Below are 57,671 nucleotides of genomic sequence, written 5' to 3' on the forward strand. Positions count from 1 at the left end.
CTTTAAAGTCACGATCGAAAATAGTCAGGTTTGCAACCATCCCTTTTCGAACTCGGCCAAGGCGATCCTCAACACCAATTGCTGTTGCTGGGTATAACGTGGCCATTCGTAGAGCTTCGTCTAAAGCGATCCCCGCGTGCTCAACTGAATTCTGAACTGCTTCAATCATTGTCAAAGCTGAGCCGCCTAGCGTGCCATTTTCATCAACACACTTACCATCTCGGTAATATACTTTCTTACCGACAAAAATAAAGTGATCAATGTTAGCACCTGCTGGAGCTGTGGCATCCGTCACCAAAACAAGCTTTTCACCTTTGATTTTATGAGCAATTCGGATGTTTGCGTAGTCGACGTGAAAACCATCAGCAATAATGCCAGCGTATACGTCAGGAGTATCGTAAATTGCACCAACAACTCCTGGTTCACGACCAACCATTGGTGTCATTGCATTAAAGAGGTGTGTGGCAAAAGTAATGCCTGCTTCAAAGCTTTTACGTGCTTCGGCGTAGGTTGCATTTGTGTGGCCAATTGAAACCACGATGCCAGCAGCCTTTAATCGCGCAATATGCTCTGGGTCGTTATGCTCAGGTGCTAGCGTTACTTTCGCTACGATATCGGCGTTTGCGCAGATAAGGTCGATCATGCTTTCGTCTGATGGGCGAATAAAATCGACGTTATGGATACCTTTTTTCGCGACGTTAAGGTAAGGACCTTCGAGGTGTAAACCAAGCGATTGATTTTGATACTTGTTGTGGTACTCACGAGCTGCGGCAATTGCAGTTCGCATATCTTCATCAGATGACGTAATGAGTGTTGGCAGGAAGCTAGTACAGCCAGATTTGAGGTTTGCCTGGTGCATGATTTGCATGGTTTCAGGGGTAATTGCATCGTTTAGCATTACACCGCCACAACCGTTCAACTGCAGATCGATAAAGCCTGGACTTAGATTAGCGCCTGCAAGGTCTTTTACTTCGATGCTTTGAGGTAGCTCAGAAACCGGCACAATAGATTGAATAAGATCGTTTTCGATGATGACCGCATGATCGGTAAGAACATCACTACCGGTATAAATTTTACAGTTACTTAGCGCGTACATAGTCAGCTAGTCCTTATAGATGAGAATTCAATTTCTATATCGTTATCTAAGTAGAGACTGCTTCAGTCATATGGGTACTTAGTTTGTATCACTGAATTAGATAACGAGTCACATACAGCAAGTCGCGTTTTATCGATGTTATTGTCATAGTAACTAACTGAAAAGTAATAATTGTATGGTTTTTTATGATTCTTTTTCAGAGCAAAGTTACAGTGATTTACCCGCCTAGATACCAAAATAACACTGATTCTGCCTTGCATAAAGTGCGAGAATATTATCTTTAAAACGCCATTTTTTCGTATAATAAAATAAGTTTTATGATCTCGCTAGCAAAAACCTTCCGAAAGGGCAAATTGTGGTGATTATGATCACAAACGGTGAGCTTTTAATTTGCGGAGCAAAATTAATATCATAAACTTAGGATGACTAAATTGGACGGCTGAAATAAGTCATTCAACATAACATCTAATCCTATAGGGGGAACTTAAGGTGAACATTCTCGGATACTTCCAGAAGGTGGGTAAGGCGCTTATGGTGCCGGTTGCCACACTTCCTGCAGCAGCAATACTCATGGGTATTGGCTACTGGATCGACCCAAATGGCTGGGGCGCAAACAGTGCACTTGCTGCATTTCTTATTAAAGCTGGTGCAGCGATCATTGACAATATGTCAGTATTGTTCGCTGTTGGTGTTGCTTACGGAATGTCTAAAGACAAAGATGGCGCCGCTGCACTTTCAGGTTTCGTGGGCTTCTTAGTTGTCACAACGCTTTTGGCCCCTGGTGCAGTATCACAAATTCAAGGCATTGACCCAAGTGAAGTACCTGCTGCATTTGGTAAAATCAATAACCAGTTCGTCGGTATCTTGGTTGGTATTGTTTCTGCTGAGTTGTACAACCGTTTTTCTCACGTAGAGCTGCACAAAGCACTGGCGTTTTTCTCTGGCAAGCGTCTTGTACCGATCCTAACGTCTTTTGCTGGTATCGTTATTGCGTTCATCCTGATGTACGTTTGGCCATCAGTTTACGGCGGTCTGGTAAGTTTTGGTGAAAGCATTCAAGGTATGGGTGAAGCAGGTGCAGGTGTTTACGCATTCTTCAACCGTCTTCTAATTCCTGTTGGTCTGCACCATGCACTAAACTCAGTGTTCTGGTTTGATGTTGCTGGTATTAATGACATTCCAAACTTCCTTGGCGGTGCGAAATCATTAGCTGAAGGCACGGCAACGGTAGGTGTTACGGGGATGTACCAAGCGGGCTTCTTCCCAATCATGATGTTTGGTTTACCAGGCGCTGCTCTAGCGATGTACCATACTGCGAAATCAAAGAATAAAGAGAAAGTGGCATCTATCATGATTGCGGCTGCGTTTGCTTCATTCTTTACAGGTGTAACAGAACCACTTGAATTTGCATTCATGTTCCTTGCTCCAGGACTGTACGTTCTTCACGCAGCGCTGACTGGTCTATCAGTTTATATCGCGGCATCAATGCAGTGGATTGCAGGTTTCGGTTTCTCTGCTGGTTTAGTCGACTTAGTATTGTCGACTCGTAACCCGCTAGCGGTAAACTGGTACATGCTCATTGTACAAGGTCTTGGTTTCTTTGCGGTTTACTACTTCGTGTTCCGTACCGTGATTGTTAAGTTTGGCCTTAAAACACCGGGACGTGAAGATGATGAAGAAGCTTCATCTAACGTGGCTGGATCAAGCAATTCTTCAGAGCTTGCTCGTCAGTACTTGAAAGCACTTGGCGGTCATGACAACCTAAGTTCTATCGATGCCTGTATTACTCGTTTGCGCCTTTCTGTGAAAGATATGAGCGTTATCAATGAGAAAACTCTGAAAGATCTTGGAGCTATGGGAGTTGTGAAGCTAGGTACAAACAACCTACAAGTTATCCTTGGTCCACTAGCAGAGATTGTTGCTGGTGAGATGAAGAATGTATCTAAAGATGAAGACTTAAGTGGTGTTCAGTTACCAGCTTAACTGTTTAATAGTGGTGCGATTGTTTGTTATTGGTATTGCAAACAATTGATACTACAACATCGCAAAAGGCCTCCGCAGGAGGCCTTTTTTCGTTTAGGCCCTTTGAATCTGCTTTGCTTTCACGCCAACTCAATAAATATTGTCGTTTTAGAGCGAGTTCTTGTTGTCTAATTGCTTAGAATTGTGGATCATTAGGAACAATGTACTCTGTGAAACCATACTTGGATACAGGGTTCCGTTTTCTCTGACAATACTAATATTTTTGAGGTGCTATAGATGAGTGAAGCTGATGCTCGTCCATCAAACTTTATTCGCCAGATCATTGATAAAGATCTAGCGGATGGTAAACACACTAGCGTGCATACTCGATTCCCGCCGGAGCCAAATGGCTACCTGCATATCGGTCATGCTAAGTCTATCTGTTTGAACTTCGGTATTGCTCAGGACTACCAGGGTCAATGTAATCTGCGTTTCGACGATACAAACCCTGAAAAAGAAGACATCGAATACGTTGAGTCTATCAAGAAAGATGTAAACTGGTTGGGCTTTGAGTGGAGTGGTGAAGTATGTTACTCATCAAACTACTTCGATAAGCTTTACGAATATGCAATTGAATTGATTAACAAAGGCTTAGCGTACGTAGATGAGCTAAGTCCAGAGCAAATTCGTGAATACCGCGGCACACTAAAGGCGCCAGGTAAACCAAGTCCATACCGTGACCGCTCTGTTGAAGAGAACTTGGCGTTGTTTGAAAAAATGCGCGCTGGTGAATTTGAAGAAGGTAAAGCGTGTCTTCGTGCTAAAATCGACATGGGTTCTTCATTCATGGTCATGCGCGATCCAGTTTTATACCGTGTGCGTTTTGCTACGCACCACCAAACTGGTGATAAGTGGTGCATTTACCCAATGTACGACTTTACGCACTGTATTTCTGATGCATTAGAAGGCATTACGCACTCTATTTGTACGCTTGAATTCATGGATAACCGTCGTCTGTACGATTGGGTTCTAGACAACATCACGATCGAAAGCCGTCCACATCAATACGAGTTCAGTCGTTTAAACCTTGAATACACAGTGATGTCTAAGCGTAAGCTTAACCAGCTAGTTACTGAAAAACTGGTTAATGGTTGGGATGATCCACGTATGCCGACTGTCTCAGGTCTGCGTCGTCGTGGCTTCACACCTGCATCTATTCGTGAGTTTTGTAAGCGTATTGGTGTAACGAAGCAAGAAAATATGATCGAGTTTAGTTCATTAGAATCTTGTATTCGTGATGACCTAAACGAGAACGCTCCGCGTGCAATGGCTGTACTGGATCCTGTTAAAGTTGTTATCGAAAACTTTGAAGCAGGCGCAGTAGAAAACTTGACAGTTGCCAACCACCCAAATAAACCTGAAATGGGCGTGCGTGAAGTGCCATTCACGCGTGAATTGTGGATTGAGCGTGAAGACTTCCGTGAAGAAGCGAACAAAAAGTACAAGCGTTTAGTGCTAGGTAAAGAAGTTCGTTTACGTGGTGCTTACGTGATCAAAGCTGAGCGCGTTGAAAAAGATGCCGAAGGCAACATCACAACGATCTTCTGTTCTTACGATGCAGATACGCTAGGTAAAAACCCAGCAGATGGTCGTAAAGTGAAAGGCGTTATTCATTGGGTGTCAGCTGATAAAGCTCTTCCAGCGGAAATTCGTCTGTACGATCGTTTATTTACGGTGCCAAACCCAGGCGCAGCGGAAGATTTTGCTTCTACTATCAACCCTGAATCATTAGTTGTGATCAATGGCTTCGTCGAGCCTAGCCTAGCTTCTGCAGAAGCAGAAAAAGGTTACCAGTTTGAACGTATGGGTTACTTCTGTGCAGACTCGAAAGACTCTTCAGCAGATAATCTAGTATTCAATCGCACGGTTGGTCTACGTGATACCTGGGCAAAAATTGAGAATCAATAATCTCAATTAATGCTGAGAACGATGAAAAAATGCCAGCAAACGCTGGCATTTTTTATACCTAATCCCACAGAGTGCTATATAGATGTGCAAAACTGTGGAGAAAAAAGATGGGTGTTTAGTAGCTTTTGTTCTGTAACCAAAGTACTGACGTCTAAGGTACTGACTTCTAGAAACAAAAAACGCCAGCATGTGCTGACGTTTACTTTTTAAATTAACAAACCCTTATTTTTTCGGTTTGTGTGCATCTGGATTGTCTTTACAACCACCATCGCTACACTTGCCGTACAAGTATAAGCTGTGGTTTGTTAGTGTGACATTGTACTTAGCTGCAATCTCTTTTTGACGTTCTTCAATAAGATCGTCAGAAAATTCAATTACCTCACCACAGTCTAGGCACACTAGGTGGTCGTGGTGATGTTGAGTCGATAATTCGAAGACTGACTTTCCACCTTCAAAGTGGTGACGAGTTACAATACCAGCATCGTCGAACTGGTTTAGAACTCGGTAAACAGTTGCTAGGCCAATTTCTTCACCTAGATCAATCAACTTTTTGTACAAATCTTCAGCACTGATGTGCTGGCAGTCTGGCTGCTGAAGTACTTCTAGAATTTTTAGCCTCGGAAGGGTTACTTTTAAACCCGCATCCTTCAGCGCCTGATTATTATCTGACATATACTTTCCCGTTGGATCATCTGCAGCGATTTAACAGAATTCAATCTTCCTACCATTATAGGATAAGCGTTCGGAACATTAAACCACGAACTTCAAAGGGTTAATAGAATCTTTTTGTAAATTAGAAACAGGTCCATTATATTACAGCTCTGACCAGTTACAATTGTGTAACATTAAGCTTGGAGAGGGCAGGGATAGCGATGAATAGGCGACTAGCGAAGATATACAAACCAGGAATTGTAAAGTTCGCACTCAATATTTGGCCTCCTTTTTGGGGGGCGGGTATTAAAATCTTACATATTTCTCAAGACTTCCGTACTGTAAAGGTACGTTTAAAGCTTCGCTGGTGGAATAAAAATGCCAATCGCACCCAATATGGCGGCAGTATTTTCTCTTTAACTGATCCTATTTACTCGTTGATGCTGATGGGGATTCTACGAGAGGAATATTATGTGTGGGATAAAGAGGCAAGCATTAACTTTATTAAGCCGGGGCAAAGTGATTTGTTTGCAGAATTTGAGGTCACTGAAGGGATGCTGGAAAACATTTATCAAATGACACGGAATGGAGAAAAGTGTTTTCCTGAGTTTATTACTCATGTAAAAGATAAACAGGGGAATGTGGTTTCAGAGGTTCAACGCAAGCTTTATGTAAGAAAGAAACCTCAGTATCGCGAAGAGGAAGTACTTACCGATGCTGTGTGACAATACATACAAAAAGACCTCCAAGTGGAGGTCTTTGCATCATTCAATTTGATTAGCCTTCTAGCTCAGCTAAACACATCTCTTCATAGATCTGTTTAACCCAGCTTTCAACACGCTCGTCAGTCAATTCTGGTTGGCGGTCTTCATCAATACATAGACCTACGAATTGGCTTTCGTCACCTTCAACAAGTGCTTTAGACGCTTCAAATTCGTAGCCTTCTGTCGAGGTATGGCCAAGAATTGTGCCGCCTTTAGATTCAACGATATCACGGACTGTGCCCATCGCGTCACAGAAGTATTCTGCGTAGTCTTCTTGGTCGCCACAGCCAAAGATAGCCACTAGCTTAGTAGAGAAGTCGATTTGCTCAAGCTCAGGGAAGAAGTCATCCCAATCACATTGTGCTTCGCCGTAGTACCAAGTTGGGATACCTAGAAGAAGAAGATCGAAGTTATCAATGTCTTCTTTGCTGCTTTTCGCGATGTCTTGAACGTGAACTAGATGTTTACCTAGTTGCTTTTGAATCATCTTTGCAACGGCTTCAGTATTACCTGTGTCGCTACCGAAGAAGATACCTACACTTGCCATAGAGTCTATACCTTTACATTGTTTGTTATTGGCGATGTTACTAAGGGTTTAACCTAACCCTGAGCCTTCCCAAGTTAGCTGAATTACACCTTTTGCAATAAAGCCAGCACAGCCTAGGAAAAGGACTAACCACACAATACGACGACCAAAAACAGGTACATTGCCTTGCTTTAGCACATCTTTTATCGCCATCCCGATGAAAAAAAAGATAGCAGCAAAAAGAAGATCGAGCCCAATAGACTCGAGCATATCCATATAGTCGTAAAGCATTTTAGCCCTTCATGCCGAAAAATCTTGGGCGCACTATACCACTGTTAAACGGTAAAGTTAATGCACTACAAGAAGGGTTATTTCAATAATCTAGTGTTGCTTTTCGAATTTGTTAACTCGAAATGTATTTTCGAATGACTCTCATTACTTCTGTCGGTTTCTCGGCGTGTAACCAGTGACCAGTGCCAGCGATAATGTGTGCTTTAGCATGGTTAAATTGTCGCTTCACTGCCGGCTGATGTTCTGGCATTAAGTAGTCAGAGTCGCCGCCTTTGATAAATAAAGTTGGGATATCTGTTGGTGTGATTTCTTGCCAGCCAATAATTTGGTCATAATTCTCAAAAAGGCTCGGTACGTTAAACCGCCAATCCATCTTATCGCCATTTTTGTACAGTGATTTAGAGAGAAATTGTCTTACACCATCGAGTTCAATATGTTGAGCTAGGATATCCATGGCTTGCTGTCGATTTGCTGGTTTTTCATTAATAACAGCATGTAAGCCGTTAAAAACATTATCGTGACGGTTCGTAGTGTAGGCTACAGGCGCCATGTCGAGAACGACTAACTGCTTGACTACATTTGGCGCAATGTCCACAAGAGCCATCGCGACTTTTCCGCCCATGGAGTGACCAATAACAATAGATGGCTCAACGTTTAAGTGCTGAAGGAGCTGAGCCACATCTTTTGCCATATCGGTATAGTTATGGACTTCGGAGTGGAAAGAGAGGCCGTGATTTCTCAGATCAATACTGATCACCGTGTGATCTTTAATAAGATCGCGGGCGAGTAGACCCAGATTACTTAAACTACCAAACAATCCGTGAATCAAAACAACTGTTTGGCCTTGGCCTTCCTGCTTATAGTTGAGTAATGCTGACATTTTATCTTATTCGTGATGGGTTTAACGTGGAGTATCCGCGTGGATCTCGTTATAATCCCCCAGAGTTTAAACATTGAGAATGTGAAAAGCGAATGAAAACAATTGAGGTTGATGAGGATCTATACCGTTATATAGCTAGTCAAACTAAGCATATCGGTGAAAGCGCCTCGGATATTTTGCGACGCCTTTTAAACCTTGATGGTCAGTTGCAGGAAGCTAAAGCCGCGCCTGTAGTAGAGAAGCCACAAGGGATTGTAGTAAGTAAAGATGCGGGTAAAACGGAATCTGTTGATGTAGTGAAAGAAATGCGTTCGCTGCTTATTTCTGATGAGTTTGCCGGTCTAAAAAAAGCGATTGATCGCTTTATGTTGGTATTATCGACCTTACATAAATTGAATCCAGAAGGTTTCGCCCAGGCTACGAATGTAAAAGGACGCAAACGCGTGTACTTTGCAGATAATGAAGAAACCTTGCTAGCAAACGGTAATACGACCAAGCCAAAAGCCATTCCTGGCACACCGTTTTGGGTTATCACGAATAACAATACAAGTCGTAAAAGACAGATGGTTGAACAAGTGATGGCACACATGGGGTTCCAACCTGACTTAATAGAAAAAGTAACAGGTTCAATCTAAGAAACCTGATAGAAGCCTCATAATGCGTCGCAGTGAGCGGATATTATGAGGCTTTTTTAATTTTATTTGTATTGAAAGAAAGGATGTCAAACATGGCTATGCACCCTCGTGCTGGGCAAAAAGCGCAGCAGGAAGATCTTCACAATATCCCAGCACTCGTTGCTAACTACTTCTTACTTCAACCAGACGCGGCAAACGCAGAACACAAAGTTCAATTTGGTACTTCTGGCCACCGCGGTACTGCAGACAAGCACACTTTTAACGAAAACCACATTTTAGCGATCGCTCAAGCGGTAGCAGAAGTTCGTGCTGAGCAAGGCACAATTGGCCCGTTGTTTGTGGGTAAAGACACGCATGCGCTATCTGAGCCTGCTTTCTCAAGTGTGATTGAAGTACTGATTGCAAACGGTGTGAAAGTGATTGTCCAACAAGACAACGGTTACACGCCAACACCGGGTATTTCACACGCGATTCTGACTTACAACATCAAACACGATGAAAAAGCAGACGGTATCGTTATTACCCCATCACATAACCCACCACAAGACGGCGGTATCAAATACAATCCGACACATGGTGGTCCTGCAGAAGCTGAGTTGACTCAAGCTATCGAAGATCGTGCGAACGAATTGATTGCTGAAGGTTTACAAGGTGTTAAACGCCTACCACTAGCAGAAGCAAAAGCATCGGATCTGTTTGTAGAGATGGACTTGGTGAAGCCATACATTGATGACCTGGTGAACGTTATCGATATGGAAGCAATCCAAAAAGCGAACCTGAAGATTGGTGTAGATCCATTGGGTGGCAGCGGTATCGATTACTGGCGTCAAATTGGTCAAGCATACAACCTAGACCTAACGCTAGTAAGTGAATCTATCGATCCTTCTTTCCAATTCATGTCGCTAGATAAAGACGGCGTTGTGCGTATGGACTGTTCTTCTCCTTACGCAATGGCGGGTCTATTGGCACTGAAAGACGAATACGATTTAGCATTTGGTAACGATCCTGACTACGACCGTCACGGTATCGTTACGCCAAAAGGTTTGATGAACCCGAACCACTTCTTAGCCGTTTGTATTGACTACTTGTACCGTCATCGTGACGAGTGGGGTAAAGATGTCGCTGTTGGTAAAACACTAGTTTCAAGTGCGCTGATTGACCGTGTTGTTGCGGATCTAGGTCGTGAGCTATGTGAAGTGCCTGTTGGTTTCAAATGGTTTGTAGACGGTCTGTACACTGGTAAGTTTGGTTTCGGCGGCGAAGAAAGTGCTGGTGCGTCTTTCCTTCGTAAAGATGGCACGCCTTGGTCAACAGACAAAGATGGCATCTTGCTATGCCTTCTAGCAGCAGAGATCACTGCGGTAACGGGTAAGAACCCACAAGATTACTATGAAGAGCTAGCGGCGAAGCACGGTGAGTCGAAGTACAACCGTATTCAAGCTGTAGCAAATGGCCCACAAAAAGACGTATTGAAGAAGTTGTCACCAGAAATGGTTGCGGCTGAAACTCTAGCAGGTGATGCGATCACTGCTCGTCTAACGCATGCACCAGGCAATGGTGCTGCGATTGGTGGCCTTAAAGTAACGACAGCTAACGGTTGGTTCGCTGCTCGTCCATCAGGTACAGAAGATATCTACAAGATTTACTGTGAAAGCTTCAAAGGTGAAGAACATCTGAAACAAATCGAAGCTGAAGCACAAGAGATCGTTAATCAAGTGTTTGCAGCCGCTGGTTTGTAAAACATCCAATGGTCAATGTATCTAGCAAAGGGTTGATGTGAAAACATCAACCCTTTCATGTTTAAGTGCCCCGAACCGCTTTATCTCCGGGCCATGAATCTGGTACCACAAACCAGAATTGACCGTCTTCCGTTTGTGCGTGTATGAATCGATCTAAAGGCTTTTCAATAGGTTGAGAGAAATCATCTGTACCGGTCGCCCAGCATGGTTTATGTAAATGATAAAGGGGTTTACCAATTAAATCCCATTGACGTTGATAGCACCAGTAACCACTAATCTGACTTGGATTTAATTCATAACCCAAGCACTCCTTAGGAGTTGGCTCTGGAGTAAACGGATTAATATAGAGTCGTCCTTGCATCATTAGGCGCTCTTCTGGAGAGTCGTTTAAAGGAATTATTTTTTGAAATTCCGGGCGATCGCTCATTTTCAGCTGATGCGTGAGCATTCTATCCAATTTTGCATGTAACTGGTCGTGAGCATTCGGGCCATACCAAATGCCGTTGTAAAGAAGATAAAACTTAATCGCCACTTCCCAATGTTCTATCTGATTTGATTCTGTATTCCTCAATACCAAATCGACAGCACCAATGGTCTTACCTTCCGCGTCGTTTAACTGAATTTCTTCGGCAATAATCTGATATCGTCCTGAATTAGAAAGAGCCGCAGTGCATAGGTGCTGATATAAAAAACCCAGTCTCGGATTACCATTGTATTGTTCTGAGCTATTCAAAGGTTTGACCGAGGCATCTTCTAAGGTTGCAAACGGAGGGCGTAACTTGAAAAGCGGAGGTGAAGTGGCGATCCATTGGTAAAAGCGTTGCAGTTGGTTCATCCGTATCCCTAAATCTATGGTGAGGCGACAAGCTTTGTTATTGTAACTAAATTTGCTTTTGAGGGTAGGGTGGCTAGCATCGATATTAGGGTTCGAGATACACTTTAAAGACCTAAATGATATCAAGGTGCCAGATGTCAAAAACGTTGCTGTATCAACTAGGTTGCACTCTTTCGTCTGATTCCATCGAGAGGTTATTTAGGTTTACATGCGCTAGAAATTGGAAGTAATAATGAATAACTTAAAGCTAGAACAGATTCTTAATGACAAACTGTCACCGCAGTTAATTAAAGATTACGCACCAAATGGGTTACAGGTAGAAGGGAAATCAGCGGTAAAGCGTGTTATCACTGGCGTAACCGCCTCTCAAGCCTTAATCGATAAAGCGATTGAGCTTAATGCAGACGCATTGCTTGTTCATCATGGCTATTTTTGGAAAGGTGAGCCTGAGCCAATTCGTGGCATGAAAGGTAAACGAATTCGTAGCCTGATCAAAAATGATATCAACTTATATGGTTATCACCTTCCTCTAGATATTCATCCAGAGCTAGGCAACAACGCTGAATTAGCTCGCTTACTTGAAATCGAAGTAGAAGGTGGGCTTGAAGGGCACCCTCAGTCAGTTGCTATGTTTGGGCGCTTGAAAAAGCCGATGTCTGGTGTTGAATTTGCGAGTAAGATCAACCAAGTTCTTGAAAGAGAGCCTCTGCATATCGCTCCAGAGAATACTGATAAGATGATTGAGACAGTCGGCTGGTGTACTGGTGGAGGGCAGGATTTCATTGAACTTGCTGTACAGCACGGGCTGGATGCATTTATCTCTGGAGAAATTTCAGAGCGCACCACTTATACTGCTCGTGAAATGGACATTCATTACTTTGCTGCAGGTCATCATGCTACTGAGCGTTATGGTGTTCAGGCCTTAGGCAAATGGCTAGCGGATGAATATGGCCTACATGTGGAGTTTATCGATATTGATAATCCGGTTTAGCGTTCTCCATTAATAACGTTAAACGCAAAAAAGAAAAAAGGGTTGAGACGAAAATCTCAACCCTTTTGTTTGTCTATCTTCGTACTAAAAGATCATTCACGTTCGTGAAGTGGAGAAAACTCACGTTGTGTTTCGCCAGTGTATAGCTGACGAGGACGACCGATGCGGTTCAGTGGATCGCTGTGCATTTCGTTCCAGTGAGCAATCCAGCCGATGGTACGAGAAATCGCGAAGATAACCGTAAACATAGAAACTGGAATACCAATCGCTTTAAGAATGATACCTGAGTAGAAGTCTACGTTCGGGTACAGCTTCTTAGACACGAAGTACTCATCAGAAAGTGCAATGCGCTCAAGTTCCATTGCAACGTCTAGCAGAGGGTCTTGAATGTTTAGCTCTTTGAGAACTTCATGACACGTTTCGCGCATTACTGTCGCACGTGGGTCGTAGTTCTTGTAAACGCGGTGACCAAAGCCCATTAAGCGGAATGGGTCATCTTTGTCTTTCGCGCGGTCTACATATTCAGGGATGTTATCGACGCTGCCAATCTCTTCTAGCATTCTCAAGCAGGCTTCGTTTGCGCCACCGTGAGCAGGCCCCCAAAGGGATGCAATACCAGCGGCAATACATGCAAATGGGTTCGCACCAGAAGAGCCAGCTAGGCGAACAGTTGATGTCGACGCATTCTGTTCGTGATCCGCGTGTAGAGTGAAAATCTTATCCATCGCACGGGCAACCACAGGATTTACTTCATACTCTTCGCAAGGGTTTGCGAACATCATATGCAAGAAGTTCTCTGCGTAGCTAAGGTCGTTACGAGGGTAAATAAATGGCTGACCGATAGAGTATTTGTAACACATCGCCGCCAGTGTTGGCATTTTTGACAGCAGACGGTACGCTGCAATTTCGCGGTGTTCGTCGTTGTTAATGTCAAGAGAGTCGTGATAGAAGGCTGCAAGTGCTCCAACTACACCACACATTACCGCCATTGGATGAGCATCGCGTCGGAAGCCATGGAAAAAGCTTGCGATTTGCTCGTGTACCATTGTGTGACGAGTAACGGTCGTTTTGAATTGCTCGTATTGTTCTCGGGTAGGGGCTTCACCATAAAGAAGGATGTAACATACTTCTAAGTAATCTGCGTTATTGGCTAATTGATCAATCGGGAAACCGCGGTGCAAAAGAATACCTTTGCCGCCATCGATGTACGTGATTGATGATTCACAAGATGCAGTGGCAAGAAAACCTGGGTCAAAAGTAAAGTAACCATTGGCTCCCAGCTTACGAACGTCAATTACAGGTGTACCTAGCGTACCGTCCATAATTGGCAGTTCGATTGGCGCTTGACCTTCAACATGAAGGGTCGCTTTCTTATCCGCCATAACAATCTCCTTTGTTTATTATTTAATCCGTCCAGGATGTTTATGTGCCATTTTTGTACTGTTGTTAAAGCTTAAAGTCAATTTTTCTCCATCTTTGTGTGCACTTGTTATGATTTTTCTCATGAAAATCGTTAAAAATCTGTTCTATGTAGCATAATTTGTTACACCAATTGTATTAGAATGTTGCTCGCCGTATATTGGCAAAGAAAATTTTAGTTAAATCCTTATAAATTCGGGGCTAGAAACAAAGAGTGAGGTTTGTTGCTGGATTCCGTTTGTTAACAACTTGTTTACAATTATCTGAGTGGTTACTCGCGATATTTGTTAAATAGATGTTAACTTTTGTACGTTTGGAAGCTGAAATTGGTTATAACAATAAATGCTCAATGGAGCTGAGTGAGCAAGCCCGTGAAAGAAAGAAAGTCAAGACCTGTTAATTTAGATTTACAGACCATCCACTTTCCTATCACAGCAATCGCATCCATCCTACACCGTGTGTCTGGGGTAATTACGTTTGTTGCGGTGGGTATATTACTGTGGTTACTATCCATTTCTCTGTCATCCCCAATGGGTTTTATGGAAGCCGCTGACATCGTCGATAGCTTCTTCGTAAAATTCATCCTGTGGGGAATTCTTACTGCACTTGCCTACCACATCGCAGGTGGTATCCGTCACTTATTGATGGATCTAGGTCACTTTGAAGAACTAGATTCAGGCACGATGAGCGCTAAAGTCGCGTTTGGTGCAACAGCAGTATTATCATTATTGGCGGGGATCTTGGTATGGTAAAACACGTATCTTCATTTGGTCGTAATGGTGTACACGATTTCCTACTAATTCGTGCAACTGCAATCATTATGACGCTATACACGATTTATCTGATTAGCTTCTGTGCATTTTCAGATATCTCTTACGCATCTTGGACCCAATTCTTTGGTGGTACCTTCACTAAAGTATTCACCATGTTGGCACTTGTCTCGATCCTGATTCACGCTTGGGTTGGTTTGTGGCAAGTATTAACTGATTACATTAAGTGCGCGAAACTACGTGGCGCACTACAACTTGGTGTTATTGCCGTGCTATTCGGCTATGTCTTCTCTGGTCTATTTATTCTGTGGGGTGCGTAAGTGTCTATTCCAGTTCGTGAGTTTGATGCCGTAGTAATCGGCGCTGGTGGTGCAGGTATGCGCGCTGCACTACAAATTTCAGAGCAAGGCCTATCATGTGCTTTGTTGTCAAAAGTATTTCCAACACGTTCTCATACTGTGTCTGCGCAGGGCGGCATTACCGTTGCTCTGGGTAACTCGCACAAAGACGATTGGCAATGGCACATGTACGATACCGTTAAAGGTTCCGACTACATCGGTGACCAGAACGCGATTGAATACATGTGTAAAAATGGTCCTGAGTCAGTTATCGAGCTTGAAAAAATGGGTCTTCCATTCTCTCGTTTTGATAACGGTACCATATACCAACGTCCATTCGGTGGCCAATCTAAAGAGTTTGGTGGTGAGCAGGCTGCTCGTACAGCCGCTGCTGCAGACCGTACTGGTCACGCACTTCTTCACACGCTTTACCAGCAAAACGTAAAACACAAAACAACCATCTTCTCGGAGTGGTACGCTTTGGATCTTGTGAAAAACCAAGACGGCGCAATCATGGGTTGTACTGCGATTTGTATGGAAACGGGTGAAATCTGTTACTTCAAATCGAAAGCAACCATTCTAGCTACAGGTGGTGCAGGTCGTATTTACGCATCGACCACTAACGCGCACATCAACACGGGTGATGGCGTTGGTATGGCACTTCGCGCAGGCGTTCCAATGCAAGACATGGAAATGTGGCAGTTCCACCCAACAGGTATTGCTGGCGCGGGTGTTCTAGTGACGGAAGGTTGTCGTGGTGAAGGTGGTTACCTTCTAAATAAAGATGGTGAACGCTTCATGGAGCGCTACGCACCAAACGCGAAAGACCTTGCTGGTCGTGACGTGGTTGCTCGTTCAATGATGATTGAAATTCGTGAAGGCCGCGGCTGTGATGGTCCTTGGGGTCCACATATCAAGTTGAAACTTGATCACCTTGGTAAAGAAGTACTTGAATCACGTCTACCAGGTATCTGTGAACTGTCTCGTACATTTGCACACGTTGACCCAGTGAAAGAGCCAATTCCAGTAATTCCAACTTGTCACTACATGATGGGTGGTGTACCTACTCAAGTCTCTGGCCAAGCAATTAAGCAGAAGGCCGACGGAAGCGAGATGGAAGTACAAGGCCTTTACGCATGTGGTGAGATTGCTTCTGTATCGGTACACGGTGCTAACCGTCTGGGCGGCAACTCATTACTAGACTTGGTCGTATTTGGTCGTGCTACTGGCTTGCACCTTGGCGAAACGCTAGCAGCGCAAGCAGAAGCTCGTCCTGCAACAGAATCTGATATTGAAGCGTCTCTAGCGCGTACTATGCGTTGGGAAAACAGCACTGGTGGTGAAGATCCAGTTCAGATTCGTAAAGACCTACAAGCATGCATGCAAAACAGCTTCTCGGTATTCCGTGAAGGCGATGCGATGGCAACCGGTCTAGAAGAGTTGAAAGTGATTCGCGAACGTTTGAAAGATGCGCATCTAGCGGACAAGTCTTCAGAGTTCAACACGCAGCGTATTGAGTGTCTAGAACTTGATAACCTGATGGAAACCGCGTTTTCAACTGCCGTTGCAGCAAACTACCGTACAGAGAGTCGTGGCGCACATGCTCGTTTCGATTTCCCTGAGCGTGATGATGAGAACTGGCTATGCCACTCTATCTACAATCCGGAAACAGAAGCGATGACTAAGCGTGATGTGAACATGACGCCAACGCATCGTGAAGCTTTCCCGCCGAAAGTACGTACATACTAAAGGGAGGATACGACTATGAAATTAAACTTCTCTTTATACCGTTACAATCCGGATGTGGATACCAAGCCTTACATGAAAGAGTATATCCTTGAGGTAGACGAAGGCTCAGACATGATGGTGCTTGATGCATTGATTCTGCTAAAAGAGCAAGATCCAAGCATCGCGTTCCGTCGCTCATGCCGTGAAGGGGTATGTGGTTCTGATGGTTTGAATATGAATGGTAAAAACGGCCTAGCGTGTATCACACCGTTATCTGCTCTACAAGGCGATAAGATAGTTATTCGTCCACTACCAGGGTTACCTGTCGTGCGCGATCTTATCGTTGACATGACGCAGTTCTATGATAACTATGCGAAAGTTAAACCATTCTTGATTGATGATGGTGCATTACCACCATCACGTGAGAACCTACAATCGCCTGATGATCGTGCGCATTTAGATGGATTGTACGAATGTATCATGTGTGCATGTTGTACAACGTCTTGCCCATCATTCTGGTGGAACCCTGATAAATTCATCGGCCCAGCTGGTCTTCTCGCAGCGTACCGTTGGCTAATTGATAGCCGCGATACGGCAACAGATGAACGTTTGTCTGATCTTGATGATGCATTTAGCGTTTTTCGTTGCCATGGCATCATGAATTGTGTAAGTGTTTGTCCTAAGGGATTAAATCCGACGAAAGCCATCGGTCACATTAAGTCGATGTTGGTTAATCGTTCGGTTTAATTTACTCGCTCTTAGGAATGTCGCAGTGTTGCGGATCACCCGATATGACCGCTTCACTGCTTCAGTAATATTCGAGTAAAGAATACAAAAATTGCCGACCGTATTTTTAGTCGGCTCTTATAGCTCGGCAAAGACCGAAGCAAACGTGAAAACTACTGGTTAAGGGAAAATATGCACAACGGCGTGATGAAGGCATGGCTCGAGTCTTCACACTTGGCTGGCGCCAATGCAACGTATGTAGAGGACCTCTACGAACTGTATCTAAGTGATCCCGATCTGGTAAGTGAGGAGTGGAAACGTGTTTTTGAAGGCTTGCCTAAGCCATCAGAAGAAGTGGCAGAACAACCACATTCACGTGTCCGTGACTACTTCCGACGACTCGCTAGAGAAACAAAGCATTACAATGTCCAAGTTAGTGACCCAGATGTCGATGCAAAACAAGTAAAAGTTCTACAGCTAATCAACGCATACCGTTTCCGCGGGCATGAAGCTGCAGAATTAGACCCACTAGGTCTATGGCAACGCCCAACAGTGGCGGAGTTAGACCCTGCTTTTCATAATCTTACCGAAGATGACTTCGAAGAAACTTTCAACGTAGGTTCTTTTGCTGTTGGGCAAGAAACCATGAAGTTGAAAGATATCTATGAAGCCCTCAACAAAACTTATTGCGGTTCCATCGGTGCTGAATACATGCACATGACTGACACAGAGCAAAAGCGTTGGATTCAGCAACGCCTTGAGTCTGTCGTAGGCCAGCCATCATTCAACAAAGATGAGAAGCGCACATTCCTAGAAGAGCTAACAGCCGCTGAAGGTTTGGAGCGTTACCTCGGGGCGAAATTCCCAGGTGCAAAACGTTTCTCTTTAGAAGGTGGTGATGCGCTGATTCCGATGACGAAAGAGTTGATCCGTCATGCGGGTACAAGTGGAATGCGTGAAGTGGTTATCGGTATGGCTCACCGCGGTCGTTTGAACATGCTGGTGAACGTACTTGGTAAGAAACCTCAAGACCTGTTTGATGAGTTCGCAGGTAAACACGACGAAACTTGGGGTACGGGTGATGTGAAATATCACCAAGGTTTCTCTGCTGATTTTGCGACTCCAGGCGGTGATGTTCACTTAGCACTTGCATTTAACCCATCGCACCTAGAAATCGTAAACCCGGTAGTCATGGGCTCAGTTCGAGCACGTCAAGACCGCTTGGGTGATAATCAAGGTAGCAAAGTGCTTCCTATCACCATCCACGGTGATTCAGCAATCGCTGGTCAGGGTGTGGTTGCCGAAACTTTCAACATGTCTCTTGCTCGTGGGTTCCAAGTTGGTGGTACGGTACGTATCGTCATCAACAACCAAGTAGGCTTTACGACGTCTAATCCTCGTGACACGCGTTCTACGATGTACTGTACCGACATCGCGAAGATGGTGCAGGCGCCAATTTTCCATGTAAATGCAGATGACCCTGAAGCAGTTGCTTTTGTTACTCGCATTGCATTGGATTACCGTAACGAGTTCAAGCGCGATGTCGTGATCGATCTTGTATGTTACCGTCGCCACGGTCACAATGAGGCGGATGAGCCAAATGCGACTCAGCCTTTGATGTACCAGAAAATCAAAAAGCATCCTACACCACGCAAATTGTATGCAGATGTTCTGATCGACAAAAATGAGTCAGATATCGAGACAGCGACTCAGTTAGTCAATGAGTATCGCGATGCATTGGATCGCGGTGAAGTGGTTGTTAAAGAATGGCGTCCAATGGCGTTGCACTCTGTAGACTGGTCCCCTTACTTAGGGCACGAATGGGATATGGAGTGGGATTCAAAATACGACAAGACACGCCTTATTGAGCTAGGCAATCGTCTGTGTCAGTACCCAGAAAGCCATAAACTGCAAAGCCGTGTTAATAAGCTATACAACGATCGTCTAGCAATGATGACCGGTGAAAAAGCTATTGACTGGGGTATGGCTGAAACATTGGCGTATGCTACATTGGTTGACGATGGCAAGCGTATTCGTCTTTCTGGTCAGGACTCGGGTCGTGGTACTTTCTTCCACCGTCACTCGGTTCTTCATAACCAAACCGATGCAAGCACTTACATTCCATTAGCGAATATTCATGACAACCAAGGGCCATTCCAAGTCTTTGACTCAGTATTGTCAGAAGAAGCTGTGTTGGCGTTTGAATACGGTTACGCAACAGCCGAACCAGGTGGTTTAACTATCTGGGAAGCACAGTTTGGTGATTTTGCCAACGGTGCACAAGTTGTTATCGACCAGTTTATCTCGTCAGGCGAGCAAAAGTGGGCGCGTTTGTGCGGTCTTACTATGCTTCTACCTCATGGTTATGAAGGTCAAGGTCCTGAGCACTCATCTGCACGTTTAGAGCGTTACCTTCAGCTTTGTGCTGAGCAAAATATGCAGGTTGTGGTTCCTTCAACACCGGCTCAGGTGTACCACATGATTCGTCGTCAGGTTGTACGCCCAATGCGTCGACCTCTCATTGTTATGTCGCCGAAATCTTTGCTGCGCCACCCTCTATGTACTTCAACGATTGAAGACTTGGCGGATGGTACATTCCAATCTGCAATTCCAGAAGTAGATGATTTAGAACCAAGCAAAGTGAAACGTGTCGTGTTCTGTGCTGGTAAGGTTTACTTTGACCTACTAGAGCAGCGCCGTAACAACGAGCAAGACGATGTTGCTATCGTGCGTATTGAACAGCTTTACCCATTCCCAATGGAAGAAGTACAAGCAGCAATTGCTCAATACACTAACGTTGAAGACTTCGTGTGGTGTCAGGAAGAACCTCAGAACCAAGGTGCTTGGTACTGTAGCCAACATAACTTCCGTGCCGCTATTCCTGCAGGTGCAAATCTTAAATACGCAGGTCGCCCAGCTTCTGCTTCGCCAGCAGTTGGCTACATGTCGGTGCACTTGAAACAACAAAAAGCGTTGGTTGAAGACGCTCTGAACGTGAACTCAAAAACTTCGAATTAAGAATTAGAAGTTAAAGGAAGAAACAGATATGACAATTGAAATTCTGGTTCCAGATTTACCTGAATCAGTTGCTGATGCAACCGTAGCGACATGGCACAAACAACCAGGCGACGCAGTAGAGCGTGACGAGGTTTTGGTTGACATCGAAACAGACAAAGTTGTGCTAGAAGTTCCAGCTCCGGAAGCTGGCGTTTTAGAAGCTATTGTTGAAGCAGAAGGTGCGACAGTACTTTCTAAACAAATCATTGCTAAATTGAAGCCAGGCGCAGTTGCAGGTGAACCAACTGCAGACAAAACAGAAGGTACTGAAGCATCTCCTGATAAGCGTCACAAAGCTGCGCTTAGCGAAGAAAGTAATGACGCACTAAGCCCAGCAGTGCGCCGTTTATTGGCTGAACATGGCTTAGAAGCAAGCCAAGTGAAAGGCACTGGTGTTGGTGGTCGTATTACGCGCGAAGATATTGAAGCGCATCTTGCGAACGCTAAATCTGCGTCAAAAGAAGACTCGCCAGCAGTGGTTGACGTGCCGGCAGCGGCTCGCAGTCAGAAACGTGTTCCAATGACTCGCCTTCGTAAGACAGTTGCTAACCGTCTGCTAGAAGCGAAGAACAACACGGCAATGCTAACGACGTTTAACGAAGTGAACATGAAACCAATCATGGACCTTCGTAAGCAGTACAAAGATCAGTTCGAAGAGCGTCACGGTATTCGTTTAGGCTTCATGTCTTTCTACGTGAAAGCAGTAACAGAAGCGCTTAAGCGTTACCCAGAAGTAAATGCTTCGATTGATGGCGATGACATTGTTTACCACAACTACTTCGACATTAGCATGGCGGTATCAACGCCACGTGGTCTAGTTACACCTGTCCTAAAAGACTGTGACAAGCTTGGTTTCGCTGATGTTGAAAAAGGCATCAAAGAGCTGGCTATCAAAGGTCGTGATGGCAAGCTAACGGTAGACGAGCTAATGGGCGGTAACTTCACTATCACAAACGGTGGTGTGTTTGGTTCACTTATGTCTACACCAATCATCAACCCACCTCAATCAGCGATTCTTGGTATGCATAAGATCCAAGAGCGTCCGATGGCAGTGGATGGCAAAGTTGAAATCTTGCCGATGATGTACCTAGCGTTATCTTACGATCACCGCCTAATTGACGGTCGTGAATCAGTTGGTTTCCTAGTAACGATTAAAGAGTTACTAGAGGACCCAGCACGTCTCCTATTAGACGTTTAATATCGCTAAAACGTCTAGTTATCGTAGGTAGCTAGACGTTAAAAATTTCAATGGCTAGACTAGCTCAACGTTTGGCCTTCATTTGAATCCTTCAGTATGAGAACTCATGATGAAGGATTTATTTGAGAAGACCCTACAGACGTACAAGCAGCCAAGACTGCAGCGTTATGGAAATAATAAATCCCTTAAGGGAAAAACAAACGGAATATCGAAATGAATTTGCATGAATACCAAGCCAAACAGCTGTTTGCAGAATTCGGTTTGCCTGTGCCAGAAGGCTACGCGTGTGATACACCACAAGAAGCTTTTGAAGCCGCAGGCCGTATTAGTACAGCCAAGAAAGTAGTTAAATGTCAGGTTCACGCTGGTGGCCGTGGTAAAGCGGGTGGCGTAGAGCTACACGATACAAAAGAAGGCGTTAAAGAGTTTGCACAGAAGTGGTTAGGTAAAAACCTAGTGACTTACCAAACTGACGCTAACGGTCAGCCAGTAACAAAAATCCTTGTTGAAGAAGCTTCAAATATTGCGAACGAACTATACCTAGGTGCGGTAGTTGACCGTGCTAGCCGTAAGATTGTTTTCATGGCTTCTACCGAAGGTGGTGTGGAAATTGAAAAAGTTGCGGAAGAAACGCCGGAACTCATCCACAAAGCAGCAATTGACCCACTAGTAGGTCCACAAGCTTACCAAGGTCGTGAGCTAGCGTTCAAACTTGGTCTTGAAGGCGACCAAATCAAACAATTCGTTAAGATCTTTATGGGTCTTGGCACTATGTTTTCTCAGTACGATCTTGCTCTGCTAGAGATCAACCCACTTGTGATTACTGGTGAAGGCAACTTGCTATGTCTTGACGGTAAGATCAACATCGACTCAAACGCACTATATCGTCAGCCTAAGCTTCGTGAAATGCACGATCCTTCACAAGAAGATGAGCGTGAAGCACACGCAGCTCAGTGGGAGCTGAACTACGTAGCACTAGACGGTAACGTTGGCTGTATGGTTAACGGTGCAGGCCTAGCAATGGGTACGATGGATATCGTAAACCTACACGGCGGCAAACCAGCTAACTTCTTAGATGTAGGTGGCGGCGCGACGAAAGAGCGTGTTGCTGAAGCATTCAAGATCATCCTATCTGATGACAATGTGAAAGCGGTACTTGTTAACATCTTCGGTGGTATTGTACGTTGTGACATGATCGCAGAAGGTATTATCGGTGCGGTTAAAGAGGTAGGCGTAAGCGTACCTGTTGTTGTTCGTCTTGAAGGCACTAACGCTGACCTAGGTCGCGAAGTTCTTGCTAATTCTGATGTTGATATCATTGCTGCTGAGTCGCTAACTGATGCTGCTCAGAAAGTTGTTGCTGCTGCGGAGGCTAAATAATGTCTGTATTAATTAACAAAGACACTAAAGTAATCTGTCAGGGGTTCACTGGTGGTCAAGGTACTTTCCACTCAGAGCAAGCTATCGCATACGGTACGCAAATGGTTGGCGGTGTGTCTCCAGGTAAAGGTGGCCAAACTCACCTAGGTCTTCCTGTATTCAACACAGTTCGTGAAGCAGTAGAAGCGACTGGCGCAACAGCGACAGTCATCTACGTACCAGCACCTTTCTGTAAAGATGCAATCCTAGAAGCGATTGACGCGGGTATCGAGCTAATCGTAACGATTACTGAAGGTATCCCTACTACAGATATGATCGACGTAAAAGTGAAGCTAGAAGAAACTGGCGTTCGCATGATTGGTCCTAACTGTCCGGGCGTTATCACTCCTGATGAGTGTAAGATCGGTATCATGCCTGGTCACATCCACAAGAAAGGCAAAGTAGGTATTGTATCTCGTAGCGGTACTCTAACTTACGAAGCAGTTAAACAAACCACTGACGAAGGTTTCGGCCAGTCTACTTGTGTTGGTATCGGTGGTGACCCAATCCCGGGTTCAAACTTCATTGATATCCTAAAACTGTTCCAAGAAGACCCTGAGACAGAAGCGATCGTTATGATCGGTGAGATCGGTGGTACTGCAGAAGAAGAAGCAGCAGCATACATTAAAGAAAATGTAACGAAGCCAGTGGTTTCTTACATTGCTGGTGTAACTGCACCTCCTGGTAAGCGTATGGGCCATGCTGGTGCGATTATCTCTGGTGGTAAAGGTACTGCTGAAGACAAATTTGCTGCACTAGAAGCGGCTGGCGTTAAAACTGTGAAATCTCTAGCAGAGATTGGCCAAGGTCTACGTGAAGTGACGGGTTGGTAATCGACCACACTACTTAATAAGTATTAAAAAGCCTGCGATTTCGCAGGCTTTTCTTTTTCCGTTTCCGTGGATTTATGTTTGTTGTTAGCAAGGTCTTTCGCGTTTAATACTCAATGCGATTATGCTTTGCTTTTAATCAGCTGGCTCAGCATAAATAAGGATGTTGCGCTGATCACTACGGAAGGGCCGGCCGGTGTATCGAAGTGCCATGATAGGCTAAGCCCCATCAGTACTGCCACTGAGCCAATAATAGATGCGAACAATGCCATTTGCTCTGGTGATGAAGAGACTTTACGTGCTGTTGCGGCTGGGATAATTAGGAGCGAAGTCATGATCAACGCGCCAACGAACTTCATACCTACTGCGATTACTACACCCACCATTAGCATTAACACCAATCTAACTAAGTCTGTATTCACGCCCTCAACAGCGGCAAGTTCTTCACTGACAGTGCTAGAAAGCAGTGGGCGCCAGAAGACGTACAAACACGCGCTTACCGCAACAACACCTGCGTAAATAAACATCAGATCTTGTGGAGAGACGGCAAGTAAGTCCCCAAATAGGTAGCTCATTAAATCGACGCGCACGTTTTCCAAAAAGCTAACCGATACTAAACCGATAGAGAGTGCACTGTGTGCCAAGATACCTAACAACGTGTCTGTAGCCACAAGTTGTTGCTTTTGCAGAGTGACAAGCAAAACGGCCAGAGCTAAACAGCAGACGAGTAGCGCAAGGTAGAGATTTACGTTGAGCAAGAAGCCCAGCGCTAGGCCCATTAACGATGCATGAGCTAGGGTATCTCCGAAGTAAGCCATTTTACGCCAAACGACAAATGACCCAAGTGGACCGGCAATGATCGCGATACCAATACCAGCAAGAATAGAAGGTAGGAGAAACTCAATCATGATGGTGATGTCCGTGTTTATGGTGGGAGCATGATATCGCATCACCGCTTACTGGCGTTCCGGATAAATCGTGATGATGGTGCTCATGGTCGTGATGATAAAACGCGAGAGACTCTCTCGCTGCATTGCCAAATAGTGCGATGTAAGAAGGGTGCTGAGTAATAGTGGCAGGTGAACCTGAGCAGCAAACATGGTGATGCAGACAAATAACATCGTCCGTTTTCGCCATCACTAAATGTAAGTCATGCGATACCATAAATACGCCACAATCAAAGCGGTGACGAATGCTCTCAATTAAGTCATAGAGATCGATTTGACCTTGGATATCCACCCCCTGAGCTGGTTCGTCTAATACCAACAGCTGAGGACGTTGAAGCAGAGCGCGAGCCAGTAACACTCGTTGGTTTTCACCACCGGATAAGCGATGCATATTACTATTAAGTAAATGTTCAGCGCCAACAAGCCGTAATGCATCAATGCACTCCTGCTTACTGTATTTTCCTGCTAAATTTAGAAAGCGGGTTACATTCAATGGAAGGGAGTCATTGAGCTTCAACTTTTGAGGAACGTAACCAATTTTCAGTTTTCTTTGTCGGTTCAACTTGCCGCTAGTTGGCTTTTGAAGACCTAAGATAACTTTGACTAACGTTGATTTTCCCGCTCCATTGGGACCAATTAGGGTAGTTATTTTGCCCTTTTCTAATTCCATACTAATGTTATCGAGAACTCTGCGGCCATCGAACTCGACGCATAACTGCTCAAGATGGACTAAGGAAGACATGAATGAAACTCATTTGCAAATCAATAATGTTATAATGTAACATTATCTCACTTTCCACGCCATATCCCAAGTAAAACTATGAAAAGAGCATTAATTCTTGCTGCCTCAGCAATGTTAACACTGCCAGCACAGGCGGTAACGGTACTGACGAGTATCAAACCTATTCAGTTGTTAGTAACAGAGCTTACTCAAGGAGTAACTTCACCAGACGTGCTATTGCAGTCTAACACATCACCCCATGACTATGCTTTGCGTCCATCGGATGTTAAAAAGGTCGCTTCGGCTGATTTGGTTATCTGGTACGGACATGATCTTGAACCGTTTCTAGAGAAAGTTGTTTCGGATAGATCGAATACTTTGACTATTAGTCAAATTCCAAATCTAGAATTGCGTGAATTTGATAGTGAGCACAACCATGACCATGATGGGCACGATCATGGCTCACATGATCCGCACTTTTGGCTAGGTGTAAGCCAAGCACAACAAGTGGCCAAGGCTGTTGTGAATCAACTTGTATCACTTGATCCGGAAAATGCAGCTCAATATCAAGCGAACCTCAAAAAGTTTGAACTCGAGCTAAAAGACACTGACCAACAGATAAAGCAGAAGCTGGCACCAGTAAAAAGCAAAGGTTACTTTGTATTCCATGATGCTTACGGTTATTTCGAAGATCGTTATGAACTAAATCAAATGGGGCATTTTACTGTGAGCCCAGAACGCAAGCCAGGAGCGAAGACCTTAATTCAAATTCGTCAAAAGCTAAGTGGTGGAGATGTGGCTTGTGTATTTTCTGAACCTCAGTTTACCCCGGCTGTCGTTCAGAGCGTAATGAGAGGCAGTGATGTCGCTAAAGGCGAGCTTGACCCGTTAGGGAGTACAATTGAAGCAAAACCTGGCAGTTACTTTACTTTTCTCAACAATATGGCGAATAGTTTTGAGCAATGCTTGAACAAAAAGTCAGATTAAGTGCTGTCGTAATGTAGGAGTAGTCTTTTTAACGTGATCCAGTAGTAAGAATTACAACCTTTGGTAAGGCGAGCCTTTTCTCAGAAAGTAATTGAGATATCATTACCAATAATTATCAGCTCAAAATAACCGTATAAATCCATGTTTTACAAACGATGAACGGTCACTTTCAGAGCACAAATTGATACAAAAGGTTTTCGTCTTGCTACGCCAATTAGCCCTTGCTCTGTTGGGCTTTATCTTATCCTACCAAGCATTTGCGCTTCATAATGCAAATGCAATCTTTTACCCTTTGCCAACTCAGGCAAAGGGTACTTTTATCGCGGCTAAAAAGTTGTTCTTGGGTGAAAAGGGCGGTTTGTGGATTCATGACGTACACGGGAGAGTCCTGTTTTACGATGGTCAAACTATATTGCCTAAATCAGGTAGCTTCCTACAAACGTCGGCCAAGCAGTTGGCTTATCATAAAGGTGCTTTTTGGACCTTTATTGAAAATGAGGTCTATCGAACTTATCCAAATCAGGAGCGACGTTTAGTCTTTAGTTTAAATCCAGGCTCACAAATAAGAAAAATAGGGTCTTCAAAGAACTATATTTGGGTGAGTGATGGCGCGCATTTCTATACCTACAATATCGACACTAGCGAGTTAAACTCTTTCTCTCTATTGCAGCTCTATCAACATAGTAATAATAGCTACGTTTACATTAATGATGCGGTGCTAGTTGAAACGAAGTGGGCACTAGCAACGACTTCCGGCTTCTATCTTTCTGAAGGTGATAAGTTTGACCATGTCGCTGCCTCAGGTCAAAACTACATTGAGAAAGTCTATTATTCACACACGCGAAGAGAAATTTTGATAGGTACATTGCGTGGCGCTTTAATTTTCAACATTTACCAGCCTGATAAAGAAGTGATTAGAATTGGCGGCTCACATGTTTTGACATTCGCAGAGACAAATCAAGAGTATTGGGTGGGGACAGAGCATGGCCTTTATTTGTACTCATTTTTTTCAGGTGAGGTCACCGAAGTCGCGCCTGCAAGCTTTCTTGAGTTAGAGTTAGATAACACGAAGATTTATTCGTTGTTGAGCGACAATATGGGAGGGATGTGGATTGCGACTAACCAAGGTATTCGTTATTACTCGCTATTTAGTAAAAAATTTGAACGAGTGACCTTTAGTAGTTATGACTCACACACCCTATCAGGACGAATTCGGCAAACTATTGAAGGTCCTGATGGTGCGCTTTGGTTTGCTGATGACCGAAAGATTTATCGTTCAGGAAAGAGTGGGATTAACCAAGTCTTAGAGTTGGAGTCGCAGATCAATGAATTTGCGTTTCAAAACGGCATGCTTTGGCTTGCAACCTCAAAAGGGCTGGAAATATTTGAGCTAAATGGTCTCAACAAGATTACATTTCCTTATTTACAGGTTATGGCTGGACATGCCGTAGAGCATGTGACCGTTGATGGTGATGACCGTCTTTGGGTATCAAGCGGATACCATCTTTACAATGTTGATACTGCTGCACAAAGCGTACGAAACTTTGGAAGTGAGTGGCTAGTAAGTCAGTATTTGCCTGCTAAGGTTACGCGCCTATATGATACTGAAGACGCCCTATTAATAGGCACCGATCATGGCGTATACCAATACAGTAATGACAACATCCAGTTTATCCGTTTTTCAGAAAAGTTTGGTGAATCATTAGACATGACCACGGCGGTTGATGGCAGCCAGTGGTTTGCTTCATCTTATGGTGTGTTTAAAACTGATACACGAAGCGATGAAAAACGTGTTGTTGAAATGAGTGAGCCCAACGCCAGACCTGCTTGCTTGATCAGAGACAGGCAAGGTGTATGGTTAGCTTCCTCTGTCGGTTTAAGCTATTACCACCTTTCGGGTGAGTTAGTGAAACATTACTCATCGTCATCAGGCTTAATGAACAATGAGTTCCTCCCTGGTATTTGTAGCGTTATACAGCAGACAGAAATTGGTGAGCGAGAGCTTGTTCTGGGGTCGAAGTACGGACTCGTAAAAGCAGAAGCATCCAAGCTGCTTGTATCTAATCCCCCAGAGTCTAAGTTTATTGTTAGCCAAGTAGTGCTTGAAAATGAAGTTCTGCAAGTTGGTAGTGCCGATCTGAATGGGCTCACACTGCCATATGGATCTTCGCTGAGTTTTTTATTCGGTGTGATGCCAAAACCAGACAGTCAAAATTTGTACTATCGATTGAACAACGATGACCCATGGCAAACGTTAGAGGGGGGCCAACTGACACTCGAGCACCTTAGTTCCGGTGAATATCACTTGCAGGTCAGTAATGAGTCTCAAGTTGCCACTGGAGTCGTTGGTTTAGAATCTCACTTTATCGTCCTTCATCCTTGGTATCTATCGCGATTTGCTATTTTAGGCTTTGTCGTAGCTAGTATTGCGGTCGTCGCATTACTTGTTTTCTGGCGCTCTCGCTACGTTGTACAGGCTAACCGTGATCTAGCAGCTCAAGTGACTCTCAAAACGAATCAGTTAAGACATCAAAGTAGAGTGTTGCTTACGAGCAACCAGCAATTACGTAAACAGATTCAAGTTAGAAACCTACTCGTAGACCATGTAGCTCTATCCATAAAATCAAGCGTCGACTTTATTGTGGCGAAACTACCTATGCCTCTGGATACTGCGACAGAGGATCATTTGGCTAAAACGAATTGGCAGTTAAATGAACTCAAAAGTGTTCCAAGTGATGTAAGTGGTGGGAGTCAGAACTACAACTTGAGTCAGATAACTCAGTCAGTGGTTGATGTATGGCAAGATGACTTTGCAAAAGCGGGTATTTTGGTAGAGCTAGAAGATGAGAGCAAGCAGAGCCGGGTTGCTCTGGAAAGTTTTAATCTTGATGTTATTTTCAATAGCATTTTTGCCAATATCATCAAGCGCTCTTTCCGAGGTCAAACGGTTAGAATTATGCTAGAAGAGGGACATGATATTGTGTCATTGAGCTTTCTTGATTACGGGACGCAATTACCTAATAAAGTCGCGACTGGGCTTCCATCTAACTTAAATCACTCTGAGTTGAGTATTGACCACCTTGCCCAACTAGTGACAACGAGTGGTGGTTATTTGGCTGTCTTCTCTTCTGATGCTCAAAACAAAGTCGAGATTACATGGCCATCTGCGAAGGAAAGGAGTTATCTGGATGAACCGCAGCAAGAACTCAATCCTGTAACTATTGCAGAAGATCAAGTCACACCAGAGAAAGAGTGGTTGCAAAAAGTCTATCAATTAGTGGCAGAGCATTACCATGATCCTGAATTTGGCACTGCGTCAGCCGCTAAAATGCTGTATATGTCTGAACGCTCTTTACAGAGACGTTTTAAATCTGCCTCGTCAAGAACGTTAAAAGACTATGTCACAGAGGTTCGTTTGGAAACGGCGTGTGAAAAGTTATTGGCGGGTGAGAAAATCAGTGAAGTCGCCTTTAACTGTGGCTTTAATGATCCATCTTACTTTAGCCAAAAGTTTAAGCTGCATTTTGGTTTGCCCCCTTCCAAGTTTGCTCTGACTCAAGAAAGCCAAGAAATTAACTAGAAAACCTTCATTATACGCTCCCTAATTAATAGTTAAGATGCTGGGGAGCTGCATACAGTGCTCTATTATTGCTGCAGTTGCTAACGCAGTAAGTTTCATTGTTTCTTCATCACATCTAGCCTACAAATCCATTCTCAACACGTAAGCACGATCACGTTCTATCTGTTAGTCGCGATGTTCATAGCAATAAGCATAAATGGCTTCAAGAGAATGATTTACTGATAGTTGCAACAAATAAATGACAGTTGTATTGCTGTATCAAAAGAGCGTTGTTCATTTGGGGGAGTGATGGCATGCGACATTCGTGAAAACGAAAACTGTGTTGAAAAGATGGATAAGGTAAAGAAGTTTTGAAAGAGGTGAAAAAAATATCGTGGTATAGCCGGGGGGACTATACCACGGGTGTCAAGGACACCTTCGCTTGCTGCCGGAGTGACATGTTGCCATGCCACCTCTGGAATTTATTAGAGAGGTTGCCCTCTCGATGGAGTAACTATACGAGAGGTTACTTATTTTTCTTATAAAAATAACGCCATGTTTATATGAGAAAAGCGACAACGTTTTGTTTTTTAATTAACCCACTGTTTTAATTTGCATTTTTTGTTTTCTATCTTGGTTTGTGACATTTTTGTTTCGTTAGGTGTCATTTTTAATTGTTAATTTTGACGTAAATAACGAGAGGAAATTTACGAAGTTAACGTTTGAAAGCGTGAAAACATTTACGGAATCTTTGATTTCACACAAGGATTGAAGGGGTATAGGGGAGTAATATTGGCAACCTAAACTTATTAAATAATAATATTTCTCATTAGCAATACTCTTAAGGGCCACTATGAAGTTATCAGAGATTAATCCTGGCGATACGGTGACGATTCGGTTGTTAGATGGTCTTTCATCAGATATCAGAAAGAAACTCATGGTAATGGGGCTGCTTCCCAATACAGAAGTCAAAGTGATTCGACGTGCGCCAATGGGCGATCCTTTACAAGTCGAAGTCCGTGGTGTGTCTGTCGCATTGCGAGAAACAATTGCTCAGAAAATTGAAGTGGAGCGAGTGTAATGCAATATCAAGTGCTAACCGTAGGTAACCCTAATAGTGGTAAAACGACGCTATTTAATGGTTTAACTGGCGCAAAACAGCAAGTTGGTAACTGGGCAGGCGTCACGGTTGAAAAGAAAACGGGACAATTCAAGCATGCTGGGGATGAGTTTTTGCTCACTGACCTTCCGGGTATTTACTCATTAGACAGTGGTAATGATAGTAATAGTATTGATGAATCCATCGCATCGCGTGCGGTTCTAACTCATCCTGCTGATCTCATTATTAACGTGGTGGATGCTACAAGTTTAGAGCGCAGCTTATACATGACGCTGCAACTTCGCGAACTTGGTCGCCCTATGATTGTTGTCCTCAACAAGATGGATGCGCTAAAGCGTGAACGTCAGATGATTAACGTTGCAGAGCTTGAGAAAACGTTAGGTTGTCCGGTTGTCAGTTTATCTGCAACCAATAAAACTCAAGTGGCAGAGTTTAAAGAAAAGCTCCATAAATCCATCGTTCAAGGAGTGCCACTTAAAGAATTGTCTTTGCATTATGGTGAGAAGATGGAGTCGGCAATTCAAACGGTTTCCGCACTTTTTAACGACCAAACCGTCGCTCATCGTGCACTAGCGATTCGTGCGCTTGAAAAAGACACAATGGTGCTCAATAGTCTTTCTGATATTGATAGAAGCAAAGTCTTGGAAGTCATTACGACGTTAGATTTGGATATCGATTTGCATGTCGCGGATACTAAGTACACGCATCTGCATGAACAGTGTAAAAAAGTTCGCCGAAGCGAAGGCAAGTTAAGTCGTAGTGTGACTGAAAGACTCGACCAGTTTATTTTGAACAAGTGGATTGGAATTCCTTTCTTCTTTGTTGTTATGTACCTGATGTTTATGTTCTCGATTAACATCGGTAGTGCATTTATCGACTTTTTTGACATTGGTGTGGGCGCATTGTTGGTTGATGGTGGGCATCACTTGTTAGACGGTCATTTGCCTGTGTGGTTAGTGACGGTTCTTGCTGATGGTATCGGTGGTGGTATCCAGACGGTTGCAACCTTCATTCCGGTTATCGCGTGTTTGTACCTGTTCCTAGCGGTACTTGAGAGCTCAGGTTACATGGCTCGTGCAGCATTCGTACTAGATAAAGTGATGCAGAAGATCGGCCTACCGGGCAAAGCATTTGTACCGTTGGTTCTTGGTTTTGGCTGTAACGTTCCGTCAATCATGGCAACTCGTACTCTAGACCAAGAACGTGAGCGTAAACTGGCTGCATCTATGGCGCCATTTATGTCATGTGGTGCTCGTCTGCCTGTATACGCGCTATTCGCTGCGGCATTCTTCCCAGGTTCTGGCCAGAACATTGTATTCGCACTTTACCTACTTGGTATTGTGGCAGCGATCTTCACAGGTCTTTTCCTTAAGCACACGCTTTACCCAGGTAGCAGCGATAGCCTAGTGATGGAAATGCCAGATTACGAGCTTCCGACGCTACAAAACGTGGTGATCAAAACTTGGCAAAAGCTAAAGCGCTTTGTACTTGGTGCAGGTAAAACCATCGTTATCGTTGTTGCTATTCTGAGTTTCTTCAACTCATTGGGTACTGATGGCAGTTTTGGTAATGAAGACAGCGAAAACTCGGTGCTTTCTAAAGCTGCGCAAGTTGTAACTCCAGTATTCGCGCCAATCGGTGTTCAAGAAGATAACTGGCCAGCGACGGTAGGTATCATTACTGGTATCTTCGCAAAAGAGGCGGTAGTTGGTACGCTTAACAGTCTATACACGACGCCAAGTGACGGTGAAGACGCAGAATTTGATCTAATGGGCAGCCTAGAAGAGGCAGTAATGAGTATCCCTGAAAACTTAGCCGGTTTGAGCTACTCAGATCCACTAGGTATTGAAGTGGGTGACTTAACTGACTCAAATGCCGTTGCCGAAGAACAAGAAGTCGATGCTTCTATCTTCGGTAACATTAAATCGCAGTTTGCTTCTGGCAATGCCGCATTTGCTTACCTAATCTTTATCCTACTGTACACTCCTTGTGTGGCGGCGATGGGTGCTTACGTACGTGAGTTTGGTCATAAGTTCGCACGCTTTATCGCGGTTTGGACAATGGGCTTGGCTTACCTATGTGCGACGTTCTACAACCAATTGACGCATTTCGCAGATAGCCCAGTAACAAGTGGTATTTGGATGGCTGTGATCGTAGCTATCTTCTTTGGCACATACCGTGTGTTCAAACAAGTTGGTAAGAAACAAAACGGTGCATTAGAGGCGCAAGTAGCATGATTTTAAAAGAGCTTTATCAATACATTGCAGACAAAGGAACCGTCTCCCAGTCAGATCTGGCTAAACAGTTTGGGATGAGTGAAGATGGCGCCGACGCGATGTTAAACGTGTGGATTAAGAAGGGCAAAATTAGCCGCCTAGTCGACACTAATAAAGCTCATGACGTGACTCGTGTTCGCTACTCAGTGACTAAACAAGATGGTTTGTCTCTGACAGTCACCATGTAGCGACTATCAAAATTAGTCACCTAAAAATTATCACGTAAAAACGACAAAGCCGCATCAGCAATGATGCGGCTTTTATTTTGCTGGTTATTGTTTGTGAATACAGCGAAATTAATGTTCTTCAGAGTGTTTAGTCGCGCCTAACTCTAGGAACTTTAAACCAAGACTTAAAACTAAAATCGAAATAGGTAATGTTAAGATCGTCCAATCTAAGCTGTCGAAGTTAATCAGCACGAGCTCTAAGAACTTCACAAACAAGATCACGATGATGACTTCAGCCAAAATGTTTTTTAGATGGCCGATGTTTGGGGTTCTGATCCAATGCAAAACCGACTGCTCTTGTGTTTTCGCTTTAGCTTTGTTGGAAATAAATAGTGTGTAGATGCCGTGAGCAAAGATGAACAAAACTAGTGCGACAAGAAACGTATCCAGTGACTTGATCAAATAAGCGATCGCGATGTCTGCTTTATCTAAATGTGCGAGTGCTTCTGGAGGTGTTTGATTGAGAATGAAGACCGCAAATGCCGAATAGGTTTTTGCTGCACCCATAAGAAAAAGCAAGAATGAAGCAGCCATAGAACAGATAATGGCGATCCAGCTGACGTATCGGAATGTGTTGAAGACTTGTTTCATGATGACCCTCTCTAACTGAGCTGGTAGTCTAAACAAGTTTTATTTTAGTGATAATCCCAGAAAAATGAGAAAGATTGTTACAAATACGTATTAATCTTTCTCTGTCTATTTCAGCCGTATTCAAAGGCGAATTATTTTCGCTAGCAGTGCTTATGCTTTTTGGAAAATAGAACTCAGTGACAGCACATTTTTAATGCGACCAAGCAATTCGTTTTGCTCTTCTTCTGTACGGAATTCACCTTTGGTGTTACCCCAAACCGGTCCCGGCCATGCTACGTCATCTTTGAAGCGAGCAATATGGTGAATGTGCAGCTGTGGCACCATATTACCTAGCGCACCAAGGTTTAGCTTGTCTGGACGGAATGTTGCTTCCAGTGCTTGGCTTACCGCTTGAGACTCTAGCAAAAACTGTTGCTGTTCTTGCATTGGCAAGTGGTGAAGCTCTTTTAGGTTTGCACGTTTAGGGACCAAGATAACCCATGGCACGGCGTTATCTTTATGCAGAAGCGCCACACACAGTGGGAAGTGGCCGATAACGGTGGTGTCTTTTGCCAGTTGAGGGTGCAGTTCAAAACTCATTATGTTGTCCGATTTGAATTGAATGACATCAGTATACGCCAGATAAAACAAAAGGTTGACGCTTTCACGTCAACCTTTGTCATCATTTAGCTTGTGCTACTTAAGCTACCTACGTAAAAGCGGATTACATACGCTCTAGAGTATCAATACCTAGTAGAGACAGACCTTGCTTGATGGTCTTCGCTGTTAGCGCAGCTAGTTTCAGACGGCTTTGTTTCACAGCTTCGTCTTCAGCAACTAGGATAGGGCACGCTTCGTAGAAACTAGAGAACTGACCTGCTAGTTCGAATAGGTAGCTACACATGATGTGCGGTTGGCCTTCGCGAGCGACAGATTGAACCGCTTCTTCGAACTGCATAAGTTTAGCAATAAGTGCTTTCTCTTTCTCATCAGTGATTTTGATGTCGCCTTGGAGAGCGTCCATAGCAACACCAGCTTTAGCGAAAATAGAAGCTACGCGAGTGTATGCATATTGCATGTATGGTGCTGTGTTACCTTCAAACGCTAACATGTTGTCCCAATCGAACACGTAGTCAGTCGTACGGTGTTTAGATAAGTCAGAGTATTTAACCGCTGCCATTGCAACTGTTTTAGAGATCTTCTCTTTTTCTTCCGCATCTAGCTCAGGGTTTTTAGATTCGATCAGTTGTGCTGCACGAACTTCTGCTTCATCTAGAAGGTCGGCAAGGCGAACGGTACCACCCGCACGAGTCTTGAATGGCTTACCATCTTTACCAAGCATCATGCCGAACGCGTGGTGCTCAAGAGATACTGACTCAGGTACGTAGCCTGCTTTACGAACAATTGTCCAAGCTTGCATTAGGTGCTGGTGTTGACGTGAGTCGATGAAGTAAAGCACACGGTCTGCGCTTAGCTCTTCATAACGATATTTTGCACATGCGATGTCTGTTGTTGTGTATAGGAAACCGCCATCGCGTTTTTGAACGATAACGCCCATTGGTTCGCCATCTTTGTTCTTGTATTCATCTAGGAATACAACTTGCGCGCCATCATCTTCAACGGCAAGACCTTGTTCTTTTAGGTCTGCAACGATCTTAGGAAGCATGTCGTTGTACATGCTCTCGCCCATCACGTCGTCACGAGTCAGTGACACGTTTAGACGGTCGTAGTTGCGCTGGTTTTGGATCATGGTTACATCAACGAGTTTTTTCCACATTTCTGCACAGTACTCGTCACCGCTTTGCAGTTTTACCACGTAGTTTCGCGCCTTTACTGCGAACTCTTCATCTTCATCGTACAGCTTTTTCGATTCGCGGTAGAAGCCTTCAAGGTCCGCAAGTTCCATAGAAACTTCGCCAGACTCTTGTTGTACACGCTCAAGGTTTGCGATAAGCATACCGAACTGAGTACCCCAGTCGCCGATGTGGTTCGCACGGATCACTTTGTGACCTAGGAACTCAAGAGTACGTACTACCGCATCACCGATGATGGTTGAACGTAGGTGACCAACGTGCATTTCTTTAGCAACGTTTGGTGCAGAGTAGTCGGCAACGATAGTTTGAGCTTCGTCTGCTGCAACGCCAAGACGTGAGTCAGCCAGTGCTGCTTCCGCTTGTTTTGCTAGGAACTCTTCGCTTAGGAAAATGTTGATGAAACCAGGACCAGCGATTTCTGTCTTGCTTGCAATACCATCTAGGTCTAGAACATCCAGTACTTTCTGTGCAAATTCTCGTGGGTTAGTACCCAGTTTTTTAGCAACGCCCATTACGCCGTTTGCTTGGTAGTCACCAAATTGTGGCTTTGCTGATTGGCGTACTGCCGCAGGACTGCCTGCAGGTGCGCCAGCGGCTTCTAGAGCCTGAGATACTTTGTCATTAATAAGTGCTTGGATATTCACACGCGTTTCCTTCAATTCAAGGACGAAGAACTCGGCGAAGTAAGTGCCGAGTTCTGTTGGAGTTCACAAAAATGGGGCTAATGATAACAACTTTATTGCTTTTCATACAGAGAGGAATTGGGGAAATTTATACTTTTTCGATTGAATGGAAATGTGGTTTGGTTTGAGTTTACTATTGCGCTCAGAGTAATGAGATAAATCGCCCCAAAAGAGAGCCACAATGACGACTCAACTAGTTGAAAAACGCCTAGCGCCTAAATTGATGATCCAAGATCTGGATGCATTTATGGCGAAGATTGAAGAGCTTGCATCCCTGTTAAAACTGGATCTGAGCTTTGCTCAAGCTGACCATATTGCGCTGCGAATTAATGATACTGAAACAGCAAAAGCCGCGCATGAAGCATGGAATCAATACGGTAAGGTGATTTCACAAGCGAAAATCAACGGTCGCCCAATCATCGTTATCGAATTCGATAAAGCGTTGGAAAGTCGTGGCTGGAAGATTGAGTGTCTGGAACTGCCATACCCTGCGGAAGGCAAAATCTACTCAACTGAAAGCTGGGAACATGTGGAGTTTGTTATTCCGTCTCATGCCGAAACTGCAGACGAGTTTCTTGCTGATTTGAAACACACTTACCCAGCGTTTGGGGCGCGTTTTAATGAGTTGGAAGAGCTGGGTGTGAAGATCAAACTGTCGAGCCCGAAAGGGGATGGCGAACGCTTGAACAACCCAACGGTGGCGTTTAAGTACCAAGACATTTGTATCAAACTGCACCCGCATTCACTTAAGCGTATTGTGGAGTCTGAGCAGGCTGAATAAGCAAGTTTTGAACGACTAGAAAGAAGAAAGGTTTGCAAATGAGCAACCCTTTCTTTCATTCAAAAGCGATGAACTTAAAGGATCACTGTCTTATTCCCATAAACAAAGACGTGGTCATTGATCACTTTATTCAAAGCCTTACTCAATACGTTCTTCTCTACATCGCGTCCCGCTTGCGCCATATCTTGGGCATTGAATGTATGGTCGACAGGAATTACGTCTTGCTTGATGATCGGCCCTTCATCTAAATCATTAGTCACGAAGTGTGCTGTTGCACCGATGATTTTCACACCGCGATCGTAAGCTTGTTGATATGGCTTCGCGCCAATAAAAGCAGGTAAGAAGCTGTGATGAATATTAATGATTTTGTGGTGATATTTCTCAACAAACGTCGGCGTTAATACGCGCATGTATTTAGCTAGCACCAAAAAGTCAGCATCGTATTGATCGATCACTTCTAGCATCTTCTGCTCGTGTTCTTCACGGCTAAGGTTTTCATGGGTCACATGGTGGTAAGGAATGTCGAAGCGTTCAGTGAGAGTTTGCAGTTTGTCGTAATTCCCCACCACAGCGGCGATCTCAACATCTAGGCTTCCATCGTAGGTTTTCATCAGAATATCGCCTAAACAATGCGCTTCTTTTGTGACGAGAATGACGATGCGCTTACGGCGAGAGCCAACCAATTTACGCTTAGCACCTTGCGGGAGAGCTTGGTCCAAGTCGGCAAGAAACGTTTGATCGTTGAAGTATCCCTCTAGCTCCGTTCTCATGAAAAAGTGGCCACTGGTATTATCAACAAATTCGTTATTGTGAACGATGTTGAGTTGGTGCTTGTAACAGATATTAGTAATTTTCGAGATGAGACCCGGGGCGTCAGAACAGTGGGTCAACAGTGTTTTCTTTTCCATAAATCAGGTACTTCCATGCATTAATATTTTAGCGTACGAATTTGTTATTATTCCCTGGCGGGTGTAACTGTACTGCCATGTTTCACCATAAATAATCTATTCTTACGTTGGTTTCAACAAAATATCCTTGTGTCGCCGCAAGCTGGTCAGATTGTGGGCTGATGTCACTCCTATTCCTCTGATATACTCTCGATAATTTTTCAAACTCAATACCAAGCATGATCGCAAAAACTTTTTCCTCTGATGGCGCGTTAGGTAAGGCCATTCCTGGCTTTCAAGCTCGTCAGCCACAAATCGATATGGCGGAAGCCGTCAGCAGTGCGATCAAAGATCAAACCCAGTTGGTGGTGGAGGCAGGAACCGGAACCGGTAAGACCTTCGCATACCTAGTCCCTGCGCTGTTGAGCGGTAAAAAAGTGATTATCAGTACAGGCTCGAAAAACTTGCAAGAGCAGTTGTACCATCGGGACTTACCGCTCATGGTCAATGCGCTTGGTTTTTATGGTCAAGTGGCATTATTAAAAGGGCGTTCTAATTATCTGTGTTTGGATCGTTTGAGCCGCCAAATGGTCGAAAGCCACACTAATGAATCTGACCCGACGTTATTAACTCAACTGGTTAAAGTGCGTGCTTGGTCATCAGAAACCAAAACAGGTGACCTTGGTGATTGTGATGATCTGCCAGAAGACAGCATGATCATTCCGACCATCACCTCAACCAATGATAACTGTTTAGGTAAAGAGTGTCCGAGCTACACCGATTGCTTTGTATTGAAAGCGCGTAAGCGAGCCATGGATTCCGACATTGTTGTAGTGAACCATCACTTGTTTCTTGCTGATTTAGCGATCAAAGAAACAGGATTCGGTGAACTGATTCCAGAAGCCGATGTGTTTGTTTTTGATGAAGCTCATCAGTTGCCAGATATTGCGAGCGAATATTTCGGCCAGTCAGTTTCAAGCCGCCAAATTCACGATCTTGCCAAAGACATTGAAATAGCCTACCGCACCGAAGCCAAAGATATGCGTCAATTGCAAAAAGTGGGCGACAAACTCATGCAAAGCGCAATGGACATGCGGATTGTATTAGGTGAGCCAGGCTTTCGTGGCAACTGGCGTGAGGCGTTGCAATCAGGTTCTATTAAGCGAGAATTATTGCGCTTAACTGACAGCCTCGAATTGGCGATTGATGTACTCAAAATAGCTTTAGGGCGCAGTCAATTACTGGATACCGCTTTTGAACGAGCCAATTTGATCAAAGGCCGCATCGACCGCGTCTGTGATGTCGATATTACCGGTTACTCATACTGGTACGATACCTCGCCTCGTCATTTCGCTCTGCACATTACGCCTCTTTCTGTCGCGGACAAGTTCCATGAGCAAATAGAGATTAAACAAGGCGCGTGGATTTTCACGTCAGCAACCCTAGCTGTATCGGGCGACTTCAAGCACTTTACTGAGCGCCTTGGCCTCAAGCCTACAAAGCAATTTTCTCTGCCGTCCCCCTTTGATTATCAAAAACAAGCGCGCCTTTGTGTGCCAAGGTATTTGCCAGAGCCAAACAGTAACGGCTTAGCGGATAAGTTAGTCCGAATGCTTGCTCCGGTGATTGAAGAAAATGATGGTCGCTGCTTCTTTTTATGTACCTCGCACAGCATGATGCGTGAACTAGGTGAGAAGTTCCGAGAAGTACTTGAGCTGCCTGTGTTAATGCAAGGGGAGATGAGTAAGCAGAAAACCTTGGCGGAGTTTATGGAACTGGGTAACGCTTTACTCGTGGCGACGGGCGCTTTCTGGGAAGGGATTGATGTTAGAGGTGATGCGCTGAGCTGTGTTATTATCGACAAATTACCGTTTACCGCCCCTGACGATCCGTTACTCAAAGCCCGTATCGAGGATTGTCGATTACGTGGCGGTGAACCATTTGCTGAAGTACAAATCCCGGATGCAGTGATTACGTTAAAGCAGGGAGTCGGGCGATTAATTCGAGATCAGAAGGATCACGGTGCGTTGATCATTTGTGATAATCGCCTTGTCACGCGAGACTATGGTGGTATTTTCCTCGGAAGTCTACCACCTATCCCAAGGACGCGAGACTTAGATGGAATCAAAGCATTCCTGAAAGCAGAACAATCTGTCACAGATGCAAGTGCTGAGGCATAACCCAATAAATGAGAGTTGTAGAGAGTTAAATGAGCGCAAAAATTCTTGCTATCGATACAGCGACTGAAAACTGTTCAGTTGCGTTGTTGGCTAATGATCAAGTGATTTCACGTAGCGCGGTTGCACCACGCGATCACACCAAAAAAGTACTGCCAATGGTTGATGAAGTACTCAAAGAAGCTGGCCTGACTCTACAAGAGCTGGATGCGTTAGCGTTTGGACGTGGTCCAGGTAGCTTTACTGGCGTTCGTATCGGTATTGGTATCGCACAAGGTTTGGCGTTCGGTGCTGACTTACCTATGATCGGCGTTTCAACGCTGGCTGCAATGGCTCAAGGTAGCTATCGCTTACATGGTGTGACCGATGTCGCTGTGGCCATTGATGCACGTATGGGTGAAGTTTACTGGGCACGTTACACTCGCCAAGCAAACGGTGAGTGGGCAGGGGTGGATGCAGAGTGCGTAATTCCACCAGCACGTCTCGTTGAAGAAGCACAAGCAGACGACAAAACGTGGACGACAGCAGGTACTGGTTGGGATGCTTACCAAGAAGTATTAGCAGGCCTACCGTTTAATTTGACGCATGGTGACGTTCTGTACCCTGATTCACAAGACATCGTGATTCTTGCTGAACAAGAATTTAAAAAGGGTAATACCGTGCCGGTCGAAGATTCGAGCCCTGTTTATTTACGTGATAATGTGACATGGAAAAAACTTCCTGGTCGCGAATAGTCCGTTTTTCATTAACCTGACAAAAAGCAGGGCGTTTGCCCTGTATTTTTATGGAGTGCTATGGCGTCGATTAATGGCTTGCCTCCTTCTTTGATTCCCGGTGCAAATCGCACTCATAAAGCCAGTCAAAAGAAGCAGGTAAATAAATCACAAACAAAGCAGCCTGTAGGTCAGCCTTCAAAGGTTGCTAACGCCGTGGCGCACTCCATAAAACACGTGGATGAGTCCCAAATTCACCGAGCTCAAGTGCAATATGACCTTCCTGAAGGGGGCGCACGTAAAGCAATGGAGCAGTACATGGATGTCATGAATCGAGCTAAAAAAGAGGAACTGGCTCAATTACTTGGTGTCGATATTTACGTGTGAGATCTCCCCAGCTTGGGGTTACTAATATTGAAAGGTGGTTTATGAAGGTTTTTGGACGGTTTTTTCTCGCATTATTTGCTACGGTTGGTTTGTCTGCGTGTAGCTCGTTGCCTGAGGAGCTAAATGCAAGCACAGAATTGGTCGTTACAGACTATAAAGCTTTTGCTGAGTCTCAGGGGCAAGTGAGTGAAGATGTTCGCCTTGGTGGAATCATCGCTAAAGTGGATAACTTTAAAGATAAAACGCGTCTAGAGATTGTAAACCTTCCTATCAGTAAGTCTGGTAAACCTGATATCGATGAAGAGCCTACGGGACGTTTTGTCGCCTATTTTGATGGCTATTTAGAGCCTGTCGCCTTTAGTGAAGGCCGTTTGGTGACGGTTGTAGGCAAAGGAGCAGGGGAAGAAGAAGGAAAGATCGGTGAGCACGGTTACATCTTCCCGGTAATAAAGGGGGAAGGGTACCGTTTATGGAAAATTGAAGAACGTGTACGCATGTATGACTCGCCAACCTACTTTTACCCATGTTACTCGATTAACTGCCGCATGTGGCGTAATGATTTCCCACAAGACGGTAAAGTGATAAAACAGGTCAAATAATCTGCGATGCATGAGCGTCAATTCGAGCTTCCTGCCGGCAAAATGGCAGCCCTTGAGATAGGGAACGAGAAAACGGCTGACTTGTCAGTCGTTTTTCTTCATGGGTGGTTAGATAATGCGGGCAGCTTTAAAGCGCTCATGGAGCAGTTGAATCAACTTAATCCTCACTTACACCTCCTCGCCATCGATCATTTTGGTCACGGTTTATCGAGTCATAAATCTCACGATAATTATTACCCCTTTCACGACTATATTGCCGATTTGTATCAGTTTTTGGACGAATTATCACCAAACAGACTGATATTAGTAGGGCATTCACTTGGTGCTTTAATCGCAAGTTGCTATAGTGCTGCGTTTCCAGAGCAGGTCGAAGGTCTTGTGCAAATTGAGGGAGCAGGACCTCTTACTGAAGAGCCTATTAACAGTTTGCCTCGTCTTCGCGATGGCGTTTTAAGTCGAATAAGACAGCAAAACAAGCCAGAGCGAGCCATTGCCTCCTTCGATCTGGCGTTAAAATTACGCATGCAAGCCAACCAATTAACCGCTGAGCAGCTTCTACCGATAGTCGAGCGTGGAACAGAGCAGCGAGGAGATAAATGGTATTGGCGGCATGACGCCAAGTTAAAATGTGCGTCGCTTTACCGAATGGCGCAAGCGCATGCTAACTCGATTACCAGCCAAATACGTTGTCCTCATTTGATTGTATTAGGCGATCAAGGATTTCAGAATTTACCATCTAACCAAGCTGATTGGGGAGAGAGCCCACCGCAAGTGGTTTCTGTCAAGGGTGGTCATCACTGTCATTTAGAGCAAATACTCGAGGTCGCAACGCGAATTCTTGGTGTAGTTAACAAAATTTAAACAAGTGTTTGAGAGTTGCGTGCTCAAGCACGTTCGCTGTGCTGTAATAGCTTTCAAAATAAAAAGGACGCTATTTTTTAGCCAGTTATAAACGAGGAGTAACATCGTGGATAAACCATGGCTTTCACGTTATCCAAGTGACGTACCTGAAACCATTAATCCAGAGCAATATGAGTCTTTGGTAGAAATGTTTGAACAGTCTGTACAAAAATATGCAGACCAACCAGCATTCATGAACATGGGCTCGGTTATGACCTTCCGTAAATTGGAAGAGCGTAGTCGCGCATTCGCAGCGTATCTGCAAAACGAGTTAAAACTGAAAAAGGGTGACCGCGTTGCTCTGATGATGCCAAACTTACTGCAATACCCAGTAGCATTATTTGGTATTTTGCGTGCAGGTTGTATCGCCGTAAACGTTAACCCACTTTACACTCCTCGTGAACTTGAACACCAATTGAATGACTCAGGTGCGACGACGATTGTGATTGTGTCTAACTTTGCGAACACGCTAGAACAAATTGTCGATAAAACACCAGTCAAACACGTAGTGTTAACCAGTCTTGGTCAAATGCTGCCACGAGCGAAAGGTACGATTGTCGATTTTGTCGTGAAGTACGTTAAGGGCATGGTGCCTAAGTACGATTTACCTGGTGCAATCTCAATGCGTCAGGCTCTACGTAAAGGTCGTCGTCTACAATACGTTAAACCGTTTATGTCTGGGGATGACATTGCATTCCTGCAATATACGGGGGGGACGACAGGTGTCGCGAAAGGCGCGATTCTGACTCACCGCAACATGATTGCGAACGTTCTACAGGCAAAAGGCGCGTACGGACCGGTTTTATCTCCGGGGCGTGAATTAGTCGTGACAGCGTTACCGCTGTATCACGTATTTGCTCTTACCGTAAACTGTCTGCTGTTTGTTGAAATGGGTGGTCGTAACTTACTTATTACCAACCCAAGAGATATTCCAGGGTTCGTGAAAGAGCTACAAAAGCATCCGTTTACTGCGATTACGGGCGTGAATACCTTATTTAATGCATTGGTCAATAATGAAGATTTCCACGAGTTGGATTTCAGTAATCTACGTTTAGCCGTTGGCGGCGGCATGGCAGTGCAGCGCTCAGTGGCAGAAAGATGGCAAAAGACCACGGGTTGCTATTTGCTCGAAGGTTACGGTCTAACAGAGTGTTCTCCGTTGGTGGCGGCATATCCGCATGATCTTGTTGAATACAATGGCTCTATTGGTCTGCCGGTACCATCAACAGAAGTTCGTATCGTGGATGAAGAAGGCAACGCTCTTGCGAATACTGAAACTGGTGAACTTCAAGTTCGTGGTCCTCAGGTTATGCAAGGTTACTGGCAACGACCTGAAGCAACGAAAGATACGATTAACGAAGACGGCTGGCTATCAACTGGCGACATCGTTAAGTTCGATGACGAAGGCTTCCTGCATATCGTTGACCGTAAGAAAGACATGATCTTAGTATCAGGCTTTAATGTTTACCCGAACGAAATCGAAGACGTTGTAGCACTTCACGGCAAAGTACTTGAAGTTGCTGCTATTGGTCAGCCGCATGAAGTGTCTGGTGAATTAGTGAAGATTTATGTCGTGAAACGCGATCCGAGCTTGACCAAAGACGAAGTGATCGCGCATTGTCGAGAACACCTAACTGGCTACAAAGTTCCGAAGTTGGTTGAGTTCCGCGAAGACTTACCTAAAACCAATGTCGGTAAGATCTTGCGTCGTGTTTTACGCGAAGAGAATGACGCTGAACTTGCGAAGAAAAGCGCATAAGCCGATTTCGTCGAGTCGAGAGATTTAAAAAATGATAGAATGCCAGCGTTTTGCTGGCATTTTTTATAGCGAGAAGTATGTGAACTATCAAATTATTACTAAAAACAAAGACCTAGAAGAGGTTTGCACTCATGCCCGAGAGGCAGACGTAGTGATGCTGGATACCGAATTCGTTCGTATTCGCACTTTCTACCCGCAGTTAGGTCTGATTCAGCTTTTCGATGGTAATCGCCTCTCGCTGATTGATCCGACTGAATTAACGGATATGACGCCGTTTGTAGCGCTATTAAAAGATACTTCTGTGCTAAAAGTGCTGCACGCATGTGGTGAAGATTTAGAAGTTTTCCAACACGCTTTTGGTTGTACACCATTCCCTATGGTGGATACGCAGCTGATGGCCGCTTTTCTCGGTCACGGCCTATCGACAGGCTTCGCATCGCTGGTGGAAGAATATTTAGGCGTAGAGCTCGACAAAAGTGAATCACGTACCGACTGGATGGCTCGTCCACTGACACAAAAGCAATTAGATTATGCTGCCGCAGATGTTCATTACTTGTTACCGTTATACGAAAAGCTGTTCGATAAGGTGACGCAAGCAGGTTGGTGGGAAGCTGTACAGCAAGAAAGTGATTTACTCGTTTCGAAACGTATTCGCGTAACCAATGAAGAGAATGCCTACCTTGATATTAAGGGCGCTTGGCAATTAAAACCTTCTGAGCTGGCTATTTTAAAGCCATTGGCGACGTGGCGTTATCGTGAAGCAATCAAACGAGATTTAGCGCTGAACTTTATCTTCAAAGAAGGTGATCTATTAACGGTCGCTCGTCTTGGTTTAACGAACTTTAAGAAGATGGAAGCAGAAGATATTGATATCCGAGCGATTAACCGCCATGGCGCGAAGATTGCCGCGATTGTTAAGCAAGCGAAGCAAACACCTTCTGAAGAGTATCCTGCGAAAATTGAGCGTTTAATGGACTATCCGGGTTACAAGCAGGTCTTCAAAAATATGAAAGACTTGGTGAAATCGGCTTCGCAGAAGTCAGGTTTAGCCACGGAGTTCCTTGCCTCTAAAAAGCAGATCAATCAGTTGATCAGTTGGGTTTGGAAAAAAGATCGTGACCCAGAAGTATTGCCTGATTTGATGCAAGGGTGGCGTTTGGATTTACTCGGCGACAAGATGAATAAAGCATTAAAGTAATGAAAGATGAAAAAGGTTGGCCTCGATGCCAACCTTTTTCATTCTAATTAGAGCATTCGTCTTGCGAGAGAAACTGATTACTTTTCTTCGTCTGGTAGCTTCACATTCAGCTCAAGAACTGAGATATCGTCGTCTTTGTGCTCAAATGTTAAGTCAACCATATTTGGATCAATTGCCACGTACTTGCTGATTACTTTCAAGATGTCTTCTTTTAATTGAGGCAAGTAAGACGGCGCAGGATCATTTTGGCTGCGGCGCTCTGCGACAATGATTTGCAAACGCTCTTTAGCTAGATTCGCAGAAGTTTTCTTCTGTGGACGGAAAAATTCTAATAATGACATGTCTAGCCTCCAAAGAGTCGTTTAAAGAGTCCTTTCTTCTCCTCAGTAAGGAAACGAAATTCAACCTGATTGCCTAATAAGCGATCAACGGTGTCAGAATAAGCCATACCCGCATCGGTGTTATCGTCAAAAGTGACTGGCACACCTTTGTTTGACGCGTTAAGCACGGCTTGGCTTTCTGGAATCACGCCCAGTAGTGGAATATGTAAGATCTCCTCAACGTCTTCAACGCTTAGCATTTCGCCTTGAGTGACGCGAGATGGGTTGTAGCGAGTCAGTAGAAGGTGCTGTTTTACTGGCTCTAGCCCTTGTTCTGCACGCAGTGACTTGGAATCTAAAATACCGAGAATGCGGTCAGAGTCACGCACAGAAGAGACTTCTGGGTTCGTTGTGACAATGGCTTCATCGGCATAGTACAAGGCCATTAACGCGCCTTGCTCGATACCTGCTGGTGAATCACAAATAATGAAATCAAAGCCCATTTCATCAAGTTCGCCGAATACGCGCTGAACACCATCTTTTGTCAGTGCGTCTTTATCACGAGTTTGAGAAGCAGGAAGAATAAATAGGTTGTCCGTGCGCTTATCTTTGATCAGCGCTTGGTTTAATGTCGCTTCGCCGTTAATGACGTTCACAAAGTCATACACGACGCGGCGCTCACAGCCCATGATTAGATCGAGGTTACGCAAACCGATGTCAAAATCGATCACCGCGGTCTTTTTTCCCTTAAGAGCTAGACCAGAGGCGATGGCTGCGCTTGAAGTGGTTTTACCAACGCCACCTTTACCAGACGTTACTACAATAATGCGTGCCATTTTTTTTCCTTTTTAGATTAAATCGCGAGAACTTCTAAATGTAATGATTCATCGGCTTTACTGATCATTACTTTCTTTTGCCAGTACTCGCTTTCAATTTGATCGCTTAACCAGTAGTCACCCGCAATGGATACCAGTTCTGCTTGTAAATCGTGGCAAATAATACGCGCTTCCTGCTGACCACTTGCTCCTGCAATCGCACGACCTCGAAGTGTGCCATGGATATGAATAGAGCCGTCAGCAATGACTTCAGCACCTGCACTTACGTGCGCTAGCACCACCAAATCACCATCTTTTGCGTAGATCTGTTGTCCTGAGCGGACAGGCGTACGAACTACTTTCGTTGGTGCCATTTTGGCAGGTGCTTGGCTTGGCGATTTGCTCGCCGACATAATGGCGAAGCCAGCTTCGGAAGCAAGGTTTTGTACACGCTTGTCTTTACAGCCCGTTACACCGACCGGAATAAAACCGGCATCTGAGATGCCTTGTTTAAGCTTAGGGAAATCAATGTCGCCTTGTACTTTTGCTATATTGATTACCAAAGGCGCGGATGCAAAAAAAGAAGGTGCTTGAGAAACTTTTTCTTGCAAAAATTCGACAGTCTTTGCGATCTCATTGTCAGAAAGGTGTAAAACTGACAATGTAAAACTGCTACCTTTAAGGTCTGGTGAATGGGTCATCGTGGACTTCTTGCCTTTATTGAAAGAGCGTTGCCTTAAACTAGGTATGTCATGTTATATTTCATCCTTTGACGCAGCAAGTTCTCTCGTGGGCAAATAGGTGAATTAATCTCAAATTTGCTATTAAGTTTGCGAGAATTTGACGTTTACAACCTAATCCGCACTCAACGCGGCTAAATCAGCATAAAAGGCGTGTCATGCTTTGTTCTATTTATAAAAGCTCGAAAAAAGAAGGTACTTATCTCTATATTCCGAAAAAGGATGATTTTTCACAGGTTCCTGACACCTTAATGCAGATGTTCGGTAAGCCTATCGCTGTCATGACGATTAAACTTGATGGCCGTAAATTGGCACAAGTTGATATCGAAAAAGTGAAGGCTTCATTACAAAATGATGGCTTCTTTCTTCAGGTTCCACCGCCGCCGGAGAACCTATTAGAAAAGTACAAAGAACAAAAAGCCCAGCAGAAAGGCGAATAACGTCATCGTTTTTCATCTGGGATTTCTGCCTTGCTCAAGGAGGGCAATATGAAAAAGATACTGGCTACCATGCTTAGCGTTGGTATGTGTACCTCGGCTTTTGCAAGTAGCGAGGGTTTTGATGAATACTTGAATAAGCTGCGTGCTGAAGCTCGTGATAAAGGTATCTCAGAGCAGGTCATTAGTGCTGCTTTTGCTAATGTTGAGTACAAGCCCCGAGCAGTAAAAGCGGACCGAAACCAACCAGAAAAGAAACTGACATTGGATGAGTACATTCCTCGCGCGGTGCCTGAGTGGAAGGTGAAGCAAGCCAGACAACTCTACAAAGAGCATTATACTGAGCTAAAGCGTATAGGCGATGAGTACGGTGTCCATCCGCGCTTTATTGTGGCACTTTGGGGAGTTGAAAGTAACTTTGGTAAGTTTACCGGCAACTTTAAAGTGATTGATGCACTATCCACAATGGCATTTGAAGGCCGTCGTGAAGAGTTTTTCCGTAAAGAGACCATGTCGGCACTGCAGATCCTCGATCAAGGCCATATTGAGCTAGAGAACTTTAAAGGCTCATGGGCTGGTGCGATGGGTCAATGCCAGTTTATGCCAAGCTCTTTCCTTCGTTTTGCTGCTGACGGCAACGGGGATGGTAAAAAAGACATATGGCAATCTGAAGCGGACGTGTTTGCATCAACCGCTAACTATTTGAGCAAGTCTGGTTGGGATGATAAATATACTTGGGGTCGCCAAGTTAAGGTTCCTAAAAATATTGATCGCAGTCTAGAAGGGCGCACGGCTGAAAAAGGCAAATACCTTCAAGAGTGGAGCCAATTAGGTATCACAAAATATGACGGTAGCCCGTTGCCAAAACTGGATGAAGACATCAAAGCATGGTTGATCATGCCGGACGACGAGAATGGTCGTACGTATCTGGTTTACAATAACTACAACGTATTGATGAAGTGGAACCGCTCTTACTACTTCGCACTTGCTGTGAGTCACTTGGCTGACCGCATTAAATACTGATCTGCCATCAAACAATTTGGCATCCAGTCTTCAATACAAGGGCTCTTCGGAGCCCTTTGTTTTTTCTATAACCAAATCGAGGTAAAGCGTGTTATCTGAACGTGCCGCACAAATGGTGATTTTCTCCGCTCTTCTTAAACACAAAAGCTTCACAGCTGCTGCAAAGAGCTTAGGCGTGTCGGTGTCTCATGTGAGTAAACAGTTAAGTCAGTTAGAAGCGTCTCTTGGTATCAAGCTTGTTCAACGCACTACGCGAAGCTTTACGCCGACTGAGGCAGGGAAAACCTTTTTTCATCACTGTGAGCAAGTGGTACAAGCGGTGAGCAGCGCCACATTAGAGATGGAAACCCAGCGGGATGAAGTAGCAGGTTTGGTACGTCTTGGGTTGTCGCAATCATTTGGTACCTTACACATTATTCCAGCGATTCAAGAGTTACGCGAACTATATCCTCAACTTCAAGTGGAAGTACATCTGTTTGACTATAAGGTCGATATGTTAGCCGAAGGGCTCGATTTATGGGTAACCAACAACGAGCATTTGCCTGAAGGTTACATTGCGCAGCGTTTGACGGATTGCCAGTTTGTTGTTGCGGCATCGCCAGATTACTTATTGAAACATGACACGCCAGCAGAACCGGATGACCTATCTGCTCACAACTGCCTCATATACAGAAGCTGGGAGCGTGACTATACGGGGTGGGCGTTTACCAAAGATCAGCAAGAATTGAACGTAAAAGTCTCGGGTAACTATTCAGTGGATCTGGCAGAAGCCGTTCGGGATGCGGCTACTGCAGGTTGGGGTATTGCCTACCTTGCCACTTACTTGCTGGGGGATGAGTTTAGAACGGGTAAGTTAATACAGCTGTTACCTGACTGGAAAGCCAGCCAGTCGATGCCGTTTTATGCGGTATACCCAAGCCGCCAGCATATGCCAAAAAAAATATCCGCAGTGATTAACTTTATCAAACAGAAGATCGGCAACCCTTGTCATTGGGACCAACGTTTGGCGCCTTACATCTCTATTCCTAAATAACAGGATCAATGACGTTGTAGAACGACACATAAGGTGATTCACTTCACAAAAATTTTTCCTGAACCAGAAACATATTTTCCATATGGAAATAATTAAAATAAGCAAACGTTTATCTTCAATAAATTCAATTGGTTATTTTGTTGGTCAGTTATTGGTCGCTTAAACTTTTCACACTGTTAACATCCTCAACTTGCAGCATTTTGAGTCCGCTATACAATCCGGTGCCTTCCATATCCCCCTTCTGTCGGATTCATTTTATGAACTCAATTATTGGTATCGTAGCCATACTATTCCTAGCATGGCTACTTTCTACAAATAGAAAAAATATAAAGCTGAGAACGGTGTCGTTTGCGTTTGCTTTGCAGGTACTGTTTGCGTTGTTGGTTTTATATGTACCAGCAGGACGAGATGCGCTGAATTCAGTGAGCAGTGTTGTGTCGAATTTGATCAACTATGGTCAAGAGGGCATTGCGTTTTTATTCGGTAATTTGGCGACAGGGGGCTTCACCTTTGCGATCAATGTTCTGGGTATCATCGTTTTCTTCTCCTCTCTTATCTCAGGTCTTTATCACATTGGTGTGATGCCAAAAATCATTAACTTTATCGGTGGTGGTATTCAAAAGCTGCTAGGTATCGGTCGTGCTGAGTCTTTGTCTGCTACGGCGAATATCTTTGTTGGCACCATTGAAGCACCATTAATGGTAAAGCCTTACCTAAAACACATGACTGACTCGCAGTTCTTTGCAGTTATGACAGGTGGTTTAGCGTCAGTTGCTGGCGGAACGTTGGTTGGTTACGCATCACTGGGTGTCGACCTCAATTATCTTATTGCTGCTGCATTTATGTCGGCACCTGCCGGCTTGTTGATGGCAAAAATTTTAATGCCAGAAGATACGGATAAAGCAGCAGATATCGACATTAGCCAAGTTGAAATTCCACGTGCAACTAACGTGGTTGAAGCGTTAGCCGATGGCGCAATGGCGGGTGTTCGTATCGCTGTATCGGTCGGTGGTACGTTGTTAGCGTTCATCAGCGTAATCGCGTTGTTGAACGGGATGCTAGGTTGGGTTGGAGACCTTATTGGTACGACACTAAGCTTTGAGCTTATCTTAGGCTACGTATTTGCACCTGTCGCATGGTTGTTAGGTGTGCCATGGGAAGAGGCGATTACGGCGGGCTCGCTTATTGGTAACAAGATCGTGGTGAACGAGTTCGTCGCTTTCATCCAGCTTGCAGAAGTGAAGTCTCAACTTAGTGAACACTCACAAGCAATCGTGACGTTTGCTTTGTGTGGCTTTGCAAACATCTCAAGCATGGCGATGCTGATTGGTGGGTTAGGCTCTTTGGTACCAGAAAAGCGTGCATTTGTTTCTAAGCATGGTTTCCGTGCGATTATCGCTGGTGTCATGGCGAACTTAATGAGCGCTTCTATTGCGGGCGTGATTTTAAGTCTGTAATTGAAATAGATATCAACAATTAGCAAAAGGGCTCCTCGCGGAGCCTTTTTCGTATCTGAAGTTTTACGTTATTTGTCTGTGTGGAACTGTTCGCAAGCGAGCATCGTGTTCTCAATTAAACTTGCGACGGTCATTGGGCCAACGCCACCAGGAACAGGAGTAATAAAGCTCGCACTTTCACGTGCTTTGTCGTACTCCACGTCGCCAACTAGTTTGCCTGAGTCAAGACGGTTAATACCGACATCGACCACCACTGCGCCTTTTTTAATCCACTCACCAGGGATGAAGTTAGGCTTACCAACCGCAACCACGACAACGTCAGCTTGACGCACATGACTCTCTAGGTCTTTGGTAAAACGGTGACATGTTGTTGTTGTGCAGCCCGCAAGCAGCAGCTCAAGTGTCATTGGACGACCAACAATGTTTGATGCGCCAACCACAACCGCATGTTTACCACGCAGCTCAATGTTGTAACGGTCGAGTAGGGTAATGATGCCCTTTGGCGTGCAAGAGCGAAGCTTTGGAATACGTTGCGCAAGACGGCCAACGTTATAAGGGTGGAAGCCATCCACGTCCTTCTCTGGGTGAATGCGCTCTAAAACATGTGTTGTGTCTATGCCCGCAGGAAGGGGTAATTGCACTAGAATGCCGTCAATTTCATCATCGTTGTTTAATTCATCAATCAGCGCTAGTAACTCTTCTTCTGAGCTAGACGCAGGAAGGTCAAAAGACTTAGAAACAAACCCAACTTCTTCACATGCGCGGCGTTTGCTACCGACATAAACCTGAGAAGCAGGATCTTCACCAACTAGAACCACTGCTAAACCAGGAGCACGTAGCCCAGCTTCAACACGTGCTTTAACACGTGCAGCCACTTCGGATCGAACAGTTTGGGAAATGAGAGTTCCGTCTATATTTTGAGCAGTCATGACTTTCCTTATAAATTAAGAAGGCAGATTATCTGCGGCGCATTGTCGCAGAATTTCTTATTAACATCCATACGCAAACGTTTGCTTTGTGGTGTTTTTGAACATTAAGCGTTTTAATGGACTTTTTTTAGGCATTCAGATCAGAATGTTATGAAAACCCGTTGATTTACCCGTTTGAACTCGTATAATCCTGTCCCTGTAGCGCGCCCTTAGCTCAGCTGGATAGAGCACGTCCCTTCTAAGGATGTGGTCATTGGTTCGAATCCAATAGGGCGTGCCATTTATTCAAAAGCCCCGATAACTCTTTGAGTTGTCGGGGCTTTGTCGTTTCTGGAAACGAATTTTTCTAAAGCGAAACTTGGTGGCTAGTACTGTTTTAGCTGATAATCATACATAAGTTGGAATACCTGACTAACAATAATGTCAGCTAGCTCATGTTTTTCTAAGGGAAGATTTAACTTTTTTACTCATTAGATAATATACTAATCGCATATTCACGTTTCATCTCTCAATATATACATCCTCAAACGGTATGCTATAAAGTAATTTTGGGATTTGATAATATTTACGCTCATAAATAATATCTGTTATTCATATTTGAAGAGAAATAACCTTGAATTTAGCACAAGCCCTCAGCATCCTCTCCAAGTCCTCACCCTATGCGGTGAGCACCGAAAGAGAGAAAAATCAAGATCTTCTGGCCGAGTACAAGCATCACATCTATATCGAAACTGAAATTGAAACTGATTTCAAGAAAGCGCTTCTGTCTGCAAAAAAAGATGAAATCATTTTTTTATGTGGCAGTAGTGGCGATGGCAAGTCGGAGATATTGACCCGATATAGCCAAAAACATAGAGCAACGCATGATTTTCATCTTGATGCGACACATAGCTTTAATCCTAGCCAGACAGCGATTCATGCGTTAGATGAGCGTTTCAGTCAATTCAAAAAAAATGACAAGCCACTCGTTGTTGGCATTAATATTGGTATGTTGGGTAACTATGCTGAGGAAGGTGCTGACCAACATAGCGATGTGAAATCGTCGATAAAGGCTTTTTTGGAAAATCAAACGGACGACATTCCAGCAAACCATACATTTCTAGATTTCGAACAGTATCCGAAATTCACTCTTGGCCACGAAGTGAGCACATCCGATTTTGCGGCTCAGTTCCTTGCTCGCTTAACTGAGCCAACTTTAGATAACCCGTTTTACGCGCTCTACGACAATGAAGTGAAAAAATCCGGTCATAGCGTATTGACTGCAAACTACGCTTTATTGGGTTTGGATTCCGTTCAAAAGAACATTATCGCTCTACTACTCAAAGCGCGTTTGATCAAAGACCAATTTTTAACGGCACGTGCTTTACTAGATTTTGTTTTTCAGATCTTAGCAACGGATGGTTACCTTTTCGACAACTTATTCTCTGGCGCGGATAACGAGCTGCTGGAGCACATTCAGAGCTTTGACCCAGGCAATATTCATACTCGCAAGATTGATGAGTTTGTTTTGCAATTTGGTTTAGGCATTGAAGATGAAGGTTTTACTCAGTTGAAAGAACAAGTGAAGCCGCTCGGTGTATTTGACGTATCAAGTGCTACTTCTTATCTGCGCATGGTTTACTTGCTCAAAGATGAAGAGCGGTTTGCAAACGAATACATCAACGAATTGAAAGTCGACTTCGATAACTCCTTAGTTAATCAGTATGCAAATATCTGGTTACTTCATCGGGAATTTGACGGTTCAGCTAAGCAGAGAAGAGATCTCAACAAATTCTATAAAGATATCTTAATTTCGGCTATCCACCGTTACTGCAACCGTAACTCCCCCACGCTTGATAAAGACCAGTTTTTTATCTCGGAATACAATGGATTTAAAACTGCGGCAGAGTTAGAGGTTAAACCTGATTTTACAGCTATCAAAACTCAAGGTGTTGGCAAAATTGGTTCTTTCAATGCGCACATCCGTGCTGATGATAACGCACTGCTTCCAATGCCAATCAGTATTAACTTACTTGAGTTGCTAGAAAAGGTTAATCAGGGATATCGACCGAATAAGCACGATAAAAATGCGGTGCTTTTGTTAGATGAGGTGATTGAACAGCTCATCACTGTTGCAAACGAGAAGAACACCCTGTTTATCCTGAAAAATGATAAGCGCTACAAGATCGTCAATGAAGATGACGAGTATTTCGAAGTGAGTGGTATTTAAGATGACAATGGATAAATACATCAAACCGTTTAATCAGAAATTGCCACAAACGGCGGAAGACGTACCCAATAAAAACAGCTTGAACAGTTATTTGCCAATTCGTACCAAAGGTAATGACTTTGATAGCGACGCGGTGATTGGTCTTGTATTGCGTGGATTATTACGTAAGAAGATTGAAGGCTACAAATACGAGGATTTTGTCTCTGATTGTCAGTCTGCGTTTGAAGAGAAATTAGGCGAAGAAGAGTTTTGGGAAGTACTACGAGAGATGTACTTTGATAACAAAGATATCTTCTCTGTGAGTCCTGAGCTTTTACTATTTCGAGCGCAAAAAGGTGAGTTTTCAGCAGGTGACTCTCGTGTTGCTTCTATGTTTACCAACTTACTTCAGAACATGCGTGTCGAAGAGTTTGATGCAAAACTCAACTTTATCGAGCGAGAGATGCTTTCAACTCTGCGTGGCAAGATGAAAAGTGATTCATCGATGCAATCAAGTGAGCATCCATACCTGCCATACCTATCTAAAGCATTTCGTGATGATTTGAAGTTTTTGGCAAGTCGGCCTAAGTACCTGCTGAGTGAAATTGAATCGTTCTTGTCTTTTTACGGTTTTGCTTACACCGCTCAGTTAAGCCTATCTCTCACAGATTGGCGATCTGGTGAGGAGCCAACAGCGAAGCCGTTGTACTTCATCATGGATCATGAGCGTGCTAGTAATGAACGTACACATATCAAAAATCACGGTTACAAGCTTTTCAATGAATCCGCGACTCGTTTGTTCCCAATGTTGACAATGTTAGAGCTTCTCCAGCCTAGCATGGGTGACAAGAGTGCATCCAAAGTACCATTGTGGGCGATTTCAAAGAGTATTCAAGAATCTCGCTATGAGCACCTAAAGAGCGATTTAGAGAACTTTGCGCGAGCATTTAAAGCACAGCGCGGGCTTGATACATCACTTGATGAATCGGAATCTGCGCTGGACTGGCTTGGCAACATCATGAAGTTAGCCATGGCACAGTTTAGTATCGGCGAGCGATTCAACATCAACAAAAAATACGTTTCTGAAGTAGAAAAGCATCTTGCTGCTCACTTCATTCAAAGCCGAGGTCGCAGTGGCCGAGTGTTGGTACTTAACCAAGACTACATCATCTTGTTAACCAACCTTGTTGTTGGAGAAAAGGACAAACTCCGTTTCCACGAACTGATAGCTGCATTTAAACAGCGTGGCATTTTCGTTGATAAACAAACCGAACAAGAACTAATTAAATTCTATGAGCGTATTGGTAACGTTGAGCGCATGAGTGATAGTGGAGACGCAGTTTATGTCCGTAAAACAATTTGAGGCATTTCTAGTTGAGCAGTTTCTAGCTGATGCTGAAACTCACATCAAGGCAGGCTTCCGCTATCAGTTCAAGTCGCCAGATAGTGAAAATAGTGTACGTTTGTACCAAGCGATGATCGCACATTCACAAAGTAGCATTAGTGCGAGCAACGGTATCGAGCTGCCATTTATTCAGTTGTCTAACTGTAAAATCGTACCTGTTATTCATAGTGAAGATCCTGCTGAGTACCAAGGCTTTACAGAAAACTATATCTCACACCTACGTGATGAAGTTGCAAGCCAATCAGGCTACTTGAAGGGCTGCGCGTTGGTGGTGATTCACAATAGCTTGTTGGATACGTTGATTAACTCGGCAGAGGATCTGGCTCAGTTTGGTCAGGTGTGGAGCCCAAGCAAGATCAAAGCGGCGATGAAAGGACTGATTGATCAACAAGACAAAGGCCGTGATGTGTCTAACTGTCTTTTGGATGATCAGTTTGATGCTATCCTTGAAGATGGCGCGACCATGTTCGGTTTTGAGTCACTATATAAAGCTGTGGAAGATGGTGATTTGCGCTTCAATGAACTTGGTATGTTTGAAGATCCACTCGTTGCAGAGATGAGTGGTAACCCGAAACAAATCAAGAAACGTCTTGAAGACAACCGTATTCTTTATGAAGAACTTTCTTTTGAAGTCGAGCACTTCGGTGATCAGCTTCAGGATCGTTTGAAGTTGTTTGGTGAAAAATTCATTAACGAAAACTTCTCTGAAACAGATGCTTGGAAAGATGTTGAGTTTGAAGCGTTTCTACAAGAGAAAAAACGCAATGCACAACAGCAACTTGTCCTTGAAGAGGAGCAAGCCAGCGAAGGCATGACCATAACTGCGCGTAACCGCTCAGAAACTAAAGCCGGTATGCGTGATCGTCACCTTATCATTGAGCTAGATGAAGGCATCAATGACTTTGAATTGAAGCTGATTTTCCAAGGTGCAAGCAATCTAGATAAAAACCAGTTTAAAATTCAACCTTCCAAAGCACTTGGTAATAAAGAAGTTATTTCAACGCTGAATGGTTTTAAGACTACCCGCGCAAGCTTAAAAGGCACTTACAATAACGAGCCGTTATTTTTCAATTTGGCGTTGAAGCGTGAGAATAAATCAGAGGTATACAACTTTCGTTGCCTCGTTATTCGTAAAGGTGAGTTTTATATCGAGTCGATCAAAAACATCTTTTTGATCGAGCCTAGCCCTGCTAAAC

Annotated in this window: 51 protein-coding genes and 1 tRNA gene (2 of these 52 cut by a window edge); 35 read left to right on the plus strand and 17 right to left on the minus strand. The window is 44.2% G+C overall.

Annotation, left to right across the window (positions count from 1 at the left end; all coding sequences use genetic code 11):
- Positions 1-1,096, minus strand: partial view of an N-acetylglucosamine-6-phosphate deacetylase gene (gene nagA, locus R7044_RS16775; RefSeq protein WP_005384983.1) — the 5' portion only. Its footprint begins 41 nt before the window's first position; the window shows 1,096 of its 1,137 coding nt (coding positions 1-1,096); the start codon lies at positions 1,094-1,096; its stop codon lies off the left edge, out of view.
- Positions 1,097-1,585: 489 nt separating this feature from the next.
- Here nagA and nagE point away from each other — a divergent pair, with 489 nt between their 5' ends.
- Both nagE and glnS read left to right on the plus strand, forming a co-directional pair.
- The gene (nagE, locus tag R7044_RS16780) at positions 1,586-3,079 is read left to right on the plus strand and encodes an N-acetylglucosamine-specific PTS transporter subunit IIBC (protein ID WP_005384985.1); all 1,494 of its coding nucleotides are present in this window, start codon (positions 1,586-1,588) and stop codon (positions 3,077-3,079) included.
- 276 nt (positions 3,080-3,355) lie between these two features.
- The gene (gene glnS / locus R7044_RS16785) at positions 3,356-5,026 is read left to right on the plus strand and encodes a glutamine--tRNA ligase (protein WP_005382124.1); all 1,671 of its coding nucleotides are present in this window, start codon (positions 3,356-3,358) and stop codon (positions 5,024-5,026) included.
- Positions 5,027-5,248: 222 nt separating this feature from the next.
- Here the strand turns inward: glnS and fcrX are convergent, their stop codons facing one another.
- Positions 5,249-5,698: a ferric iron uptake transcriptional regulator FcrX gene (gene fcrX / locus R7044_RS16790; protein WP_005382141.1), complete on the minus strand. Its 450-nt coding sequence runs from the start codon at positions 5,696-5,698 to the stop codon at positions 5,249-5,251.
- A 200-nt stretch (positions 5,699-5,898) separates the two neighbouring features.
- Between fcrX and R7044_RS16795 the strand changes: the two genes are divergently transcribed.
- Positions 5,899-6,402 (plus strand): DUF4442 domain-containing protein, encoded by a 504-nt coding sequence (locus R7044_RS16795; protein ID WP_005382144.1) that lies wholly within the window; start codon positions 5,899-5,901, stop codon positions 6,400-6,402.
- Between the two features lie 52 nt (positions 6,403-6,454).
- Here the strand turns inward: R7044_RS16795 and fldA are convergent, their stop codons facing one another.
- From fldA to R7044_RS16810, 3 genes are all read right to left on the minus strand, one after another.
- Positions 6,455-6,988, minus strand: coding sequence for a flavodoxin FldA (gene fldA / locus R7044_RS16800; protein WP_005382146.1), 534 nt, complete (start codon positions 6,986-6,988; stop codon positions 6,455-6,457).
- Between the two features lie 48 nt (positions 6,989-7,036).
- The gene (locus tag R7044_RS16805; protein ID WP_005393038.1) at positions 7,037-7,258 is read right to left on the minus strand and encodes a DUF2788 domain-containing protein; all 222 of its coding nucleotides are present in this window, start codon (positions 7,256-7,258) and stop codon (positions 7,037-7,039) included.
- A 112-nt stretch (positions 7,259-7,370) separates the two neighbouring features.
- Positions 7,371-8,138: an alpha/beta fold hydrolase gene (locus tag R7044_RS16810; RefSeq protein WP_017819953.1), complete on the minus strand. Its 768-nt coding sequence runs from the start codon at positions 8,136-8,138 to the stop codon at positions 7,371-7,373.
- Positions 8,139-8,230: 92 nt separating this feature from the next.
- On the opposite strand from R7044_RS16810, the gene seqA reads away from it, so the two are divergent.
- Positions 8,231-8,773 carry a replication initiation negative regulator SeqA gene (gene seqA, locus R7044_RS16815; protein ID WP_005382149.1) on the plus strand — a complete coding sequence of 181 codons (543 nt, stop codon included), beginning with the start codon at positions 8,231-8,233 and terminating at the stop codon, positions 8,771-8,773.
- 92 nt (positions 8,774-8,865) lie between these two features.
- On the plus strand, positions 8,866-10,512 hold the full coding sequence (gene pgm, locus R7044_RS16820) for a phosphoglucomutase (alpha-D-glucose-1,6-bisphosphate-dependent) (RefSeq protein ID WP_017634813.1): 1,647 nt from the start codon (positions 8,866-8,868) through the stop codon (positions 10,510-10,512).
- Positions 10,513-10,573: 61 nt separating this feature from the next.
- Here pgm and R7044_RS16825 read toward each other — a convergent pair whose 3' ends face one another.
- Entirely contained in the window at positions 10,574-11,347 is a 774-nt protein-coding gene (locus R7044_RS16825) for a DUF1853 family protein (RefSeq protein WP_225455691.1), read from the minus strand.
- A 232-nt stretch (positions 11,348-11,579) separates the two neighbouring features.
- Between R7044_RS16825 and R7044_RS16830 the strand changes: the two genes are divergently transcribed.
- Entirely contained in the window at positions 11,580-12,338 is a 759-nt protein-coding gene (locus tag R7044_RS16830) for a Nif3-like dinuclear metal center hexameric protein (RefSeq protein WP_005382162.1), read from the plus strand.
- 92 nt (positions 12,339-12,430) lie between these two features.
- On the opposite strand, the gene R7044_RS16835 is transcribed toward R7044_RS16830, so the two are convergent.
- The gene (locus tag R7044_RS16835; RefSeq protein ID WP_005382163.1) at positions 12,431-13,720 is read right to left on the minus strand and encodes a citrate synthase; all 1,290 of its coding nucleotides are present in this window, start codon (positions 13,718-13,720) and stop codon (positions 12,431-12,433) included.
- Between the two features lie 396 nt (positions 13,721-14,116).
- On the opposite strand from R7044_RS16835, the gene sdhC reads away from it, so the two are divergent.
- The 8 genes from sdhC to sucD all read left to right on the plus strand — a co-directional run bounded on the left by sdhC (position 14,117) and on the right by sucD (position 23,826).
- Positions 14,117-14,509, plus strand: a complete 393-nt coding sequence (gene sdhC, locus R7044_RS16840) for a succinate dehydrogenase cytochrome b556 subunit (RefSeq protein ID WP_017634811.1) — start codon at positions 14,117-14,119, stop codon at positions 14,507-14,509.
- Positions 14,503-14,847: a succinate dehydrogenase, hydrophobic membrane anchor protein gene (gene sdhD, locus R7044_RS16845; RefSeq protein WP_005382169.1), complete on the plus strand. Its 345-nt coding sequence runs from the start codon at positions 14,503-14,505 to the stop codon at positions 14,845-14,847. Before sdhC ends, sdhD begins: the two co-directional genes overlap by 7 nt.
- Positions 14,848-16,614 carry a succinate dehydrogenase flavoprotein subunit gene (sdhA, locus tag R7044_RS16850; RefSeq protein WP_005382172.1) on the plus strand — a complete coding sequence of 589 codons (1,767 nt, stop codon included), beginning with the start codon at positions 14,848-14,850 and terminating at the stop codon, positions 16,612-16,614.
- Between the two features lie 15 nt (positions 16,615-16,629).
- The gene (locus tag R7044_RS16855; RefSeq protein WP_213870016.1) at positions 16,630-17,340 is read left to right on the plus strand and encodes a succinate dehydrogenase iron-sulfur subunit; all 711 of its coding nucleotides are present in this window, start codon (positions 16,630-16,632) and stop codon (positions 17,338-17,340) included.
- Between the two features lie 171 nt (positions 17,341-17,511).
- Positions 17,512-20,337, plus strand: coding sequence for a 2-oxoglutarate dehydrogenase E1 component (gene sucA, locus R7044_RS16860; RefSeq protein ID WP_005382176.1), 2,826 nt, complete (start codon positions 17,512-17,514; stop codon positions 20,335-20,337).
- 28 nt (positions 20,338-20,365) lie between these two features.
- Entirely contained in the window at positions 20,366-21,574 is a 1,209-nt protein-coding gene (gene odhB, locus R7044_RS16865; protein WP_005382177.1) for a 2-oxoglutarate dehydrogenase complex dihydrolipoyllysine-residue succinyltransferase, read from the plus strand.
- A gap of 213 nt (positions 21,575-21,787) precedes the next feature.
- Complete coding sequence (gene sucC / locus R7044_RS16870; RefSeq protein ID WP_005382179.1) at positions 21,788-22,954, plus strand: ADP-forming succinate--CoA ligase subunit beta; 1,167 nt, start codon at positions 21,788-21,790, stop codon at positions 22,952-22,954.
- The gene (gene sucD / locus R7044_RS16875) at positions 22,954-23,826 is read left to right on the plus strand and encodes a succinate--CoA ligase subunit alpha (RefSeq protein ID WP_005382181.1); all 873 of its coding nucleotides are present in this window, start codon (positions 22,954-22,956) and stop codon (positions 23,824-23,826) included. Before sucC ends, sucD begins: the two co-directional genes overlap by 1 nt.
- 119 nt (positions 23,827-23,945) lie before the next feature.
- Here sucD and znuB read toward each other — a convergent pair whose 3' ends face one another.
- Both znuB and znuC read right to left on the minus strand, forming a co-directional pair.
- Positions 23,946-24,731 (minus strand): zinc ABC transporter permease subunit ZnuB, encoded by a 786-nt coding sequence (gene znuB, locus R7044_RS16880; RefSeq protein ID WP_005382183.1) that lies wholly within the window; start codon positions 24,729-24,731, stop codon positions 23,946-23,948.
- Complete coding sequence (znuC, locus tag R7044_RS16885) at positions 24,724-25,512, minus strand: zinc ABC transporter ATP-binding protein ZnuC (RefSeq protein ID WP_017634809.1); 789 nt, start codon at positions 25,510-25,512, stop codon at positions 24,724-24,726. The genes znuB and znuC overlap by 8 nt, the downstream gene beginning before the upstream one ends.
- 78 nt (positions 25,513-25,590) lie before the next feature.
- On the opposite strand from znuC, the gene znuA reads away from it, so the two are divergent.
- The 5 genes from znuA to R7044_RS16910 all read left to right on the plus strand — a co-directional run bounded on the left by znuA (position 25,591) and on the right by R7044_RS16910 (position 33,621).
- Complete coding sequence (gene znuA, locus R7044_RS16890; RefSeq protein WP_176310841.1) at positions 25,591-26,478, plus strand: zinc ABC transporter substrate-binding protein ZnuA; 888 nt, start codon at positions 25,591-25,593, stop codon at positions 26,476-26,478.
- 202 nt (positions 26,479-26,680) lie between these two features.
- Positions 26,681-30,058 carry an AraC family transcriptional regulator gene (locus R7044_RS16895; RefSeq protein ID WP_213893643.1) on the plus strand — a complete coding sequence of 1,126 codons (3,378 nt, stop codon included), beginning with the start codon at positions 26,681-26,683 and terminating at the stop codon, positions 30,056-30,058.
- Positions 30,059-30,890: 832 nt separating this feature from the next.
- Positions 30,891-31,118 (plus strand): FeoA family protein, encoded by a 228-nt coding sequence (locus R7044_RS16900; protein WP_005382190.1) that lies wholly within the window; start codon positions 30,891-30,893, stop codon positions 31,116-31,118.
- Positions 31,118-33,394: a Fe(2+) transporter permease subunit FeoB gene (gene feoB, locus R7044_RS16905; protein WP_033906911.1), complete on the plus strand. Its 2,277-nt coding sequence runs from the start codon at positions 31,118-31,120 to the stop codon at positions 33,392-33,394. Before R7044_RS16900 ends, feoB begins: the two co-directional genes overlap by 1 nt.
- Positions 33,391-33,621 carry a FeoC-like transcriptional regulator gene (locus R7044_RS16910; RefSeq protein ID WP_005382192.1) on the plus strand — a complete coding sequence of 77 codons (231 nt, stop codon included), beginning with the start codon at positions 33,391-33,393 and terminating at the stop codon, positions 33,619-33,621. The genes feoB and R7044_RS16910 overlap by 4 nt, the downstream gene beginning before the upstream one ends.
- 108 nt (positions 33,622-33,729) lie before the next feature.
- Here R7044_RS16910 and R7044_RS16915 read toward each other — a convergent pair whose 3' ends face one another.
- From R7044_RS16915 to argS, 3 genes are all read right to left on the minus strand, one after another.
- A complete protein-coding gene (locus tag R7044_RS16915) occupies positions 33,730-34,251 on the minus strand; it encodes a YqhA family protein (protein ID WP_005382193.1) in 522 nt (173 codons plus the stop codon).
- 150 nt (positions 34,252-34,401) lie between these two features.
- Positions 34,402-34,830: an HIT family protein gene (locus tag R7044_RS16920; RefSeq protein ID WP_005382194.1), complete on the minus strand. Its 429-nt coding sequence runs from the start codon at positions 34,828-34,830 to the stop codon at positions 34,402-34,404.
- Positions 34,831-34,954: 124 nt separating this feature from the next.
- Positions 34,955-36,688 carry an arginine--tRNA ligase gene (gene argS / locus R7044_RS16925; RefSeq protein ID WP_025517318.1) on the minus strand — a complete coding sequence of 578 codons (1,734 nt, stop codon included), beginning with the start codon at positions 36,686-36,688 and terminating at the stop codon, positions 34,955-34,957.
- A 220-nt stretch (positions 36,689-36,908) separates the two neighbouring features.
- Here argS and R7044_RS16930 point away from each other — a divergent pair, with 220 nt between their 5' ends.
- The gene (locus R7044_RS16930; protein WP_017634806.1) at positions 36,909-37,508 is read left to right on the plus strand and encodes a VOC family protein; all 600 of its coding nucleotides are present in this window, start codon (positions 36,909-36,911) and stop codon (positions 37,506-37,508) included.
- 74 nt (positions 37,509-37,582) lie between these two features.
- Here R7044_RS16930 and purU read toward each other — a convergent pair whose 3' ends face one another.
- On the minus strand, positions 37,583-38,416 hold the full coding sequence (gene purU / locus R7044_RS16935; RefSeq protein WP_005382206.1) for a formyltetrahydrofolate deformylase: 834 nt from the start codon (positions 38,414-38,416) through the stop codon (positions 37,583-37,585).
- A 218-nt stretch (positions 38,417-38,634) separates the two neighbouring features.
- Here purU and R7044_RS16940 point away from each other — a divergent pair, with 218 nt between their 5' ends.
- From R7044_RS16940 to rnd, 7 genes are all read left to right on the plus strand, one after another.
- Positions 38,635-40,575: an ATP-dependent DNA helicase gene (locus R7044_RS16940; RefSeq protein WP_053303287.1), complete on the plus strand. Its 1,941-nt coding sequence runs from the start codon at positions 38,635-38,637 to the stop codon at positions 40,573-40,575.
- 29 nt (positions 40,576-40,604) lie between these two features.
- Complete coding sequence (gene tsaB, locus R7044_RS16945) at positions 40,605-41,306, plus strand: tRNA (adenosine(37)-N6)-threonylcarbamoyltransferase complex dimerization subunit type 1 TsaB (protein WP_064376304.1); 702 nt, start codon at positions 40,605-40,607, stop codon at positions 41,304-41,306.
- A 60-nt stretch (positions 41,307-41,366) separates the two neighbouring features.
- Complete coding sequence (locus R7044_RS16950; RefSeq protein ID WP_017819942.1) at positions 41,367-41,672, plus strand: hypothetical protein; 306 nt, start codon at positions 41,367-41,369, stop codon at positions 41,670-41,672.
- Between the two features lie 41 nt (positions 41,673-41,713).
- Positions 41,714-42,271 carry a Slp family lipoprotein gene (locus R7044_RS16955; protein ID WP_005382214.1) on the plus strand — a complete coding sequence of 186 codons (558 nt, stop codon included), beginning with the start codon at positions 41,714-41,716 and terminating at the stop codon, positions 42,269-42,271.
- 6 nt (positions 42,272-42,277) lie between these two features.
- Complete coding sequence (locus tag R7044_RS16960) at positions 42,278-43,132, plus strand: alpha/beta fold hydrolase (protein ID WP_064376303.1); 855 nt, start codon at positions 42,278-42,280, stop codon at positions 43,130-43,132.
- Between the two features lie 106 nt (positions 43,133-43,238).
- The gene (gene fadD, locus R7044_RS16965) at positions 43,239-44,930 is read left to right on the plus strand and encodes a long-chain-fatty-acid--CoA ligase FadD (RefSeq protein ID WP_225455692.1); all 1,692 of its coding nucleotides are present in this window, start codon (positions 43,239-43,241) and stop codon (positions 44,928-44,930) included.
- A gap of 79 nt (positions 44,931-45,009) precedes the next feature.
- A complete protein-coding gene (gene rnd, locus R7044_RS16970) occupies positions 45,010-46,128 on the plus strand; it encodes a ribonuclease D (RefSeq protein ID WP_225455693.1) in 1,119 nt (372 codons plus the stop codon).
- A 77-nt stretch (positions 46,129-46,205) separates the two neighbouring features.
- On the opposite strand, the gene minE is transcribed toward rnd, so the two are convergent.
- Genes minE through minC form a run of 3 tightly spaced genes read right to left on the minus strand, consistent with a single transcriptional unit; the run spans position 46,206 to position 47,964 of the window.
- Entirely contained in the window at positions 46,206-46,469 is a 264-nt protein-coding gene (gene minE / locus R7044_RS16975) for a cell division topological specificity factor MinE (protein ID WP_005388332.1), read from the minus strand.
- Between the two features lie 2 nt (positions 46,470-46,471).
- Complete coding sequence (gene minD / locus R7044_RS16980) at positions 46,472-47,284, minus strand: septum site-determining protein MinD (protein ID WP_005388331.1); 813 nt, start codon at positions 47,282-47,284, stop codon at positions 46,472-46,474.
- Between the two features lie 17 nt (positions 47,285-47,301).
- On the minus strand, positions 47,302-47,964 hold the full coding sequence (gene minC / locus R7044_RS16985) for a septum site-determining protein MinC (protein ID WP_005382304.1): 663 nt from the start codon (positions 47,962-47,964) through the stop codon (positions 47,302-47,304).
- Positions 47,965-48,161: 197 nt separating this feature from the next.
- Between minC and R7044_RS16990 the strand changes: the two genes are divergently transcribed.
- The 4 genes from R7044_RS16990 (at position 48,162) to R7044_RS17005 (ending at position 51,953) form a co-directional block, all read left to right on the plus strand.
- The gene (locus tag R7044_RS16990) at positions 48,162-48,443 is read left to right on the plus strand and encodes a YcgL domain-containing protein (RefSeq protein ID WP_005382303.1); all 282 of its coding nucleotides are present in this window, start codon (positions 48,162-48,164) and stop codon (positions 48,441-48,443) included.
- Between the two features lie 48 nt (positions 48,444-48,491).
- Positions 48,492-49,463 (plus strand): lytic transglycosylase domain-containing protein, encoded by a 972-nt coding sequence (locus R7044_RS16995; RefSeq protein WP_005388330.1) that lies wholly within the window; start codon positions 48,492-48,494, stop codon positions 49,461-49,463.
- An 88-nt stretch (positions 49,464-49,551) separates the two neighbouring features.
- Entirely contained in the window at positions 49,552-50,496 is a 945-nt protein-coding gene (locus R7044_RS17000) for a LysR family transcriptional regulator (RefSeq protein ID WP_172563347.1), read from the plus strand.
- Positions 50,497-50,753: 257 nt separating this feature from the next.
- Entirely contained in the window at positions 50,754-51,953 is a 1,200-nt protein-coding gene (locus R7044_RS17005; protein ID WP_172563346.1) for a NupC/NupG family nucleoside CNT transporter, read from the plus strand.
- A gap of 68 nt (positions 51,954-52,021) precedes the next feature.
- Here R7044_RS17005 and folD read toward each other — a convergent pair whose 3' ends face one another.
- Positions 52,022-52,882 (minus strand): bifunctional methylenetetrahydrofolate dehydrogenase/methenyltetrahydrofolate cyclohydrolase FolD, encoded by an 861-nt coding sequence (gene folD / locus R7044_RS17010; RefSeq protein WP_005382297.1) that lies wholly within the window; start codon positions 52,880-52,882, stop codon positions 52,022-52,024.
- Positions 52,883-53,085: 203 nt separating this feature from the next.
- Here folD and R7044_RS17015 point away from each other — a divergent pair.
- The 4 genes from R7044_RS17015 to dptH form a co-directional block, all read left to right on the plus strand.
- Positions 53,086-53,162: transfer RNA gene (locus R7044_RS17015), tRNA-Arg, on the plus strand.
- A gap of 333 nt (positions 53,163-53,495) precedes the next feature.
- Complete coding sequence (gene dptF, locus R7044_RS17020) at positions 53,496-55,091, plus strand: DNA phosphorothioation-dependent restriction protein DptF (RefSeq protein WP_225455694.1); 1,596 nt, start codon at positions 53,496-53,498, stop codon at positions 55,089-55,091.
- 1 nt (position 55,092) lies between these two features.
- On the plus strand, positions 55,093-56,433 hold the full coding sequence (gene dptG / locus R7044_RS17025; protein ID WP_225455695.1) for a DNA phosphorothioation-dependent restriction protein DptG: 1,341 nt from the start codon (positions 55,093-55,095) through the stop codon (positions 56,431-56,433).
- Positions 56,414-57,671: the start of a DNA phosphorothioation-dependent restriction protein DptH gene (dptH, locus tag R7044_RS17030; RefSeq protein WP_225455696.1), read on the plus strand. The gene runs 3,887 nt beyond the window's last position; 1,258 of the gene's 5,145 nt are visible here — the first part of the coding sequence; its start codon is at positions 56,414-56,416; its stop codon lies beyond the right edge, outside the window. Before dptG ends, dptH begins: the two co-directional genes overlap by 20 nt.

It is taken from the genome of Vibrio sp. 1402, from assembly GCF_033340275.1.

Coding starts and splice junctions, on each gene's coding strand:
- R7044_RS16930 (WP_017634806.1), top strand. CDS start 36,909: ATGACGACTCAACTAGTTGAAAAACGCCTAGCGCCTAAATTGATGATC.
- minE (WP_005388332.1), bottom strand. CDS start 46,469: ATGTCATTATTAGAATTTTTCCGTCCACAGAAGAAAACTTCTGCGAAT.
- R7044_RS16940 (WP_053303287.1), top strand. CDS start 38,635: ATGATCGCAAAAACTTTTTCCTCTGATGGCGCGTTAGGTAAGGCCATT.
- minD (WP_005388331.1), bottom strand. CDS start 47,284: ATGGCACGCATTATTGTAGTAACGTCTGGTAAAGGTGGCGTTGGTAAA.
- R7044_RS16990 (WP_005382303.1), top strand. CDS start 48,162: ATGCTTTGTTCTATTTATAAAAGCTCGAAAAAAGAAGGTACTTATCTC.
- fldA (WP_005382146.1), bottom strand. CDS start 6,988: ATGGCAAGTGTAGGTATCTTCTTCGGTAGCGACACAGGTAATACTGAA.
- R7044_RS16910 (WP_005382192.1), top strand. CDS start 33,391: ATGATTTTAAAAGAGCTTTATCAATACATTGCAGACAAAGGAACCGTC.
- sdhD (WP_005382169.1), top strand. CDS start 14,503: ATGGTAAAACACGTATCTTCATTTGGTCGTAATGGTGTACACGATTTC.
- R7044_RS16900 (WP_005382190.1), top strand. CDS start 30,891: ATGAAGTTATCAGAGATTAATCCTGGCGATACGGTGACGATTCGGTTG.
- odhB (WP_005382177.1), top strand. CDS start 20,366: ATGACAATTGAAATTCTGGTTCCAGATTTACCTGAATCAGTTGCTGAT.
- znuB (WP_005382183.1), bottom strand. CDS start 24,731: ATGATTGAGTTTCTCCTACCTTCTATTCTTGCTGGTATTGGTATCGCG.
- R7044_RS16920 (WP_005382194.1), bottom strand. CDS start 34,830: ATGAGTTTTGAACTGCACCCTCAACTGGCAAAAGACACCACCGTTATC.
- glnS (WP_005382124.1), top strand. CDS start 3,356: ATGAGTGAAGCTGATGCTCGTCCATCAAACTTTATTCGCCAGATCATT.
- znuC (WP_017634809.1), bottom strand. CDS start 25,512: ATGTCTTCCTTAGTCCATCTTGAGCAGTTATGCGTCGAGTTCGATGGC.
- R7044_RS16955 (WP_005382214.1), top strand. CDS start 41,714: ATGAAGGTTTTTGGACGGTTTTTTCTCGCATTATTTGCTACGGTTGGT.
- feoB (WP_033906911.1), top strand. CDS start 31,118: ATGCAATATCAAGTGCTAACCGTAGGTAACCCTAATAGTGGTAAAACG.
- R7044_RS16950 (WP_017819942.1), top strand. CDS start 41,367: ATGGCGTCGATTAATGGCTTGCCTCCTTCTTTGATTCCCGGTGCAAAT.
- R7044_RS16855 (WP_213870016.1), top strand. CDS start 16,630: ATGAAATTAAACTTCTCTTTATACCGTTACAATCCGGATGTGGATACC.
- tsaB (WP_064376304.1), top strand. CDS start 40,605: ATGAGCGCAAAAATTCTTGCTATCGATACAGCGACTGAAAACTGTTCA.
- pgm (WP_017634813.1), top strand. CDS start 8,866: ATGGCTATGCACCCTCGTGCTGGGCAAAAAGCGCAGCAGGAAGATCTT.
- znuA (WP_176310841.1), top strand. CDS start 25,591: ATGAAAAGAGCATTAATTCTTGCTGCCTCAGCAATGTTAACACTGCCA.
- fcrX (WP_005382141.1), bottom strand. CDS start 5,698: ATGTCAGATAATAATCAGGCGCTGAAGGATGCGGGTTTAAAAGTAACC.
- minC (WP_005382304.1), bottom strand. CDS start 47,964: ATGACCCATTCACCAGACCTTAAAGGTAGCAGTTTTACATTGTCAGTT.
- R7044_RS16915 (WP_005382193.1), bottom strand. CDS start 34,251: ATGAAACAAGTCTTCAACACATTCCGATACGTCAGCTGGATCGCCATT.
- sucD (WP_005382181.1), top strand. CDS start 22,954: ATGTCTGTATTAATTAACAAAGACACTAAAGTAATCTGTCAGGGGTTC.
- R7044_RS16810 (WP_017819953.1), bottom strand. CDS start 8,138: ATGTCAGCATTACTCAACTATAAGCAGGAAGGCCAAGGCCAAACAGTT.
- R7044_RS16795 (WP_005382144.1), top strand. CDS start 5,899: ATGAATAGGCGACTAGCGAAGATATACAAACCAGGAATTGTAAAGTTC.
- sucA (WP_005382176.1), top strand. CDS start 17,512: ATGCACAACGGCGTGATGAAGGCATGGCTCGAGTCTTCACACTTGGCT.
- folD (WP_005382297.1), bottom strand. CDS start 52,882: ATGACTGCTCAAAATATAGACGGAACTCTCATTTCCCAAACTGTTCGA.
- R7044_RS16995 (WP_005388330.1), top strand. CDS start 48,492: ATGAAAAAGATACTGGCTACCATGCTTAGCGTTGGTATGTGTACCTCG.
- R7044_RS16805 (WP_005393038.1), bottom strand. CDS start 7,258: ATGCTTTACGACTATATGGATATGCTCGAGTCTATTGGGCTCGATCTT.
- R7044_RS16830 (WP_005382162.1), top strand. CDS start 11,580: ATGAATAACTTAAAGCTAGAACAGATTCTTAATGACAAACTGTCACCG.
- R7044_RS16825 (WP_225455691.1), bottom strand. CDS start 11,347: ATGAACCAACTGCAACGCTTTTACCAATGGATCGCCACTTCACCTCCG.
- dptG (WP_225455695.1), top strand. CDS start 55,093: ATGACAATGGATAAATACATCAAACCGTTTAATCAGAAATTGCCACAA.
- seqA (WP_005382149.1), top strand. CDS start 8,231: ATGAAAACAATTGAGGTTGATGAGGATCTATACCGTTATATAGCTAGT.
- purU (WP_005382206.1), bottom strand. CDS start 38,416: ATGGAAAAGAAAACACTGTTGACCCACTGTTCTGACGCCCCGGGTCTC.
- R7044_RS16960 (WP_064376303.1), top strand. CDS start 42,278: ATGCATGAGCGTCAATTCGAGCTTCCTGCCGGCAAAATGGCAGCCCTT.
- sucC (WP_005382179.1), top strand. CDS start 21,788: ATGAATTTGCATGAATACCAAGCCAAACAGCTGTTTGCAGAATTCGGT.
- R7044_RS17005 (WP_172563346.1), top strand. CDS start 50,754: ATGAACTCAATTATTGGTATCGTAGCCATACTATTCCTAGCATGGCTA.
- R7044_RS16835 (WP_005382163.1), bottom strand. CDS start 13,720: ATGGCGGATAAGAAAGCGACCCTTCATGTTGAAGGTCAAGCGCCAATC.